This window comes from Nonomuraea jiangxiensis (assembly GCF_900099965.1).
GTDB lineage: Bacteria > Actinomycetota > Actinomycetes > Streptosporangiales > Streptosporangiaceae > Nonomuraea > Nonomuraea jiangxiensis.
The window spans coordinates 221,855-275,422 of sequence record NZ_FNDJ01000013.1 but is presented as its reverse complement, the minus strand read 5'-3'; the positions used below and the strand labels follow the sequence as shown (position 1 = coordinate 275,422).

General features: G+C 69.2%; 65 protein-coding genes and 1 tRNA gene (2 of these 66 only partly in view). 34 read left to right on the top strand and 32 right to left on the bottom strand.

Annotated features, from left to right (window positions below; all coding sequences use genetic code 11):
• Positions 1–542, bottom strand: partial view of a DUF6049 family protein gene (locus tag BLS95_RS28540; RefSeq protein ID WP_090937774.1) — the start only. 1,564 nt of this gene lie to the left of the window's left edge; the window shows 542 of its 2,106 coding nt (coding positions 1–542); the start codon lies at positions 540–542; its stop codon lies off the left edge, out of view.
• A 50-nt stretch (positions 543–592) separates the two neighbouring features.
• Positions 593–1,117, bottom strand: a complete 525-nt coding sequence (locus tag BLS95_RS28535; protein WP_090937771.1) for an aminoacyl-tRNA deacylase — start codon at positions 1,115–1,117, stop codon at positions 593–595.
• Between the two features lie 144 nt (positions 1,118–1,261).
• On the opposite strand from BLS95_RS28535, the gene BLS95_RS28530 reads away from it, so the two are divergent.
• The gene (locus BLS95_RS28530) at positions 1,262–2,695 is read left to right on the top strand and encodes a CCA tRNA nucleotidyltransferase (RefSeq protein WP_425434753.1); all 1,434 of its coding nucleotides are present in this window, start codon (positions 1,262–1,264) and stop codon (positions 2,693–2,695) included.
• On the opposite strand, the gene BLS95_RS28525 is transcribed toward BLS95_RS28530, so the two are convergent.
• Entirely contained in the window at positions 2,675–3,964 is a 1,290-nt protein-coding gene (locus tag BLS95_RS28525; protein WP_090937765.1) for an MFS transporter, read from the bottom strand. The two genes, BLS95_RS28530 and BLS95_RS28525, sit on opposite strands and share 21 nt — an antisense overlap.
• Before the next feature lie 106 nt (positions 3,965–4,070).
• On the opposite strand from BLS95_RS28525, the gene idi reads away from it, so the two are divergent.
• The gene (gene idi / locus BLS95_RS28520) at positions 4,071–4,655 is read left to right on the top strand and encodes an isopentenyl-diphosphate Delta-isomerase (RefSeq protein ID WP_090937762.1); all 585 of its coding nucleotides are present in this window, start codon (positions 4,071–4,073) and stop codon (positions 4,653–4,655) included.
• Between the two features lie 136 nt (positions 4,656–4,791).
• Here the strand turns inward: idi and BLS95_RS28515 are convergent, their stop codons facing one another.
• A complete protein-coding gene (locus tag BLS95_RS28515; RefSeq protein ID WP_090937760.1) occupies positions 4,792–5,871 on the bottom strand; it encodes an inositol-3-phosphate synthase in 1,080 nt (359 codons plus the stop codon).
• Positions 5,872–5,884: 13 nt separating this feature from the next.
• The gene (locus tag BLS95_RS28510; protein ID WP_176993430.1) at positions 5,885–6,469 is read right to left on the bottom strand and encodes a PadR family transcriptional regulator; all 585 of its coding nucleotides are present in this window, start codon (positions 6,467–6,469) and stop codon (positions 5,885–5,887) included.
• 133 nt (positions 6,470–6,602) lie between these two features.
• On the opposite strand from BLS95_RS28510, the gene BLS95_RS28505 reads away from it, so the two are divergent.
• From BLS95_RS28505 to BLS95_RS28490, 4 genes are all read left to right on the top strand, one after another.
• Complete coding sequence (locus BLS95_RS28505) at positions 6,603–6,989, top strand: DUF5318 family protein (protein WP_090937757.1); 387 nt, start codon at positions 6,603–6,605, stop codon at positions 6,987–6,989.
• A 236-nt stretch (positions 6,990–7,225) separates the two neighbouring features.
• Positions 7,226–9,721 (top strand): transglycosylase domain-containing protein, encoded by a 2,496-nt coding sequence (locus BLS95_RS28500; protein ID WP_176993418.1) that lies wholly within the window; start codon positions 7,226–7,228, stop codon positions 9,719–9,721.
• Positions 9,718–11,040, top strand: coding sequence for a glycosyltransferase family 87 protein (locus BLS95_RS28495; protein WP_090937751.1), 1,323 nt, complete (start codon positions 9,718–9,720; stop codon positions 11,038–11,040). The genes BLS95_RS28500 and BLS95_RS28495 overlap by 4 nt, the downstream gene beginning before the upstream one ends.
• Positions 11,037–12,101, top strand: a complete 1,065-nt coding sequence (locus tag BLS95_RS28490) for a mannosyltransferase family protein (RefSeq protein ID WP_090937748.1) — start codon at positions 11,037–11,039, stop codon at positions 12,099–12,101. The genes BLS95_RS28495 and BLS95_RS28490 overlap by 4 nt, the downstream gene beginning before the upstream one ends.
• Before the next feature lie 88 nt (positions 12,102–12,189).
• Here the strand turns inward: BLS95_RS28490 and BLS95_RS28485 are convergent, their stop codons facing one another.
• On the bottom strand, positions 12,190–12,933 hold the full coding sequence (locus tag BLS95_RS28485) for a deoxyribonuclease IV (protein ID WP_176993417.1): 744 nt from the start codon (positions 12,931–12,933) through the stop codon (positions 12,190–12,192).
• A gap of 119 nt (positions 12,934–13,052) precedes the next feature.
• Between BLS95_RS28485 and BLS95_RS59155 the strand changes: the two genes are divergently transcribed.
• Positions 13,053–13,184: a hypothetical protein gene (locus BLS95_RS59155; protein WP_281250044.1), complete on the top strand. Its 132-nt coding sequence runs from the start codon at positions 13,053–13,055 to the stop codon at positions 13,182–13,184.
• A gap of 46 nt (positions 13,185–13,230) precedes the next feature.
• Here BLS95_RS59155 and BLS95_RS28480 read toward each other — a convergent pair whose 3' ends face one another.
• Positions 13,231–13,539, bottom strand: coding sequence for a hypothetical protein (locus BLS95_RS28480; protein ID WP_090937745.1), 309 nt, complete (start codon positions 13,537–13,539; stop codon positions 13,231–13,233).
• Positions 13,540–13,746: 207 nt separating this feature from the next.
• Here BLS95_RS28480 and rpsF point away from each other — a divergent pair, with 207 nt between their 5' ends.
• From rpsF to BLS95_RS28445, 7 genes are all read left to right on the top strand, one after another.
• On the top strand, positions 13,747–14,037 hold the full coding sequence (rpsF, locus tag BLS95_RS28475; protein ID WP_026214314.1) for a 30S ribosomal protein S6: 291 nt from the start codon (positions 13,747–13,749) through the stop codon (positions 14,035–14,037).
• A gap of 78 nt (positions 14,038–14,115) precedes the next feature.
• A complete protein-coding gene (locus tag BLS95_RS28470; RefSeq protein WP_090937741.1) occupies positions 14,116–14,679 on the top strand; it encodes a single-stranded DNA-binding protein in 564 nt (187 codons plus the stop codon).
• 63 nt (positions 14,680–14,742) lie between these two features.
• Positions 14,743–14,979 carry a 30S ribosomal protein S18 gene (rpsR, locus tag BLS95_RS28465; protein ID WP_020543048.1) on the top strand — a complete coding sequence of 79 codons (237 nt, stop codon included), beginning with the start codon at positions 14,743–14,745 and terminating at the stop codon, positions 14,977–14,979.
• A gap of 14 nt (positions 14,980–14,993) precedes the next feature.
• On the top strand, positions 14,994–15,440 hold the full coding sequence (gene rplI / locus BLS95_RS28460) for a 50S ribosomal protein L9 (RefSeq protein ID WP_090937737.1): 447 nt from the start codon (positions 14,994–14,996) through the stop codon (positions 15,438–15,440).
• A gap of 584 nt (positions 15,441–16,024) precedes the next feature.
• Positions 16,025–16,885 (top strand): ABC transporter substrate-binding protein, encoded by an 861-nt coding sequence (locus BLS95_RS28455; protein ID WP_090937734.1) that lies wholly within the window; start codon positions 16,025–16,027, stop codon positions 16,883–16,885.
• Positions 16,886–17,004: 119 nt separating this feature from the next.
• On the top strand, positions 17,005–17,877 hold the full coding sequence (locus BLS95_RS28450) for an amino acid ABC transporter permease (RefSeq protein ID WP_090937731.1): 873 nt from the start codon (positions 17,005–17,007) through the stop codon (positions 17,875–17,877).
• Positions 17,874–18,617, top strand: coding sequence for an amino acid ABC transporter ATP-binding protein (locus tag BLS95_RS28445; RefSeq protein WP_090937727.1), 744 nt, complete (start codon positions 17,874–17,876; stop codon positions 18,615–18,617). Before BLS95_RS28450 ends, BLS95_RS28445 begins: the two co-directional genes overlap by 4 nt.
• 49 nt (positions 18,618–18,666) lie before the next feature.
• Here BLS95_RS28445 and BLS95_RS28440 read toward each other — a convergent pair whose 3' ends face one another.
• Positions 18,667–20,145, bottom strand: a complete 1,479-nt coding sequence (locus BLS95_RS28440; RefSeq protein ID WP_245765325.1) for an APC family permease — start codon at positions 20,143–20,145, stop codon at positions 18,667–18,669.
• A 208-nt stretch (positions 20,146–20,353) separates the two neighbouring features.
• A complete protein-coding gene (locus BLS95_RS28435; protein WP_090937724.1) occupies positions 20,354–21,655 on the bottom strand; it encodes an MATE family efflux transporter in 1,302 nt (433 codons plus the stop codon).
• A gap of 282 nt (positions 21,656–21,937) precedes the next feature.
• Between BLS95_RS28435 and dnaB the strand changes: the two genes are divergently transcribed.
• Positions 21,938–24,532: a replicative DNA helicase gene (gene dnaB / locus BLS95_RS28430; protein WP_218136017.1), complete on the top strand. Its 2,595-nt coding sequence runs from the start codon at positions 21,938–21,940 to the stop codon at positions 24,530–24,532.
• Between the two features lie 68 nt (positions 24,533–24,600).
• On the opposite strand, the gene BLS95_RS28425 is transcribed toward dnaB, so the two are convergent.
• Together BLS95_RS28425 and BLS95_RS28420 are read right to left on the bottom strand one after the other, a co-directional pair.
• Positions 24,601–25,842 (bottom strand): RNA polymerase sigma factor, encoded by a 1,242-nt coding sequence (locus BLS95_RS28425; RefSeq protein WP_090937719.1) that lies wholly within the window; start codon positions 25,840–25,842, stop codon positions 24,601–24,603.
• A complete protein-coding gene (locus tag BLS95_RS28420; RefSeq protein WP_090937716.1) occupies positions 25,839–26,207 on the bottom strand; it encodes a YciI family protein in 369 nt (122 codons plus the stop codon). The genes BLS95_RS28425 and BLS95_RS28420 overlap by 4 nt, the downstream gene beginning before the upstream one ends.
• A gap of 157 nt (positions 26,208–26,364) precedes the next feature.
• Between BLS95_RS28420 and BLS95_RS28415 the strand changes: the two genes are divergently transcribed.
• Positions 26,365–27,855: an MFS transporter gene (locus BLS95_RS28415; RefSeq protein ID WP_176993415.1), complete on the top strand. Its 1,491-nt coding sequence runs from the start codon at positions 26,365–26,367 to the stop codon at positions 27,853–27,855.
• Positions 27,856–27,934: 79 nt separating this feature from the next.
• Positions 27,935–28,393 (top strand): universal stress protein, encoded by a 459-nt coding sequence (locus BLS95_RS28410; RefSeq protein WP_090937713.1) that lies wholly within the window; start codon positions 27,935–27,937, stop codon positions 28,391–28,393.
• A 3-nt stretch (positions 28,394–28,396) separates the two neighbouring features.
• On the opposite strand, the gene soxR is transcribed toward BLS95_RS28410, so the two are convergent.
• Positions 28,397–28,888 (bottom strand): redox-sensitive transcriptional activator SoxR, encoded by a 492-nt coding sequence (gene soxR, locus BLS95_RS28405; RefSeq protein ID WP_090937710.1) that lies wholly within the window; start codon positions 28,886–28,888, stop codon positions 28,397–28,399.
• A gap of 9 nt (positions 28,889–28,897) precedes the next feature.
• Positions 28,898–29,329: an Lrp/AsnC family transcriptional regulator gene (locus BLS95_RS28400; RefSeq protein ID WP_090937707.1), complete on the bottom strand. Its 432-nt coding sequence runs from the start codon at positions 29,327–29,329 to the stop codon at positions 28,898–28,900.
• A 56-nt stretch (positions 29,330–29,385) separates the two neighbouring features.
• Here BLS95_RS28400 and BLS95_RS28395 point away from each other — a divergent pair, with 56 nt between their 5' ends.
• Entirely contained in the window at positions 29,386–30,300 is a 915-nt protein-coding gene (locus BLS95_RS28395) for an SMP-30/gluconolactonase/LRE family protein (protein ID WP_090937704.1), read from the top strand.
• 2 nt (positions 30,301–30,302) lie between these two features.
• On the opposite strand, the gene BLS95_RS28390 is transcribed toward BLS95_RS28395, so the two are convergent.
• Both BLS95_RS28390 and BLS95_RS28385 read right to left on the bottom strand, forming a co-directional pair.
• Positions 30,303–31,037: an ABC transporter permease gene (locus BLS95_RS28390; RefSeq protein ID WP_090937701.1), complete on the bottom strand. Its 735-nt coding sequence runs from the start codon at positions 31,035–31,037 to the stop codon at positions 30,303–30,305.
• A complete protein-coding gene (locus BLS95_RS28385; protein ID WP_090937698.1) occupies positions 31,034–31,939 on the bottom strand; it encodes an ABC transporter ATP-binding protein in 906 nt (301 codons plus the stop codon). Before BLS95_RS28385 ends, BLS95_RS28390 begins: the two co-directional genes overlap by 4 nt.
• Before the next feature lie 109 nt (positions 31,940–32,048).
• Here BLS95_RS28385 and BLS95_RS28380 point away from each other — a divergent pair, with 109 nt between their 5' ends.
• The 3 genes from BLS95_RS28380 to dnaN all read left to right on the top strand — a co-directional run bounded on the left by BLS95_RS28380 (position 32,049) and on the right by dnaN (position 35,307).
• A complete protein-coding gene (locus BLS95_RS28380; protein ID WP_090937696.1) occupies positions 32,049–33,482 on the top strand; it encodes a sensor histidine kinase in 1,434 nt (477 codons plus the stop codon).
• A complete protein-coding gene (locus BLS95_RS28375; protein ID WP_090937693.1) occupies positions 33,479–34,129 on the top strand; it encodes a response regulator in 651 nt (216 codons plus the stop codon). The genes BLS95_RS28380 and BLS95_RS28375 overlap by 4 nt, the downstream gene beginning before the upstream one ends.
• 80 nt (positions 34,130–34,209) lie before the next feature.
• Positions 34,210–35,307, top strand: coding sequence for a DNA polymerase III subunit beta (gene dnaN / locus BLS95_RS28370; protein ID WP_090937690.1), 1,098 nt, complete (start codon positions 34,210–34,212; stop codon positions 35,305–35,307).
• On the opposite strand, the gene BLS95_RS28365 is transcribed toward dnaN, so the two are convergent.
• From BLS95_RS28365 to upp, 7 genes are all read right to left on the bottom strand, one after another.
• Positions 35,285–35,743, bottom strand: coding sequence for a MarR family winged helix-turn-helix transcriptional regulator (locus tag BLS95_RS28365; RefSeq protein WP_090938095.1), 459 nt, complete (start codon positions 35,741–35,743; stop codon positions 35,285–35,287). The genes dnaN and BLS95_RS28365 overlap by 23 nt on opposite strands.
• 17 nt (positions 35,744–35,760) lie before the next feature.
• Positions 35,761–36,435 (bottom strand): FadR/GntR family transcriptional regulator, encoded by a 675-nt coding sequence (locus BLS95_RS28360; RefSeq protein ID WP_090937687.1) that lies wholly within the window; start codon positions 36,433–36,435, stop codon positions 35,761–35,763.
• A 101-nt stretch (positions 36,436–36,536) separates the two neighbouring features.
• Entirely contained in the window at positions 36,537–37,880 is a 1,344-nt protein-coding gene (locus BLS95_RS28355) for a helix-turn-helix domain-containing protein (RefSeq protein WP_090937684.1), read from the bottom strand.
• Positions 37,881–37,976: 96 nt separating this feature from the next.
• The gene (locus BLS95_RS28350; RefSeq protein WP_090937681.1) at positions 37,977–38,513 is read right to left on the bottom strand and encodes a PH domain-containing protein; all 537 of its coding nucleotides are present in this window, start codon (positions 38,511–38,513) and stop codon (positions 37,977–37,979) included.
• The gene (locus tag BLS95_RS55895) at positions 38,510–38,668 is read right to left on the bottom strand and encodes a hypothetical protein (protein WP_176993414.1); all 159 of its coding nucleotides are present in this window, start codon (positions 38,666–38,668) and stop codon (positions 38,510–38,512) included. The genes BLS95_RS28350 and BLS95_RS55895 overlap by 4 nt, the downstream gene beginning before the upstream one ends.
• Positions 38,669–38,758: 90 nt before the next feature.
• Positions 38,759–38,983 carry a hypothetical protein gene (locus BLS95_RS28345; protein WP_090938092.1) on the bottom strand — a complete coding sequence of 75 codons (225 nt, stop codon included), beginning with the start codon at positions 38,981–38,983 and terminating at the stop codon, positions 38,759–38,761.
• Positions 38,984–39,138: 155 nt separating this feature from the next.
• Positions 39,139–39,777, bottom strand: coding sequence for a uracil phosphoribosyltransferase (gene upp / locus BLS95_RS28340; protein WP_090937678.1), 639 nt, complete (start codon positions 39,775–39,777; stop codon positions 39,139–39,141).
• 165 nt (positions 39,778–39,942) lie between these two features.
• Between upp and BLS95_RS28335 the strand changes: the two genes are divergently transcribed.
• From BLS95_RS28335 to BLS95_RS28320, 4 genes are all read left to right on the top strand, one after another.
• Entirely contained in the window at positions 39,943–40,458 is a 516-nt protein-coding gene (locus tag BLS95_RS28335; protein WP_425434752.1) for a tRNA adenosine deaminase-associated protein, read from the top strand.
• A gap of 18 nt (positions 40,459–40,476) precedes the next feature.
• Positions 40,477–40,953: a tRNA adenosine deaminase-associated protein gene (locus tag BLS95_RS28330; protein WP_090937675.1), complete on the top strand. Its 477-nt coding sequence runs from the start codon at positions 40,477–40,479 to the stop codon at positions 40,951–40,953.
• A gap of 45 nt (positions 40,954–40,998) precedes the next feature.
• Positions 40,999–41,454: a tRNA adenosine(34) deaminase TadA gene (gene tadA, locus BLS95_RS28325; RefSeq protein ID WP_218136015.1), complete on the top strand. Its 456-nt coding sequence runs from the start codon at positions 40,999–41,001 to the stop codon at positions 41,452–41,454.
• A gap of 10 nt (positions 41,455–41,464) precedes the next feature.
• Positions 41,465–41,554 (top strand) — tRNA-Ser (locus BLS95_RS28320).
• A gap of 97 nt (positions 41,555–41,651) precedes the next feature.
• Here the strand turns inward: BLS95_RS28320 and BLS95_RS28315 are convergent.
• Positions 41,652–41,948: a type II toxin-antitoxin system VapB family antitoxin gene (locus tag BLS95_RS28315; RefSeq protein ID WP_090937673.1), complete on the bottom strand. Its 297-nt coding sequence runs from the start codon at positions 41,946–41,948 to the stop codon at positions 41,652–41,654.
• Positions 41,949–42,060: 112 nt separating this feature from the next.
• Positions 42,061–43,005 (bottom strand): KPN_02809 family neutral zinc metallopeptidase, encoded by a 945-nt coding sequence (ypfJ, locus tag BLS95_RS28310; protein WP_090937670.1) that lies wholly within the window; start codon positions 43,003–43,005, stop codon positions 42,061–42,063.
• 105 nt (positions 43,006–43,110) lie between these two features.
• Between ypfJ and BLS95_RS28305 the strand changes: the two genes are divergently transcribed.
• Complete coding sequence (locus BLS95_RS28305) at positions 43,111–43,752, top strand: LysE family translocator (protein WP_090937668.1); 642 nt, start codon at positions 43,111–43,113, stop codon at positions 43,750–43,752.
• 96 nt (positions 43,753–43,848) lie between these two features.
• Positions 43,849–44,559 (top strand): hypothetical protein, encoded by a 711-nt coding sequence (locus BLS95_RS28300; protein WP_143043903.1) that lies wholly within the window; start codon positions 43,849–43,851, stop codon positions 44,557–44,559.
• Positions 44,560–44,648: 89 nt separating this feature from the next.
• Here the strand turns inward: BLS95_RS28300 and BLS95_RS28295 are convergent, their stop codons facing one another.
• Complete coding sequence (locus BLS95_RS28295; RefSeq protein ID WP_245765323.1) at positions 44,649–45,473, bottom strand: MerR family transcriptional regulator; 825 nt, start codon at positions 45,471–45,473, stop codon at positions 44,649–44,651.
• Positions 45,474–45,574: 101 nt separating this feature from the next.
• Between BLS95_RS28295 and BLS95_RS28290 the strand changes: the two genes are divergently transcribed.
• Entirely contained in the window at positions 45,575–45,970 is a 396-nt protein-coding gene (locus tag BLS95_RS28290) for a VOC family protein (protein ID WP_090937661.1), read from the top strand.
• 45 nt (positions 45,971–46,015) lie between these two features.
• Here the strand turns inward: BLS95_RS28290 and BLS95_RS28285 are convergent, their stop codons facing one another.
• From BLS95_RS28285 to BLS95_RS28260, 6 genes are all read right to left on the bottom strand, one after another.
• Entirely contained in the window at positions 46,016–46,213 is a 198-nt protein-coding gene (locus BLS95_RS28285; RefSeq protein WP_218136014.1) for a hypothetical protein, read from the bottom strand.
• 19 nt (positions 46,214–46,232) lie between these two features.
• Positions 46,233–46,820: a winged helix-turn-helix domain-containing protein gene (locus BLS95_RS28280; RefSeq protein WP_090937658.1), complete on the bottom strand. Its 588-nt coding sequence runs from the start codon at positions 46,818–46,820 to the stop codon at positions 46,233–46,235.
• 71 nt (positions 46,821–46,891) lie between these two features.
• Entirely contained in the window at positions 46,892–48,049 is a 1,158-nt protein-coding gene (locus BLS95_RS28275) for an aromatic ring-hydroxylating oxygenase subunit alpha (RefSeq protein WP_090937655.1), read from the bottom strand.
• 140 nt (positions 48,050–48,189) lie between these two features.
• Positions 48,190–49,107 (bottom strand): hypothetical protein, encoded by a 918-nt coding sequence (locus tag BLS95_RS28270; protein WP_090937652.1) that lies wholly within the window; start codon positions 49,105–49,107, stop codon positions 48,190–48,192.
• Positions 49,108–49,274: 167 nt separating this feature from the next.
• The gene (locus BLS95_RS28265; protein ID WP_090937649.1) at positions 49,275–49,658 is read right to left on the bottom strand and encodes a VOC family protein; all 384 of its coding nucleotides are present in this window, start codon (positions 49,656–49,658) and stop codon (positions 49,275–49,277) included.
• 68 nt (positions 49,659–49,726) lie between these two features.
• Positions 49,727–50,218, bottom strand: coding sequence for an ArsI/CadI family heavy metal resistance metalloenzyme (locus BLS95_RS28260; protein ID WP_090937645.1), 492 nt, complete (start codon positions 50,216–50,218; stop codon positions 49,727–49,729).
• Positions 50,219–50,303: 85 nt separating this feature from the next.
• Between BLS95_RS28260 and BLS95_RS28255 the strand changes: the two genes are divergently transcribed.
• The 6 genes from BLS95_RS28255 to BLS95_RS28230 all read left to right on the top strand — a co-directional run bounded on the left by BLS95_RS28255 (position 50,304) and on the right by BLS95_RS28230 (position 53,538).
• Positions 50,304–50,687: an ArsR/SmtB family transcription factor gene (locus BLS95_RS28255; RefSeq protein ID WP_090937641.1), complete on the top strand. Its 384-nt coding sequence runs from the start codon at positions 50,304–50,306 to the stop codon at positions 50,685–50,687.
• The gene (locus BLS95_RS28250; RefSeq protein ID WP_218136013.1) at positions 50,684–51,406 is read left to right on the top strand and encodes an aquaporin; all 723 of its coding nucleotides are present in this window, start codon (positions 50,684–50,686) and stop codon (positions 51,404–51,406) included. Before BLS95_RS28255 ends, BLS95_RS28250 begins: the two co-directional genes overlap by 4 nt.
• Positions 51,407–51,415: 9 nt before the next feature.
• Positions 51,416–51,838, top strand: coding sequence for an arsenate reductase ArsC (locus BLS95_RS28245; RefSeq protein ID WP_090937635.1), 423 nt, complete (start codon positions 51,416–51,418; stop codon positions 51,836–51,838).
• The gene (locus tag BLS95_RS28240; protein ID WP_245765322.1) at positions 51,835–52,371 is read left to right on the top strand and encodes a GNAT family N-acetyltransferase; all 537 of its coding nucleotides are present in this window, start codon (positions 51,835–51,837) and stop codon (positions 52,369–52,371) included. The genes BLS95_RS28245 and BLS95_RS28240 overlap by 4 nt, the downstream gene beginning before the upstream one ends.
• 68 nt (positions 52,372–52,439) lie before the next feature.
• Complete coding sequence (locus BLS95_RS28235) at positions 52,440–52,799, top strand: ArsR/SmtB family transcription factor (protein WP_090937632.1); 360 nt, start codon at positions 52,440–52,442, stop codon at positions 52,797–52,799.
• Entirely contained in the window at positions 52,792–53,538 is a 747-nt protein-coding gene (locus BLS95_RS28230; RefSeq protein WP_090937629.1) for a methyltransferase domain-containing protein, read from the top strand. Before BLS95_RS28235 ends, BLS95_RS28230 begins: the two co-directional genes overlap by 8 nt.
• Here the strand turns inward: BLS95_RS28230 and BLS95_RS28225 are convergent.
• On the bottom strand, positions 53,511–53,568 hold the 3' portion of the coding sequence (locus tag BLS95_RS28225) for a methyltransferase domain-containing protein (RefSeq protein ID WP_425434751.1). It continues 404 nt past the right edge of the window; only the last 58 of its 462 coding nucleotides appear in the window; the start codon falls outside the window, past its right edge; the stop codon is at positions 53,511–53,513. The genes BLS95_RS28230 and BLS95_RS28225 overlap by 28 nt on opposite strands.

Here is a 53,568-nt window from a genome sequence, read left to right as displayed (position 1 = left end):
AGGGCGATGGCCAGCCGGTTGCGCGGCAGTTTCGGCACGGCCGGCGGCGCGTAGGTGAGGTAGGTCCGCTGCGCCGTGACCATCACGTCGTTCTGGGCCACGTCGACGGCCACCGGATAGACGCCGAACGACTGGTAGCCGAGCTGCACCGGCGTCGCGGTGAACTCCCAGCGCGTCTGGGCGCCCGCGGCCAGCGCCGGGACGTACATCGAGGAGGTGGGGGAGACGTTGCCCGGGAGCGTCCAGGAGTTCTGGTCGGACTGGTAGGCGCTCATGGTGGCGCGGTCGGTGAATTTCTGCGCCGTGTAACGCAGGCGCACGCGCACGTTGGTCAGCGGGGCGCCGGTGTCGTTGCGGACCGTCCCGGAGAACTTGATCACATCGGTCGGCGACTTGGGCACTTCCGGGGTGATCGAGGAGATCGTCACGGCGAGCGTCTGCCGGCTCGCCTTCGCGGCAGCCGTGTTCGGCGCCGTCGCCGCCATCATCGGGGCGAGCAACGCGGCGGACAACGCGACGAGCAGCGCGGCCTTACGGATCACGCGAATGCCCGGGTTGGGTAACGACGACGCACGCCCGCAATGGTACGGGCTCAGTGCCGTCGCGCGACCGCCCCACGAGATCCTCGCGGCCTTGATCCACGTAGGTCGACCATCTTGCCTGGAAGGAGAGTCAGCAGGTCGAGAGCACGGATGGAGAGCGCGGTGTGCCGCTCTCCGGTGGCCGCGAAGATCGGTTCGTCGTCCGCGACCAGCCGGTCGTCGATGAACATGGGCAGCGACTCGGGCAGCAGCAGCGGGCACACCAGCCCGTCGGTGTAGTCGGTCGCCGAATTGACCACGTGGGTCGAGGCCGGTCGCACCTGGCGCAGGCCGAGCTGGCCGCCGACGGCGCCGGGCCGGGGCGGGCGGGCGACCGTGCTGGTGACGGCTATGACGACCTCGTGGCCGAGCCGCGTGACGACCTCGAAGACCGTGACCATGAGGCACCTGTCGGGCGCCGCGGAGAGCGTTTCCGGCAGCTCTTCCGCGCATGTCATGGGACGCGGAAGGCGTACGATCTCATGATGGACCTGGTGTGCGAGGAGCCAGCGGTGGATCGCGAGGGCGTCCTTCATATAGTCCTCCTTGCCTTGTTCCATGGCCCCCCGACGGTCCCTTGACCGACGGTAACCCGGACCCCATGTGGCTCGGGGGATATGTTCCGGAAGGACTCATCACGTTTGTCCGACTCAACTCTGACCGAAAGCCAGCATCGGGCCATGACCGACCTGTTCCGCAAGATCGCGCCGGTGGCCGACGAGCTCGGTCGCCTGTTCGCCGCGCAGGGCCATGAGCTCGCGCTCGTCGGCGGTCCCGTGCGGGACCTGCTGCTCGGCCGCGCCGGCAATGATCTCGACCTGACCACCGACGCCCGTCCCGAGCGCGTGCTCGAGATCGTCAAGAGCTGGGCCGACTCCGTGTGGACCATCGGCATCGACTTCGGCACGGTCGGGCTGCGCAAGGGCAACTGGCTCATCGAGATCACGACCTACCGCAGCGAGTCCTACGATCCGAAGTCGCGCAAGCCTGAGGTCATCTACGGCGAGACGCTGGAGGCCGACCTGGAGCGGCGTGACTTCGCGGTCAACGCGATGGCGGTGCGGCTGCCCGGCCACGAGTTCGTCGACCCCTACGGCGGCCTGAGCGACCTGCGGGCCGGCCGGTTGCGCACGCCGGGCACGCCTGAGCGGTCCTTCGACGACGACCCGCTGCGCATGTTGCGGGCCGCCAGGTTCGCCTCGCAGCTCGGCTTCGAGGTGGACGGGCAGGCGCTGGCCGCGATGAGCGCGATGGCCGAGCGCATCGAGATCGTCTCGGCCGAGCGCATCCGCGATGAGCTCGACAAGCTGATCTGCGGCGCCAACCCGCGCGAGGGGCTGCGGCTGCTGGTCGAGACGGGGCTGGCCGCGCACGTGCTGCCCGAGCTGCCCAAGCTGCGCCTGGAGATCGACGAGCACCACCGGCACAAGGACGTCTACGACCACACGCTGACCGTGCTCGACCAGGCCATCGCGCAGGAGGAGGACGGCAAGCCCGACCGCGTCCTGCGCTGGGCGGCGCTCATGCACGACGTCGGCAAGCCGAAGACGCGGCGTCACGAGGCGGGCGGGCGGGTGTCGTTCCACCACCACGAGGTGGTCGGCGCGCAGATGACCAGAAAGCGGATGACGGAGCTGAAGTTCCCCAAGGACGTGGTCTCCGACGTCTCCCGGCTGGTCGAGCTGCACCTGCGCTTCCACGGCTACGGCACGGGGGAGTGGACCGACAGCGCGGTGCGCCGCTACGTGCGCGACGCCGGTCACCTGCTGGACCGGCTGCACAAGCTGACCAGGGCCGACTGCACCACGCGCAACAAGCGCAAGGCGGTGACGCTCGCGCGCACCTACGACCAGCTGGAGGAGCGCATCGCCCGGCTGGCCGAGGAGGAGGAGCTGGCCAAGATCCGGCCCGAGCTCGACGGCAACGAGATCCAGCGGGTGCTCGGCGTGGGTCCGGGGCCGGTGGTGGGGCTGGCCTACAAGTTCCTGCTCGACCTCAGGCTGGACAAGGGCATGATCGGCAAGGACGCGGCCACCGCGGCGTTGCTGGACTGGGCCCGGGCCAACGAGATGGGCCCGGGCGAGCGCGGCGGGTCAGGCGACCTCGGCACGTGAGGCGGCCGCGGTGACCATCCGGTAGGCCACCGCCGCCACCAGGTAGCCGATCGCGATGATCACGACGGCGGTGTAGGACTTGCCGTTCGCCGGCAGGATCATCGCCGACAGGGCCGCGGCGAGTACGTACATGCCGTTGAAGAGCATGTCGTAGATCGAGAACGCGCGGCCCAGGTAGATGTCCTGGACGTCGCGCTGCACGGTGGTGTCCGCGCAGATCTTGACGCTCTGCGCGGTCACCCCCAGGATGAACCCGGCCACCGGCAGCCCCCACTCCTGGAACGGCAGCGCCGTCGCGGCCGCCAGCACCCCGGAGGCCGCCAGCGCGATTGGCACCCAGCGCTCGATGCCGAACCACTCGGTCGTGTACGGGGTGATGATCACGGCCAGGAAGTAGCCGACGCCGGAGGTGGCCACCACGAGGCCGATCCCGCGCAGGGCGGCGTCGGGATCGCCGTCGGTGAAGTAGTAGCGGTAGAGGATGATGCCGAGCGCGGTCGACATGCCGTAGAAGAAGCGGTGGGCGGCCATCGCGCCCATCGTGGCCGCGGCCATGCGCTGCCGCCCCAGGTGCCGGGCGCCGTCGACCAGGCCGGTCACGACGTTGCGCATGGCCTCGCGGGTCTGCGGCCGGTTCGGGTCGGGCTCGGGGCCGAGCAGGGCGCGGTCCATCGTGCGCGCCGCCAGCGCGCTCAGCGCGAGCGGCACGCAGCAGGAGACCAGCAGCAGCGCCGAGCCGCGGTCGTCGCCGCCGAACACCTCGCGCAGCAGGAACCCGGCGCCCGCGCCCACGAACGTGATCACCGTGCCCGAGGTCGGCGTGACCGCGTTGGCCGCCATCAGCCGGTCGGCGGGCACCACGTGCGGCAGCGAGGCGCCGAGCGCGGTCAGGAAGAACCGGTTGACCCCGAGCACGGCGAGCGCCGTGGCGTAGAACGCCGGATCGGGCACGTCGGCGGCGACCAGCACCGCGGCGAGCAGCAGCAACATGCCGCGTACGATCGGCGCCACCATCAGGATCTGCCGTCGTGACCAGCGGTCGATGAACACGCCGACGAACGGCCCCAGCACGCTGTACGGCAACAGCAGCACGGCGAGACCGGCGGCCACCTGGAGCGCGGTCGTCTGGCTCTCGGGACTGAAGAAGGCGAACCCGGCCACCCCGAACTGGAAGATCCCATCGCTGAACTGGGAAGACAGCCGGGTGCCGAACAACCGCCGGAAATCCCTGCCACGCAGGACCACGCGTAGATCGGCGACGAATGACACGCGGCCAGCCTAGCCCTGTGGGGGTCGTCTAGGATGCGAGCGAGGTTGGTGCAGCAGGTGAACAACAGGTTCCTAGTGGTGGCGCCGATCTCGTACGCTTCATAGCGTGACGACCGAGGAACACGTTGTGCTGGTCGACGGTGACGGCAATGCGCTGGGCACCGCGCCAAAAACGTCGGTGCACGGCCATGAGACCCCCCTCCACCTGGCGTTCTCCAGCTACGTCTTCGATCATGAAGGCCGCGTACTGCTCACCAGGAGAGCGGACCACAAGATCACCTGGCCGGGTGTCTGGACCAACAGCTGCTGCGGCCACCCGCTGCCGGGCGAGCCGCCTGAGCGGGCCGTCCTGCGCCGGCTCTCCTACGAGCTCGGCCTGCGGGCCGAGCACGCCGATCTGATGCTGCCGACCTTCGCCTACCGGGCGGTGATGGGCAACGGCATCGTCGAGCACGAGCTCTGCCCGGTCTACCGGGTGACGGTCGACGCTCCCGTGACGCCCAACCCGGAGGAGGTGGGGGAGGTGCTGTGGATGCCATGGAAGGAGTTCGTCGAGGGCGTGCGGCGAGGGCTGCTGGCGATCTCGCCATGGTGCCGGGAGCAGGTGCCGCTGCTGGCGGAGCTCGGCGCCGACCCGATGACCTGGCCACCGGCCCCCGACACCGCCCTGCCCCCCGCGGCCCGCGTCTAGCCTCACCACCGACGCGTAGCCCCCACCTACGAAGGAGCCGCGGCCCGGCACTCACGAGAGAGCGGGGCTCTGGCACTCACCAAGGCGCCGCGCCCGGCCCGGGCGCGGCGCCTTCCGGCATGATCTGGCAGGGAGGTCAGCGCTCGACCTCACCCCTGATGAACTTCTCGACGTAGTCGCGGGCCTCGTCGTCGGAGAACTGCTTCGGCGGCGACTTCATGAAGTAGGAGGACGCCGACAGGATCGGCCCCCCGATCCCCCGGTCAAGGGCGATCTTGGCGGCCCGGACCGCGTCGATGATGATCCCCGCCGAGTTGGGGGAGTCCCACACCTCGAGCTTGTACTCCAGGTTCAGCGGCGTGTCGCCGAACGAGCGCCCTTCGAGCCGCACGTACGCCCACTTGCGGTCGTCCAGCCACGGCACGTGGTCCGACGGCCCGATGTGCACGTCGGCCCTGGCCATCTCGTGCGGGATCTGCGAGGTGACCGACTGCGTCTTCGAGATCTTCTTGGAGAGAAGCCGCTGGCGCTCCAGCATGTTCATGAAGTCCATGTTCCCGCCGAAGTTGAGCTGGTACGTGCGCAGCAGCTCCACCCCGCGGTCCTCGAACAGCTTGGCCAGCACCCGGTGCGTGATCGTGGCGCCGACCTGAGACTTGATGTCGTCACCGACGATCGGCACGCCGGCCTCGGTGAACTTCTCGGCCCACTCCGGGTCGGAGGCGATGAACACCGGCAGCGCGTTGACGAACGCCACCTTGGCGTCCAGCGCGCACTGCGCGTAGAAGCGGTCGGCCTCCTCCGAACCCACCGGCAGGTAGGACACCAGGACGTCGACACGGTTGTCACGCAGCACCTGGACCACGTCGACGGGCGTCTCGTCGGACTCCTCGATGATCTCGCGGTAGAACTCGCCCAGACCGTCGAACGTGTGGCCCCGTTGGACCGTCACCCCGGTGGGCGGCACGTCCGTGATCTTGATGGTGTTGTTCTCGCTGGCGACGATGGCCTCGGAGAGGTCACGGCCGACCTTCTTGGCGTCCACGTCGAAGGCGGCGACGAACTCGACGTCGCCGACGTGGTAGTCGCCGAACTTCACGTGCATCAGGCCCGGCACCCGGATCTCCGGGTCGGCGTCCTTGTAGTAGTGAACGCCTTGGACCAGCGACGACGCGCAGTTGCCGACACCGACAATGGCCACGCGAACCGAACCCATCGCACTCGCTCCCTTACTCATCAGTTGACGTGGTATCTCTCTCGGGCTCTTCCGAGGCCCGACGTTCCGTTGCGATCAGCTCGTTCAGCCAGCGCACCTCGCGCTCGACCGACTCGAGCCCATGGCGCTGCAGCTCGAGCGTGTAACTGTCAAGCCGCTCCCTGGTGCGCGACAGCGCGGTGCGCACCGCGTCGAGCCGCTCCTCCAGCCTGCTGCGACGGCCTTCGAGAATGCGAAGGCGCACCTCGGCCTCGGTGTGCCTGAAGAAGGCGAAGTGCACACCGAAGCTCTCGTCCTCCCAGGCGGAGGGCCCGGCCTGGGTCAGCATGTCCTGCAGCCGTTCCTTGCCTTCGGCGGTCAGCTTGTAGACGATCTTCGATCGCCCGCCGACGATCGGGGGCTGAGCGGGCTGTTCCTCCGCGATCAGGCCCTGAGCCAGTAGCGATCGCAGACAGGGGTAAAGCGATCCATAGGAGAACGCACGGAACATCCCTAGCAGGGCGTTGAGCCGTTTGCGCAGCTCATAGCCATGTAGTGGTGTCTCATGCAGCGACCCGAGCACGGCCAGCTCCAAGACCCTGCCCTGTCCGCCGGCCACCGGAACCGCCCCCTCTCGCATCGATGTATCGAGCCGATACATCCCGAGGATACGTCGCGCCGCTATATCGCTGCAATCATTGAATCTGCCAAGTCGTTGGGATGAATCGGAAAAAAGCCGTAGTCTGGCGCTCATGTGGTCACAGCGGAGGGTGGTGGATTACGGCCTGGCGAAACGGGCGGTGGTCCGCTCCTTGCGCAATGGGCGCACCTCACGCGGCGACGTCTGTGACGCACAGCCCTACCTCCTTCGCGCGGCGCGCTACTTCGGCGAGCCGACCGAACGTCTCTGCCCGGTCTGCGAAAGGGAGAACGTCACCAACGTGACCTATGTCTACGGCGACTCCCTCGGGAGGCATGCCGGACAGGCAAAGGTCATGTCGGAACTCGTCGCCATGGCTCATGATTACGATGAGTTCCGGGTGTACGTCGTCGAGGTCTGCCAAGGTTGTTCTTGGAACTACCTGACGGTTTCGTACGTCCTCGGCAACGGACCGCCCGACCTGGTCGGCCGAGCCTGAAGACCGGGGGCGGCGAGAAACCTCACGCCCAACGCCGTTTTGTTCCGATGACGATGCGAGGACGTGTGAGTAACAGCATGCATGAGGGGCCGAATCAGCCTCCACGCCCTGGAAGGCGCCGTCGGTCCAGCTCATCCCGTTCTGTGCCCCCGGGTTCTCCGCCCCAAACCGGCGAACCGGGCTGGGGTGGATCTCCGCCCCGTCGTCCGGAAGCGGCCTACGAGCAGACGGGCGCCATGGCGGCGCAGCCGTACGACGATCAGGGTGGGGGCGGCGACCGGCCGCCACCACGCCCGCACGCGCGTCAGGACACGCGCGCGCTGAGCGCCCCTGAGACCATGATCAGCGACGGGCCACGGCGCTCGCGCAGGCGGGGTCAGGGCGGCGGGCCCCCCGAGCCCCCGGGACCCCCCCGATCCCCTGATGACAAGGGGCGCGGCGGCTGGCGCAGGTTCGTGCCCGGTTGGAAGATCGTGGTGGCCGGGTTCGTGGTGCTCGCGGCCGGCATGTTCGGCATGGTCATGGTGGCCTACGCCAACACTCCGGTGCCCACGGCGACCCAGTCCGAGGCGCTCGCCCAGGCGAGCACCCTCTACTACCGGGACAAGTCGCCCATCACCAAGCTGGGCATGAAGCGCGAGCTCCTCGACAACATCTCGCAGATCAGCGACTCGGTGAAGGACGGCGCCATAGCCATCGAGAACGACACGTTCTACGAGGACTCGGGCATCTCCATCTCCGGTATCTTCCGCTCGGCCTGGATGACCCTGTCCGGCCAGCAGCTGCAGGGCGCCTCGACCATCACCCAGCAGATGGCCCGCGCCTACTACGACGGCCTCAGCCAGGAAGTCTCCGTCAAGCGCAAGGTCATGGAGATCTTCGTCGCGGTCAAGCTCGACGACACCATGTCCAAGGACGACATCCTGCTGACCTACTTCAACACCATCAACTTCGGCCGGGCCTACGGCATCGAGGCGGCCGCGAAGGCCTACTTCGGCCCGAAGGTGACCGCCGCGAAACTGACGCCCGAGCAGGGCGCCTACCTCGCGGCGCGCATCCAGCAGCCCAACTGGGAGCCCGACGCCCCGGGGCTCAAGAGCCGTTTCAACGACGTCGTCAACGCCATGGCCAGGGTGTTCCCGGAGAAATACGGCAACCTCCCCAAGACAGCCAAGTTCCCCAAGACGGTGCCGCCGTCCAAGAACGAGGAGTACGGCGGCCTCAAGGGTTACATGGTCACCGAGGTGCTGCGGGAGCTCAAAGACCGGGGCCTGACCGAGGACGAGATCCGTACCGGCGGCTACGACATCTACACCACCTTCGACAAGAAGCTGATGAAGGCCGCCGCGACCGCCATGACGAGCACGATGGCCAAAATGGACAAGGAGTTCCACGGCGGCCTGGCCGCGGTGGACCCGAAGACCGGCCGGGTGCTGGCGACCTTCGGCGGCACCAACTACCTCAACGACCCGTGGAACGAGCCCTTCGACTCCAAGAAGCAGGCGGCCTCCGCGTTCAAGCCCTACGTCCTGGCGGCCTGGCTGCAGTCCGGATACTCGCTCAAGAGCTTCGTCCCGGGTAACGAGACGGTGCCGAAGAAGCTGCCCGGCCAGGCAGATGGCGGCTTCAAGAACAGCCACAACGTGGGCCCGGCCGTCGACGTGATCAAGGCCACCGCGGACTCGGTCAACACCGCGTACGTGTCGATGGCGTACGCGCTGCCGGGCAAGATCGACGACGTGAAGAACCTGGTCGAGGCGGCCGGCTTCAACCAGGAACGGATGGAGAAGGACGTCGAGGAGCACCACTACCAGTTCGCCATCGGCAGCGCCCCGGTCACCCCGGTCGAGCAGGCCGCGGGCTACTCGATCTTCGCCAATGCCGGCGAATACCGGAAATACCACGTGGTGCGGGAGGTCAAGCTGGACGGGAAGGTCGCCTATCCCGAGCTGAACCCGGTGAAGAGGGTCATCACCCCCGAGGCGGCGGCCGATTCCACGGTCGCCATGGAGGCGGTGCTGAAGAGCGGCACCGCGGCGGGCCAGGGCCTGGGCAACCGGCCGGCGGCCGGCAAGACCGGCACCAACAACGACGAGAACGGCGCCTGGTTCGTCGGCTACACGCCGCAGATCTCCACCGCGGTCGGGTTCTACCGCGAGGAGTGCCGGACGAAGTCGGGCAAGGTCGTGCCGCCCATCCACTCCAACTGCCCGGAGACTCCGGGTGGCAAGCCGCATCCCAAGTACAACCAGCAGAACCCCTACACTCGGCCGTTCGAGGTCTCCCTCGGCTTCGAGGGTGCCGGTCCGCCCACGGAGGCCTGGCGGAAGTTCATGTTGCTCGCGCACGAGGGCCTGCCGATCGAGCAGTTCCCGACCAGGGCCGACTACGGCGTGGCCGAGAACATCGTGCCGAGCCCGACGCCCACGCCGACGGTCACGCCGGACGACCCGTTCGACAACGGTGACAACCCCTTCGACGGCGGGGACGGCGAGCAGGACTGCATCATCCCGCCGTGCGGAGTCGACAACGGCGGCGACAACGGCGGGGGCGTCGACCACGAGAGCGAGTTCCCGACGGGCTCCGACGACGTGGACGACCAGGGTCTGAGCGGGCTGGGCGGCATGGGCGGCAACGGCAACGACCGCAACGACCGCGGCGGCGGCAACGGGCCGCCCGATCCGGGACAGGGCGGGCCCGGAGGGTCCAGGTCCGGACCCGGAGAGCGGTGACGAGCACGGAGGTGCGCGTTCCCCTCGCGGCGCGCACCATCCCGTACCTGCCCCTGGGGCTCATCGCGGCCCTGGGGGCGAGCCTCGCGTACGTGGTGCGGCTGCCGTGCCGCACCGGCGGCTGGAACGACCAGGTCACCACGTACACCAACTTCTGCTACACCGACATCTACCCGCTCTACTTCGACCGGTCCCTGGCCACCCAGAACCCCTACTTCGCCCACGTGCCGTTCGACAAGCAGGTCGAATACCCGGTCGTGCTGGGCGAGGTCATGCAGGTGGTCAGCTGGTTCGCCCGGTGGCTGGAGAGCGACCGGGGCGCGCAGGCCGTCAGGTTCTACGACCTGACGGTCATCGTGCTCGGCATCTCCCTGGTGGCCGGTGTCCTGCTGATGGCCGCGCTGGCCGGGCCGACGCGGCGCTGGGACGCGCTGTGGTACGCCATCTCGCCCGCCGTGGTGCTGGCCGCCTACATCAACTGGGACCTGGTGGCGGGCGCGCTGTCCATGGGCATGCTGCTGGCCTGGGCGCGGCGCCGGCAGGTGCTGGCCGGCGTGCTGCTGGGGCTGGCCATCGCGACCAAGTTCTACCCGCTGCTGTTCCTGGGCGCGTTGTTCCTGCTCACGTGGCGTACCGGGCGATGGCGACCGTTCCTCGTGACAGCGGGTTCGGCGGCGGTCGCGTGGCTCGTGGTCAACGTGCCCTTCATGATCTTCGCCTGGGAGGGCTGGCGCAGGTTCTACGTCTTCTCCGCCGAACGCGGGGTGGACTGGGGCTCGGTGTGGCTGTTCTTCCAGCACAAGGGATGGGGGGTCCTGGGCGAGGGCGACGTGAGCACGCTCGGCATGGCGGCGCTGGCGCTGATGTGCCTGGGCATCGCCGTGCTCACGCTGGCCGCGCCGCGCCGGCCGCGGCTGGCCCAGATCTGCTTCCTGGCGCTGGCCGCCTTCATGATGACGAACAAGGTGTGGTCGCCGCAGTTCGTGCTCTGGCTGGTGCCGTTCGCCGTGCTGGCCAGGCCCAACTGGAAGCCGCTGGTGCTGTGGCAGCTCGCCGAGGTCTGGTACTTCACCGCCATCTGGCTCTACCTGCTCTCCCAGCCGCCGTTGAGCCGCGACGACCTGGGCATCGGCGACGACACGTACTTCACCGCCGTCTGGGGGCGGGTCATCACCATCGGGATCATGATGGCGTTCGTCGTGCGGGACATTCTGCGTCCCGACAAGGACGTGGTGCGCCAGGCCGACATCGACGACCAGACGGGCGGTGTGTTCGACGACGCCCGCGACCGGTTCACGCTGGCGTCCATCATTAAATGATCACCCGCTCGTCCACGCGCGACGCGCTGCTGCTCTGGCTGGGCTCGCGCGCTGGACTGCTGGTGACGACGTTGCTCGGGGTGACCTTCGCCGACTACCTCGCCGGCTGGCGCAAGTGGGACGCCGAGCTGTTCATCACGATCGCCGAGCACGGGTACGACGGCGAGCCCGGCGAGCCGGTGGACGAGGGACTTCCGGCGTTCTTCCCGGGATTCCCGGGGCTGTTGCGGATAGTGCACTTCGTCGTCCAGGACTGGTCGGCGGCCGGGCTGGTGATCTCGCTGGTGGCCGGGGCGGTGGCCATGGCGGCGCTGGCCCGGCTGGCGGAGCTGGAGGGCGCGCACGGCTGGATGGCGGTGCTGGCGCTGCTGTGCTTCCCGATGGCGGTGTTCCTGGCGGCGGGCTACAGCGAGTCGCTCTTTCTGGCCTTCGCGATCCCGGCGTGGCTGGCGGCCAGGCAGGGCGCCTGGTCGGCGGCGGCGCTGCTGGGCGCGGGGGCCGCCTGCGTGCGGATCACCGGGTTGTTTCTCGCGATCGCGCTGGTGGTGGAGTTCTTCGTCGCCAAGGAGGCGCCGCGGCGGGCCGGGTGGCTGGTCGTGCCGTTCCTGCCGCTGGTGGCGTACTCGTACTACCAGTACAGCCGCTCCGGTGACTGGCTGGCCTGGAAGCACGCGCAGCAGGCCGGGTGGGGGCGCGACTTCGCCTGGCCGTGGGAGGCGTGGCGGACGACCTGGGGCTCGGCCCTGGGGTCCGACGACATGGCGGTCGCCTTCCGCATGGAGATCGCCGGGGCCGTGGTGGCGGTCGCCGTACTGGTGTGGCTGCTCGTGCTGCGCCGGTGGAGCGAGCTGGTCTACACGGGGTTGCAGGCGGGGGCGCTGATGACCTCGGCCTTCTACCTGTCGATCCCGCGCTCGCTGCTGCTCTGGTTTCCCCTGTGGGTGCTGATCGCCAGGGTCACGACCAGCAGGACCTGGTTGATCGTGCTTTATGCGCTGATCTCGGGGCCGCTCATGCTCCTCAACACCGGCCGCTTCCTCAGCGGGGCCTGGGCGGGATGATCTCTCTACCCGTTTCTTCGTCTCGGTAATCCAGGGAAGTTATCCACAGGCTGTGTGTATTTCCCCAGCCGCTGTCCCGCGCCGCCGTTTAGAGGTTCTTCCTGAGGAAGGCGATGTCGTCGGCCTGGCCCGCGGCGGGCGTCTCCACGATGATGGGCGCCCCGGCCGCCCGGCAGACCGCCAGGATCAGCTCCGGGTCGATCCGGCCCTGGCCCAGGTTGGCGTGGCGGTCGGCGCCGGAGTCGAACTCGTCGCGCGAGTCGTTGCAGTGGACGAGGTCGATGCGGCCGGTGATGGCCCTGACCCGCTCGACCAGGTCGAGCAGCTCCTCGCCGCCGGCGTGGGCGTGGCAGGTGTCGAGGCAGAAGCCCACGTCGAAGCCGTCGAGCGCGTCCCACAGCCGGGCGATGCGCTCCAGCTTGCGGGCCATCGCGTTGTCGCCACCCGCGGTGTTCTCGATCAGCACGGGGATCGGGCACTCCATGCGCTCGAACACCTTGCGCCAGTTGTCGAACCCGGTCTGCGGGTCGTCGCTCTTGTTGACGTGGCCGCCGTGTACGACCAGGCCCTTGGCGCCGAGGCTCGCGGCCGCCTTGAGGTGCTGCTCCAGCAGCTTGCGGCTGGGGATCCTGATCCGGTTGTTGGTGGTCGCCACGTTGATCAGGTAGGGAGCGTGAATGTAGAGGTCGACGCCCTCCACCGGCTTGGCCGGCAGCACGGGCTTGTCGTAGCCCTGCGGATCGCCGAGGAAGAACTGCACCACCTCGGCCCCCACCTCCACGGCGTGAGCGGCGGGATCGTCCTGGTCGACGTGAGCTCCGATGCGCACCATGTCAGCGAGCCTATCCGTTTGCCGGGAGCGGGGTGGGGCAGTCGTGAGGCACCCCCAACACGAGGAGACGTGCGATGACACGGTGGCGCTTACGAGCGCTGATCTTATTTATCTACGTAGTGATCGGGATCTACGTGGCCTGGGTGTACGACTACATCACCCCCGGACTGCTGAGGGACGTCGCGGAGGCGTTGCTCTCGGTCTTCCTCTGGTTCCTGGTCCTGCTCGGCATAGACCTGCACATCGGTTAGCGATGGCGCGCGGAACGGCCCCGGTGCGGCAGGCCGGGGCCGTCGCTCATGGGTGTGGCAGGAAGCCCCCGTGCGCGATGCCGAGCGCGGCCCCCACGAAGGAGCCGACCAGGCCGATGATGTTGAGCGAGCGCTGCGGCGTGGTGGCCGAGATGTACTGGGAATAGAGCCCGACGCCGAAGCCCAGCAGGCCGAACCAGGCCGAGATCATGTGCGCGGAGACCCAGAACGTCGAGACGAACGCCACCACCCCGAGCGCCAGCGTGGCCATGGCCAGGACGTTTTCGACCGGATGTGCGCGTCCGTCCGTGTTGAGAGTGAGCTTGAAGCGCTGCCTCTCGGAGGGTTGAAGCACGTGTGGCACTGCCGCCACCCCCTAGCCCCTAGGTTTCCTAAAGGCCTTCCCATCTACCCGAGGCTGGTAACCTTGACCACGCTGCGTTGTGATGGGTGATCCATCGCCCCGAGGTGCCGAAAGGGGTGCCCGGGCAGTGACGTCAGCGTCCTCCTGTCACGGCAGAGTGTCGTGACCGCAAGAGTCCAGAGGAGGTTGGAGTCCCGTATGCGTCGTTACGAAGTAATGGTCATTCTGGATCCTTCGCTCGATGAGCGCACCGTCGCGCCGTCCCTCGACCAGTTCCTCACCGTGGTCCGCAATGACGGCGGCACCGTGGAGAAGGTCGACGTCTGGGGCCGTCGCCGGCTCGCCTACGACATCGACAAGAAGTCCGAGGGCATCTACGCCGTCATCGACCTGTCCGCGGAGCCCGCGACGGTCAAGGAGCTCGACCGGCAGATGAACCTCAACGAGGGCATCCTGCGCACCAAGGTCCTCCGGCCCGACGTGCACTAAGTCCCGGTTTTTTGTCGGGGACCCCCCGTACTCTGGGCCGTATCCCAAGCAAGGCGTGCAGGAAGGCGAGCGCAAGCCATGGCAGCAGGCGACACCGTAATCACCATCGTCGGCAACCTTGTCGAAGACCCCGAGCTGCGCTTCACCCCGACGGGGCAAGCGGTGGCTCGATTCCGCATCGCATCCACTCCGCGGTTCATGGATCGCCAGACCAACGAGTGGAAAGACGGCGAAAGCCTCTTCCTGACCTGCAACGTGTGGCGGCAGGCGGCGGAGAACGCCGCCGAGAGCCTCCAGCGGGGGATGCGGGTCATCGTCCAGGGGCGGCTCAAGCAACGGTCCTATGAGACCAAGGAAGGCGAGAAGCGCACGGTTTACGAGGTCGAGGTCGACGAGGTCGGCCCGTCCCTGCGCAACGCCACCGCCAAGGTCAACCGCACCTCCCGTCAGGGTGGGGGCGGTGGCGGCGGCTTCGGTGGCGGCCCGGCCGACGACCCGTGGGCCTCCGCGACGCCCGCCCCGCCTCAGGGCGGCGGCTACCAGGGCGGTGGCGGTGGCGGCGGGTTCGGCGGCGGCGGCGGCCAGCAGGGCGGCGGCGGCTTCGGCGGCGGTGGCGACTTCAGCGACGAACCGCCTTTCTAAATCCTGTCCAACAGTCCGAGACCATTCCCGCCCAGAAGGCGGGGCTCTGAAAGGAGCACCACGATGGCCAAGCCGGCACTGCGCAAGCCCAAGAAGAAGGTTTGCCTGTTCTGCCACGACAAGATCTCCTACGTCGACTACAAGGACACGGCGCTGCTGCGGAAGTTCATCTCCGACCGCGGCAAGATCCGTGCGCGCCGGGTGACGGGCAACTGCACCCAGCACCAGCGTGACGTGGCGACCGCGATCAAGAACGCCCGTGAGGTGGCCCTGCTGCCTTACACGAGCACTGCTCGCTAAGGAGGACTGTCGATATGAAGCTCATCCTCACCAACGAGGTCTCCGGCCTCGGCGCTCCCGGCGACGTCGTCGAGGTCAAGGACGGCTACGGCCGCAACTACCTCATCCCGCGCGGCTACGCGATGCGCTGGACGCGCGGCGCCGAGAAGCAGATCGAGACCATCAGGAAGGCTCGCGACGCCCGCGAGATCCGCGACCTGGGCACCGCCAAGGAGGTCGCCGGCCAGATCGGCGCGCTGCGCGTGCGCCTGACGACCCGCGCGGGCGAGTCCGGCCGGCTGTTCGGCTCGATCACCACGGGTGACATCGCCGACGCCGTCAAGGCCGCCGGCGGGCCGATCCTCGACCGCCGCCGGATCGAGATCGTCAACCCGATCAAGAGCGTCGGCTCCCACAAGGTGACGGTCAAGCTCCACCCGGAGGTATCCGCCTCCGTGGATGTCGAGGTCGTCGCAGGCTGATCCGTTTTCATTGAACTGGCCCTCCCTTTGTGGGGGGCCATTTCTTTTTCCGTTACGCGCTGCCGTGGCCCGCCACCCGCCGTAGGTGGCTGAGGGCCCTCCAGGAAACGGCCGCTGACCCTTCACCGGCTGACCACCGTTACGCGAGCCCAAACTTGCCCGACTCCATGGCAACCCCGGCACCCTCCACCACAGCCACCTAGGCACCACCACGGCACCTCGGCACCGCCGTCACGGCGATCCCCGACCCGCCTGGGCCCCGACTCCGAGCCCGACTTTCAACCCCGACCCTCAACCCCGACCCTCAACCCCGACCCTCAACCCCGACCCTCAACCCCGACCCTCAACCCCGACCCTCAACCCCGACCCTCAACCCCGACCCTCAACCCCGACCCTCAACCCCGACCCTCAACCCCGACCCCGGGCAGGGCCCACGGTCCCGAGCCCCAGGGGCACCGGAGACAAAGCGTTGGAGTCGTTCAGGGGGCGCTTGCTACGGCTACTCGGACACCGGGGACGATATTTCCTATTCGGGCAGCGTAGAATGCCTTCGTTCTTTCGTGCGTCCCCCTGGAGGCTTGGCCATGGCCCGTCCCTCGATGCTGCTCGCGATCGGCGCATTGGCGGCAGCGGCCGTCGCTTGCGCACCGGTCGACGACACGGCCACTACGGCCGCCCCGTCCGCGTCCACCGCCTGCACCAAGGATCAGTTGCAGCTCGTCAACGCGGGCAAGCTGACCATCGGCACCGACAAGCCCGCCTACGAGCCGTGGTTCAAGGATGACGACCCGAGCAACGGTCAGGGGTTCGAGAGCGCGGTGGCGTTCGCGGTTGCGGGGGAGCTCGGCTTCGACCGTACCGAGGTGCAGTGGAACGTCGTCAAGTTCGACTCGGCGTTCGCGCCGGGTGACAAGCAGTTCGACTTCGACGTCAACCAGGTCTCGATCACGCCGGAGCGGGCCAAGGCGGTCGACTTCAGCAAGGGCTACTACACGGTCAAGCAGGCTGTCGTGGCGGTCGAGGGGAGCAAGTTCGCGGGGGCCAAGAGCCTGGCGGAGCTGAAGGACGCGAAGATCGGCGTACAGGTGGGCACGACCTCGCTCAACGCGGTCAAGAGCGTCATCCAGCCCGCGCAGGAGCCCAACGTCTACAACGAGCAGATCGACGCCGTGAACGCGCTGAAGAACAAGCAGGTGGACGCCCTGATCGTGGACCTGCCGACGGCCTTCTACGTGACGGCGGCGCAGGTGGAGAACTCCAAGATCGTGGGACAGTTCAGCTCGACGGGTGGCACGCCCGAGGAGTTCGGGCTGGTCATGGAGAAGGGCACCCCGCTCAAGCCCTGCGTGGACAAGGCCGTGGACGCGCTGAGGTCCAAGGGCGAGCTGACCCGGATCGAGCAGGAGTGGCTCGGCTCCGCGGCGGGCGCGCCCGAGCTGCGATGAGCGAGCAGCCGAACCCCGACCGGCGGGCCACCCGTGATGTGCGAAGCAGCCGAGCCCCGATCGGCAGGCCACCCCATGATGTGTGAGCAGCCGAGCCCCGATCGGCGGGCCACCCCGTGATGAGTGAGCAATCGAACCTCGACCGGCAGGACGGGGGCGTGCGGGCCAAGTCAGAGCGGCAGCTGCGGCGCGAGGGGATCCGCAGGTCGCATGCCCGCCGCTCGACCTCGATCGCCACGGCTTCGACGGTCGTCTTCATCGTGTTGATCGTCTGGCTCCTGACCAGCTCGCCGGGCTGGCCGCGGGTCAAGGAGACGTTCTTCAACGGCGAGCAGTTCGTCGCGGCGCTGCCCGACGTGCTCAGCGGGTTCCTGCTCAACATCAAGATCTTCCTGATCGCCGAGCCGCTGATCCTCATCGTCGGCCTGCTGGTGGCGCTGGCCAGGGGGATCAAGACGCCCGCGTTCTTCCCGATCCGGGCGCTGGCCACGCTCTACACCGACATCTTCCGCGGCGTGCCGACGATCCTGGTGATCTACCTGATCGGGTTCGGACTGCCCGCGCTCAGGCTGCAGGGCATCCCGTCCGACCTGGCGACGCTGGGCATCATCGCGCTGACGCTGTCGTACGGCGCGTACGTGGCCGAGGTGTTCCGTTCGGGAATCGAGTCGATCCACCCGAGCCAGGTGGCCGCGGCCCGCTCGCTCGGGCTGAGCCATGGCAAGACCATGCGGTTCGTGGTGCTGCCGCAGGCCACCCGCCGGGTCGTGCCACCGTTGCTGAACGACTTCGTCTCCCTGCAGAAGGACACCGCGCTGGTCGCCACCATCGGGCCGCTGGAGACGCTCAGGCAGGCGCAGATCCACGCCGCCAGTACGTTCAACTACACGCCCTACCTCGCCTCGGCGCTGCTGTTCATCCTGCTCACCATCCCCATGGCCAGGCTCACCGACCACCTGGCCGCCCGCACCCGCAGGAGGCGCGGAGCATGAGTGTGCTGACGATCGATGGGGTGTGGAAGGAGTTCCACGGCCACAGCGTGCTGCGCGGCATCGACCTGGAGGTGAACCCGCACGAGGTGGTGAGCCTGATCGGGGCCTCCGGCTCGGGCAAGTCCACGTTGCTGCGCTGCGTGAACCTGCTGGAGACGGTGGACGACGGCGCGATCTTCCTCGACGGCGAGGAGATCACCGACCCGCGCGTGAACGTGGATCACGTGCGCAGGCGGCTGGGCATCGTGTTCCAGGCGTTCAACCTGTTCCCGCACATGACCGTGCTGGACAACATCACGCTGGCGCCCCGCCAGGTGCACGGGGTGGGCAGGGCGGCGGCCGAGGAGCAGGCGCACGGGCTGCTGGCCAGGTTCGGGCTGGCGGACAAGGCGCGGGCCTACCCCGACCAGCTCTCCGGCGGGCAGCAGCAGCGGGTGGCCATCATCCGGGCGCTGGCCACCCAGCCCAGGCTGATGCTGCTCGACGAGGTCACCTCGGCGCTCGACCCGGAGCTGGTGGTGGAGGTGCTGGGGATCATCAGGGAGCTCAAGGAGTCGGGCATGACGATGATCCTGACGACGCACGAGATGGGCTTCTGCCGCGACATCTCGGACACGGTGTGCTTCCTCGACGGCGGCGTACTCGTCGAGAAGGGTCCGGCCGAGCAGATCTTCACCGCGCCCGAGCACCCCAGGACCAGGGAGTTCCTGCGTAGCGTGCTCGAATCCGGCCGGTTCTAGCCGTGGCGGTCCGTGACGCGGGTGATCGCCGCACCCCGGGACGGGCCTGCTAGCGGCGGTGCCGGCCGCGGGCCGGGTCGAGGTTGGAGCGGGGACGGGGGCGGGCCAGGAGGCTGTGGCGGCGGCCGTACAGGAGGTAGACCAGCAGGCCGAAGGCCATCCACAGGGCGAACCAGGCCCAGGTCATCACCCGCAGGTTGACCATGAGCCAGAGCGTGGCCACCAGCGAGAGCGCCGGCAGCAGCGGTGACAGCGGAACCTGGAACCCCCGCTCCAGGTACGGCATGCGCCGCCGCATCACGATCACCCCGGCCGCCACGAACGCGAACGCGAACAGCGCCCCGATCACCACGAGCTCCTGCAGCATGAGCACCGGCACGAACTCGGCCAGCATGATCGCCACGAACCCGATCAGCAGCGTCACCCGGGTGGGCGTGTGGTAGCGGCGGCTGACCGAGGCCAGCCCGCGCGGGATGAGACCGTCGCGCGCGATCGAGAACAGCACCCGCGTCTGCCCCACGATCAGCACCAGGATCACGGTCGTCAGCCCGAGCACCGCGCCCGCGTCGATGACGTGCACCATCCAGTCCACGCCGATCACCCGGAAGGCGCTCGACAGCGGCGTGTCCACCGAGATCTTGGTGAAGGACACCATGCCCACCATGACCAGCGCCACCGCGAGGTAGATGACCGTGGCGATCACCAGGCTGCGGATCATGCCCCTGGGCACGGCCCTGGGCGCGTTGACGGTCTCCTCGGCGGAAGTGGCCACGACGTCGAACCCGATGTACGCGAACGCGATGGCCGAAGCCGCCGCGAAGATCCCGAACCAGCCGAACGCCTGGCTCTCCCCGACGAACACCTCCAGCACGGTCGCCGGCGACGACGGCAACGTCTTGGGCGGGACGAGGAAGTCGCCGAAGTTGGCCACGTCGATGTGCGGCAGCCCCACCACGATGACCGCGCCGATGGCCAGCAGCTTGGCCGACACCATGATCCACAGGGCGCGCAGCCCGACCCGCGCGCCCAGCGCCACGATGCCGGTGAGCAGCACCAGGATCCCGAACACGAGCAGGTCCTCGACCAGCGCCTCGCCCGGCAGCTTGATGCCGAAGTTGGAGATCGCCGTGACCGTGAGCCCGCCCCAGGCCCGAGCCACCACGGCGGCGGCGAGCTGTAACTCCAGGATCAGGGCCCAGCCGATGACCCAGGCCCAGACCTCACCGAAGATGACGTAGGTGAAGGTGTAGGCGCTGCCCGAGGTCGGCATCGTGGACGACAGCTCGGCGTAGCACAGGCAGGCGAGCAGGCTGGCGATGCCCGCGATCATGAAGGACAGGAGCACGCCGGGCCCGGCGGTGGTGGCGGCCTGCTGGCCGGCGATGGAGAAGATGCCCGCGCCGATCATCACACCCAGCCCGAGCACGACCAGGTCGCGCGGGCGGTAGAGCTCGGCCAGGCTGTGCCGGGCGCCGGTCCGCAGCCCGGTCGCCTCTGAAGGCGGCAGTCGTCGCAGAATCGTGGTCAAGGAACACCCCGCTCAGGGAACTCGCCCACAATGTCCCACCCCCTGAACAACAGCAAGCACGAGACGATTACGGTAACCACCTTCAGCCGGCCGCCGGAAGCGGAACTTTTCGCCTTCAGCGATCACCGCAGGTAATCAAGGAAGCGATCACACTCGGTCACGGCCTGTTCGCAGGTAACAGTCTGTATTCGGGCATCTTGATCGCGCCTTATGCCCCGGTCACCAGCCAGGCGGTGCCGGCGGCCCGGCGGACGAGCGTGATCAGCCGGGCGATCATCCACACCCCCAGTGCGCACCACAGTGCGACCACTCCGTAACCGGCGGCGAGCACGGCGGCCGGCAGGTACGCCAGCGTCGTCCACACCCCGGCCCAGGCCAGGTAGCGCTGGTCGCCCGCGCCGATCAGCACCCCGTCGAGCACGAACACCACCCCGCATATCGGCTGGAACAGCGCCACCGGCCACAACACGTCCAGCAGCAGTCCGGTGACCTCGGGGTCGGCGTCGAACAGCCCCGGCAGCACCGGCCGCGCGGCCACGACCAACACGCCGAGTACGACCCCCGACCAGACTCCCCACTGCACCATGCGCCTGGTGGCGGCCCTGGTCGTCGCCGTGTCCCCGGCGCCGAGCGAGCGCCCGGTGATGGCCTGCCCGGCGATGGCGATGGCGTCCAGCGCGAAGGCGAGCAGCGTCCACACCTGCGTCGCGATGGCGTACGCGGCCAGTTCGCCCTCGCCCATCCGGGTGGCGAACGCGGTGGCGGCCAGCAGCACGATCCGCAGGCACACGGTACGGATGAGCAGCGCGAACCCGGCCGTACCCGCCTGTCTGATCCCTGCGAGGTCGGGAGCGAGCGACGTCCCCAGCCGCAGCGCGCCCCTGGCCACCACCACGATGTAGACGGCGGCCCCCAGCGTCTGCGCCAGCACGGTTCCCCACGCCGACCCGGCGATGCCCCACCCGAGCCCCAGCACGAACCAGGCGTTCAGTACCGCGTTCAGCGCGAACGACCCCACCGCGACCACCAGCGGCGTGACCGTGTCCTGTAATCCGCGCAGCACTCCCGTACCGGCCAGCACGACCAGCATCCCGGGCGCGCCGAGCAGGCTGATCCGCAGGTAGGTCACGGCCTGCGCGCTCTGGCCCGCACTCGCCCCGAACAGCTCCACCACGGCCGGGGCCAGCGGCCAGATCACCAGGATGAGCGCCACGCCGATGCCCAGCGCCAGCCAGATCCCGTCCACACCGCCGCGCATGGCCCGCGTATGGTTGCCCGCGCCGGTCTGCCGGGCCACGGAGGCGGTGGTGCCGTAGGCGAGGAAGACGCACAGGTTCATCAGCGTCGAGAGCACCATGCCCGCCACGCCCAGCGCGCCTACCGCCGTGGTGCCCAGCCCGTGTCCCACGATGGCGTAGTCGGCCAGCAGGAAGAGCGGCTCAGCGACCAGGGCTCCGAACGCCGGCACGGCCAGGCGCAGGATCTCCCGATCTCTGGGTGTAATGAGCATTTGTCTATTATGGCCATTACCCCGCGTGTCGGCACAAGTTTCTTTCCTCCACAGTCGGTGGACACTGTTCGACCAGGTCAGGTGGGGTCCGGTGGATATTCGCGAGAGTTATCCCCAGCCCCGTCCACAGGCCGTTCACACCCTGGGCGCGGCTGTACACAGCTTGACCACAGGGTTGTCCACAGGCCGCGTTGCCGACGGCTCCGGACTCCGAGAAACTGTCAGACCGGTCGGCTACAAGTGGGGGTGGTGCGACCGCCTGCGAGGTTTCGAGGGGGCGCGGTGAGCATAGACGAAGAGGCCGGAGGCGGCGGCCCCGGTTTCGAGCGCACACCGCCTCACAACATCGAGGCGGAGCAGTCCGTGCTCGGCGGCATGCTCCTGTCGAAGGACGCCATCGCCGACGTCGTGGAGATCCTGCGCTCCGACGACTTCTACCGCCCGGCCCACCAGATGATCTACGACATCATCACCGACCTCTACGGCCGGGGCGAGCCCGCCGACGCGGTCACCGTCTTCGACGAGCTGCAGAAGCGCGGCGAGATGGCCCGGGTGGGCGGTGCCGCCTACCTGCACACCCTCACGGCCGTCGTCCCCACGGCCGCCAACGCCGGCTACTACGCCAAGATCGTCCGGGAGCAGGCCATCCTCCGCCGCCTCATCGAGGCCGGCACCCGCATCGTCTCCTTCGGCTACGGCGGCCAGAACGAAGAGGTCGACGACCTCGTGGACCGCGCCCAGGCGGAGATCTACAAGGTCACCGAGCGCCGCACCTCCGAGGACTACGCGCCGCTGGCCGACATCATGCCGGGCGCCCTCGACGAGCTGGAGGCCATCGGCAGCCGCGGCGGCCAGATGGTCGGCGTGCCCACCGGTTTCCAGGACCTCGACCAGCTCACCAACGGTCTGCACCCGGGCCAGATGATCGTCGTCGCCGCCCGCCCGGCCATCGGCAAGGCGCTCGCACTCGACACGCCCCTGCCCACACCGACCGGCTGGGCCACCATGGGTACGGTGAAGGTCGGCGACTACCTGATCGGCGCCGACGGCAAGCCCACCCGTATCGTGGCCGCCACCGACGTCATGCACGACCGGCCGTGCTACGAGGTGGAGTTCAGCGACGGCACGGTGATCGTCGCCGACGCCCAGCACCAGTGGCTCACCGACACGCGCGCATCCCGACGGTCCGCACAGCAGGCGGTGACCGGCTACAACGGGTACCGGAATGAGCGGACCTTCGCGCAGGTGCGCACGACGGAGGAGATTGCCGCGACGCTGAGGTGCGACACCGCAGAAAAGCGACTCAACCACACCGTCGTCAACGCCCGGCCGCTGGACCTGCCCGACCGCGACCTGCTGATCCCTCCGTACGCGCTGGGCACATGGCTCGGCGACGGCAACTCCAGCAGTGCACGGTTCACCACCGGGGACCCGGAGATCGCCGAACATGTGGCCGCCGAAGGTCTCCGAGTGGAGCACCGTGGCGGGCTGCTGTACGCGATGCTGCTACCCGAGCAGGAGCCGATCGCCGAACGACCGTGCATAGTGTGCGGAAAGCCGTTCACGCCCCAAACGCCACAGGTGCGCACCTGTGGCAGGGTGTGCGGCGGCCAGTCCAGGAAATCCGAACACGGCCCCTCCCAGCCGCCCAGGTGCCCCGACTGCGGTGGTCTGTCCAGCGGGTTCAGGCAGTGCCAGAAGTGCCGCAACGACCACGGCACTATGAACGCCCGACTGAGGAAGCTGGGCGTGCTGGGCAACAAGCACATCCCGGGCGAATACCTGCGCGCGTCTGAGGCGCAGCGCAGGGCGCTCCTGGCCGGACTTCTGGACACCGACGGCTACATCAGTGCCGCCGGGACAGTCCAGCTCGCCCTCACGAACCGCCGCCTGGCAGAGGACGCCTGGGAGCTGATTCTGAGCCTGGGGTACAAGGCAACCTGGACGTCCAAGGAGGTATCAGGGCGCACTGAAGCCAGTTCGACCAGTTATGCGATCACGTTCACGCCCTCCGACAAGGTCTTCCGACTGGGTCGCAAGAACGCTCGCGTAAACACCAACACCCACCCCAAGACGACGTACCGCAACATCACCGACGTCCGCCCCGTGACGTCGGTGCCGGTGCGCTGTGTGGAGGTGGATAACGCCGACCACATGTACCTGGCGGGGCGGACGTGGATCCCTACCCACAACTCCACGCTCGGGCTGGATTTCGCCCGTTCCGCGGCGATCAAGCATGGCATGACCACCGTCATCTTCTCGCTGGAGATGTCCCGCAACGAGATCACCATGCGTCTGCTGTCCGCCGAGGCCAGGGTGGCGCTGCACGCCATGCGCTCGGGCATGATGGGCGACGACGACTGGACCCGCCTGGCCCGGCGGATGAGCGAGGTCGCCGAGGCGCCGCTGTTCATCGACGACTCGCCCAACATGTCGATGATGGAGATCAGGGCCAAGTGCCGGCGGCTGAAACAGCGCAACGACCTGAGGTTCGTGGTCATCGACTACCTCCAGCTGATGAGCTCGCCGAAGAAGACCGAGAGTCGCCAGAACGAGGTCTCGGAGATCTCCCGTGCGATCAAGCTGCTGGCCAAGGAGCTCGAAGTCCCCGTCATCGCGATCTCCCAGCTCAACCGCGGCCCCGAACAGCGAACGGACAAACGCCCCCAAGTGAGCGACCTTCGCGAATCGGGCAGCATCGAGCAGGACGCGGACATGGTCATCCTGCTCCATCGTGAGGACGCCTACGAGCGGGAGTCACCCCGGGCGGGCGAGGCGGACCTCATCGTGGCCAAGCACCGTAACGGCCCCACCGCCACGGTGACGGTCGCCTTCCAGGGCCACTACAGCCGCTTCGTGGACATGGCCCAGCACTAGCGCCGGCGCCTGAGCGGGGAGACCACGCGGGCCGGGCGGTGAGCGGCGGCGTCCGCGTGGTCGTCACCTCACAGCCGGGCGGCCCGGGCTTCGAGGTAGCGGCGCTCCGGAAGGCTGTACGTCCGGCGCGCCGCGACCAGATAGCACTCCCGCGCCGCGGCGTGCTCGCCGGCCCGCTCCAGCAGGTGCGCGCGCACCGCGGCGACCCGGTGGTGCCCGGCCACCCGCTTGTCCTCCTCCAACGTCTCCAGCAGGTCGAGCCCGGCCCGGGGACCGTGCACCATGGCGGTGGCGACCGCGCGGTTGAGCGTCACCATCGGGTTGGGCGCGATCCGGTCGAGGATCTTGTACAGGATGAGGATCTCCCGCCAGTCCGTGTCCTCGGTGCCGGCCGCGGAGGCGTGCACGGCCGCGATCGCCGCCTGCAACTGGTACGGCCCCAGCGCCGAGCGGGCCATCGTCCGCGTGATCAGGTCGGTGCCCTCCTGGATCGCCGCCCGGTCCCACAGGCCGCGATCCTGGTCGGCCAGGGGCACCATGGCGCCGTCCTGGGTGCCGCGGGCCGGGCGGCGGGCGTCGGTGAGCAGCATCAGCGCCAGCAGCCCGGCCACCTCACCGTCGTCGGGCAGCAGCCGGTGGACCTGCCGGGTCAGCCGCAGCGCCTCGGCCGCGAGGTCCGTACGCTGCAGGTCGGGCCCGGAGGTCGCGGTGTAGCCCTCGTTGAAGATCAGATACAGCACGTGCAGCACCACCCTGAGCCGCTCGGCGCGCTGCGGCCCGGTGGGCGGCTCGAACGTCGCCCCGCTGCTCCTGATTGCCTGCTTGGCCCGGCTGATGCGCTGGGCCATGGTCGACTCCGGCACCAGGAAGGCGTGCGCGATCTCCGCCGTCGTCAGCCCGCCGACCGCGCGCAGGGTGAGGGCGAGTTGCGAGGCGGGGGAGACGGCCGGATGGCAGCACATAAACAGCAGCGTCAGCGTGTCGTCGCGGTGCCGGACCCCGTCGTCCTCGCCGGGCGAGCGGACCACGAGCTCGTCCGCGGGCATCCGGGCCGCGGCCGTCTCCTCCCGCCGCCGCCGCGCCCCCTCACTGCGCCACAGGTCGGTGAGGCGCCGGCCGGCGACGGTGACGAGCCAGGACGCCGGATCGTCCGGCATGCCCTGCTCCGGCCACTGTACGGCGGCGGCCAGCAGCGCCTCCTGCACCGCGTCCTCGCACTGGTCGAACTGCCCGTGCCGGCGGACGAGCAGGCCGAGGACCCGCGGCGCGAGAGTGCGCAGCAGGTCCTCGACAGGTGCCGGCGTGCTCACATGTCCTGTCCGGCCGAGAACATCACCGGCCGGACCTCGATGCCCAGCCCGGCGAAGCGGGTGTCGGGGATGAGCTTGGCCAGCTCGATCGCCCGCTCCCGGCTCTCGCAGTCCACCAGGTAGTAGCCCCCCATGTACTCCTTGGCCTCCACGTAGGGGCCGTCCGTGACCGCGGGCGCGCCGCCGGTCCCGCGCACGCTCGCGCTGTTGGACGGGTCGGCGAGCGCGTGCGTGCTGATCATCTCGCCCGACTCCTGGATCGTCTTCATGAAGTCCCCGTGGCCGGACATCACCTCGTTGCGCTCATCCTCCGTCAGGGAGTCCCAGATCTCGGGGTTCATGTGCATGATCAGCAGGAATTTCACCGTCTTGCTCCTCAGGTCATGAGACGCCCGGGTGGCGTCCCTCATGGAGGAGTCGGAGCAGGCGAGCCGTCCTCGACATGTCGAGAACGGCCGGCTCGGCTCCGACCCCGTTGTGACGGCACCCGACCGGGCGCCGTGTCAACAGGAGGGCCTTTCCATGCAACACCACACGCCGGTGGCCGAACCTATCAGGGCCGGTCGGCGCGAGTGGGCCGGGCTGGCGGTGCTCGCGCTGCCGACGCTGCTCGCCGCCGTGGACATCAACGTGCTCTTCCTCGCGCTGCCGGGGCTGAGCGCGGACCTCGGCGCCGACGGCGTCGACCAGTTGTGGATCACCGACATCTACGGGTTCATGGTGGCCGGCCTGGTGATCACCATGGGCACCCTGGGCGACCGGATCGGCCGCCGCCGGCTGCTGCTCACGGGTGCGGCGGCGTTCGGGGTCGCGTCCGTGCTGGCCGCCTACGCCGTCACCCCCGCCATGCTGATCGCCTGCCGCGCGCTGCTCGGCATCGCCGGGGCCACGCTGGCGCCGTCCACGCTCGCCCTGATCACGAACATGTTCAGGGACGACCGTCAGCGCGGCACGGCCATCTCCATCTGGGCCACCTGCCAGTTCGCCGGGGCCGCGCTGGGGCCGGTCGTCGGCGGGCTGCTGCTGGAGCACTTCTGGTGGGGCTCGGTGTTCCTGCTGGCCGTGCCGGTGATCGTGGTCCTGCTGGCCGGCGGCGCGCTGCTGCTGCCCGAGCACCGCGACCCGGGGGCGGGCCGGCTCGACCTGACCAGCGTGGCGCTGTCCCTGCTGGCCATCCTGCCGATCGTGTGGGGGATCAAGACGATCGCCGCCTCCGGCGCGGGCGTCACGGCCATGCCGGTCGCGGCGATCCTGGCGGGGTGCGCGTTCGGCGCCGGATTCGTCCGCCGTCAGTTGCGGCTGGCGGACCCGCTGCTGAACCTGCGCCTGCTCGCGCAGCGCCCCGTCACCTTGGTGCTGACCGCGCTGGTGCTGGCCGGGGTGGCCATGGCGGGCGTCGGCCTGCCGGTCACCCAGTACCTGCAGACGGTGCTCGGCTACTCGCCGACGCAGGCCGCGTTGTGGTTCGCGCCGATGGGCCTCGCCGTCGCGCTGGGGACCATGCTGACGCCGGCCGTCACGCGGCGGCTCGCCCCACGCGCGGCCATCGCGGGCGGCCTGGTGCTCTCGGCGCTCGGCTCCGGGCTGCTGACCCTGGACGGCGGCCTGCCCGCGGTGGTGGCGGGGATCACCGTGCTCGCGCTGGGCACCGGACCGCTGTTCGCGCTCGGCACGGGGATCGTCGTCGGGTCCGTACGGCCGGAGCGCGCCGGGTCGGCGGCGTCACTGACGGAGTCGGGGAACTATCTCGGCGGGACGCTGGGCCTGGCCGTCCTCGGCACGGTCGCGGCCGCCGTCTACCGCCTGCGGATGGCCGCCACCATGCCGTCCGGCGTCCCCGATGACGTCGCCCGGCAGGCCCAGGAGACCGTGGCGGCCGCCGTGTCGTACGGGGGCGAGGTCACGAGGGCCGCGCACTCCGCGTACACGGACGCCCTCAGCACTGTGGGACTGATCGGCGCCGTGCTGTTCGTCGTGACGGCCCTGCTGATGGGGTTGCTGCCCAGGGTGTGACAAAGCCGACAATGACGTACGGAATGGCGGCTGATCGCGTCGGCGCTCTACGGGGTGACTTACCGAAGTGGAGAACGCCATGACCATCCTTGTCGCATATGACGGCTCGGCCGACTCGCGCACCGCCATCGAGTTCGCGGCCAAGCACCTTTCAGCCGAGCCCACCGTGATCGTGACCGTGTGGGAGCCGCTGCTGGTGCAGTTCAGGAAATATCCGATAGCCGCCGCCGGGATCTCCCCTGACACCGAGGACGAGGCGCGCTCCCAGGCCGAGCAGCATGCCAAGGAGGGGGCCGAGCTGGCGCTTGCGGGCGGGATCTCCGACGTCACCTACCGGGCGGTGGCCGACAACGAGTCCATCTGGAAGACGATCGTGGACGTGGCGGACGAGATCGACGCCACGCTGATCGTGACCGGCTCGCGTGGCCTGGCCGGGGTGCGGTCGGTGCTGCTCGGCAGCGTGTCCAACCACGTGCTGCACCACGCGCACCGCCCCACCCTCATCGTCCCGCCGAGCAGGACCCCCGAGAAGGCGTAGGCGCTAGGAGGCCGGGACGCAGACGCTCTGGGTCACGCAGAGCCGGGTGTCGAGGCGCCGCGCGCCCGGCCCTTCCTCACCCAGCTGGTCGTGCGGATTGGCCACCGGGCACGACTCCAGCGACAGGCAGCCGCACCCGATGCAGTCGGTCAGGTCGTCGCGCAGCCGCAGGAGCTGCTCGATCCGCTCGTCCAGCTCGCCGCGCCAGGCGGCCGACAACCGGGCCCAGTCCTCGCGGGTGGGCGTGCGCTCGTCCGGCAACTGGCTCAGGGCGTCCTTGATGGTCTTCAGCGGGATGCCGATGCGCTGGGACAACCGGATGAAGGCGACCCTGCGCAGGCTGTCGCGGGTGTAACGGCGCTGGTTGCCGGCCGTGCGCCGGCTCTTGATGAGGCCCTTGGCCTCGTAGAAGTGCAGGGCGGAGACGGCGACCCCGCTGCGCTCGGCGAGCTGGCCGACGGTGAGCTCCTTGGTGTTCCACGCGACCTTGGTCATACCTAGAGATTACTTAAGGGATCGCTCGAAGAACGTCTCCAGCACCACGATGGTCTTCGTGCCCGACACTCCGTCCACGTCGAACACCCGGCGCAGCACGTCCTGCAACTCGGCCGTGCCCGCCGTACGTACCTTGAGCAGCACCGACGCCGGCCCCGCGATGACGTGGGCCTCCTCGACCTCGGGGATCGCCGCCAGCCGGTCCCCGCTGTCGCCCATCCAGGTGTCGCCGTCGACCAGCACGTAAGCCGTGACTCCGCGCCCGAGCGCCGCCTGGTCCACCTCGATGGTCGTACGCCGGATGACCCCCCGCTCACGCAGCTTGCGCACCCTCTCGTGCGCCGCCCCGCCGGACAGCCCCACCGCCTTGCCCAGCTCCGCGTACGGTCGCGTCGCGTCCTCCTGCAACAGTCCGATCAGCATTCTGTCGACATCGTCCACGGCAGGATACTATCAAGTCATATGTCCCTACAGCCGAACAGCGTATGGTGGGCAATATGACGGACACGATCCCCACTGAGTTCGAGGTGCTCGACGAGCGGTTCGCCGCGATCGGCGGAGACGCGAGAGTCGAGCGCCTGCACACCGGCGCCCGCTGGGCCGAGGGCCCGGTCTATTTCCCGGCGGGCCGCTTCCTGGTCTGGAGCGACATCCCCAACGAGCGCATGTTGCGCTGGGACGAGATGACCGGCGTGGTCGGGCCGTTCCGCCGGCCGTCCGGCTACGCCAACGGCAACACCCTCGACCGCGAGGGCCGGTTGATCACCTGCGAGCAGGGCGGCCGCCGCGTCACCCGCACCGAGCACGACGGCTCCATCACGGTGATCGCCGACCGCTGGGAGGGCAAACGCTTCAACAGCCCCAACGACGCGGTCGTGCACTCCGACGGCTCCGTCTGGTTCACCGACCCGCCCTACGGCATCCTGAGCAACTACGAGGGCGTCGTCGCCGAGCCGGAGATCGACGGCTGCCACGTCTATCGCGCCGACCCGGTGACGGGTGAGGTCCGCGTCGTGGCCGACGACTTCGTCCGGCCCAACGGCCTGGCCTTCTCGCGCGACGAGCGGCAACTCTACGTGGCCGACACGCGGGCGCGGCATGTGCGCGTCTTCGACGTGGGCGAGGGCGGCTTCCTGGCGGGCGGCAAGGTCTTCGCCGCGGGCACCGACGAGGACAGTTTCGACGGCCTGCGGCTCGACGACACCGGCCGGGTCTGGGCCGCGGCAGGCGGCGCCGTGCTCTGCTATGACCCCGACGGCACCCTGATCGGCCGGCTCAGGCTGCCGGAGACGGTGGCCAACCTGGTGTTCGGCGGGCTCAAGCGCAACCGGCTGTTCATCACGGCCACGTCCTCGCTCTACTCCCTGATGACCAACGTCACCGGCGCGCGCCCGGTCTGGGCCGCCCGCTGACCTCATTCCCACCGGAAGGACCGCGCGGCGAGGCCGCCGAAGAGCGCCAGCCCGGCGGCCATCACCACCAGGTGCGACACCTGCGGCGGGTGTCCCGCCCAGGTGTCCCTGAGCGCCTGCGTGATGGGCCCCGCGACGGAGAAGTCGCTGATGGCGCCCAGCACGTCCGGCATGTTCTCGCGGGGTATCCACACCCCTCCGACGAACATCAACGGGAACATCACCGCCGAGCCGACGCCCTGGGCGGTCTTGGTGTTGGGCGCCAGCGCGCCGATCACCAGTCCCATGGCCAGCAACGCGGCGGTGCCGAGCAGGAACACCAGCACGAACCCCGCCCACTGCCGCGGCACCGGCGTACCGAACGCCAGCGTGCCCGTCCCGATCAGCAGCGCCGTGGTCACCACCCCGACGCCCAGGTAGATCAGGAGCTGCACGACCAGCAGCCGCGCCGGATGCACCGGCGTGGTGGACATCCGCCGGAGCACCCCGTGCTCGCGGTAGGCGGCCAGCACCGCCGGCAGCACGCTGCAGCCGAGCGTCAGCAGGGCGAGGAGCACCATCGCGCTCGGCATGTGCGTGTCCACGGGCCGCTCCCCGGAGCTCTGGTTGAGCTGGGTCATGGACGGCACGGTCAGGCCGAGCCCGAGCAGCAGCGCCACCGGCAGCCCGATGGTGAACAGCATGAACGGCCACTGCCGCAGATGCAGCTTGAACTCCACGCTCAGGATCTTCATCATGCGAACTGCCTCCCGGTCAGTGCGAGGAACGCGTCGTCGAGGGTGGCCTGCTCGATCCGCAGGTCCATGGGCACGATGTCGTGCCGGGCCAGGGCCAGGGTGAGCACGGGAGCGAGGTTGCCCGTGCCGCTCACCACGACCTGGGCGCCGCTCCTGCCCACCTCGCGCACCTCGGGCAGCGCCAGCAGCATGTCGTCGGTGACGGGCGCCGACGGCCTGAACCGGATCCGCTGCTCCGCGCCCACCTGCGCGATGAGCCCGGCGGGCGAGTCGGTGGCGACCACCTTGCCCGCGTCGATGATGGCGAGCCGGTCGCAGAGCCGCTCGGCCTCCTCCATGAAGTGGGTGACCAGGACGATCGTCACGCCCGACTCACGCACCTGCTCGACCAGCTCCCAGGTGTCCCTGCGGGCCTGCGGGTCGAGCCCGGTCGTCAGCTCGTCCAGCACCGCCACCCGTGGCCTGCCCACCAGCGCCAGCGCCACGGACAACCGCTGCCGCTGCCCTCCGGACAGCTTGGCGAAGGCGGCCTCGCGCTTGCCGGCGAGGCCGACCCGGTCGAGCAGCTCGGACCAGTTCGCGGGGTCGGGGTAGAAGGAGGCGTAGAGGTCCATGGCCTCCCACACCTTGATCTTCTCCGGCAGCGCCGCGCTCTGCAGCTGCATGCCGAGCACGCGACGCAGCCGGTCCCGGTCGGTACGCGGGTCCAGCCCGGTCACCCGTACGGTGCCGCCGTCCGGCACGCGCAGCCCCGCCACGCATTCCACGGTGGTGGTCTTGCCGGCGCCGTTCGGCCCGAGGATGCCGAAGATCTCGCCCTCAGCCACCTCGAACGACACGTCATCGACCGCCAGGTGGTCCGGATACCGCTTACGCAGATTCTTGACCTCGATGATTTTCACGATGCCGACGCTAGGAACGAGGGACTTCCGGGGGAATCCCGGTAGCTGCCCGGCAAGGGTGTACCTAGGTGCAGTGACTGGGCCGCGGGGACTGTCGCAGACTGAGGGCATGCTCCGAAGGTTCGGTCAGGTCGCCGTGCTGCTCGCCCTGCTGCTCGCGGAGATCCCCGCGGTCATGGCGGCGCTGCCCATGCTGCTGGCCTCGTTCGGCATGGGCCTGATCTTCCTCTTCCCGCCGCTGGCCTGGATGGTCAGGTATTTCGCCGAGCTCAACAGGCGACTGATGCGGGAGTGGACGGGCGTCCCCATCGAGGCCCCGTACTTGCCCGAACCACCGCCTCCGGTGCGGCAGCCGGACGGCATGTACCGCTCGGACCGCACCCTCTACCGGAGCCCGCGGGTGCCGGCCTGGAACAACCGCTGGAAGTGGCTGCTCACCGACCCGGCGACCTGGCGGGACGGTCTCTGGCTGCTGCTCGACCCGGTGGTGAAGCTCCTGCTGCTGCCCGCGTTCCTCCTGGTGCCCGGGCGCGGCCTGCGCGTCTACGCGATCTGGAGCAACTGGGTGCTCGGCGCCACCGCCGCCAGCCGGCTGGCCGGGCAGGTGAGCCACCTCAGGCGTACGCGCAACCTGGCGGCCGACTCCCAGGCGGCCGAGATGCGCAGGATCGAGCGTGACCTGCACGACGGCGCACAGGCCAGGCTGGTGGCGATCGGCATGACGCTCGGAGCGGTGGAGGCGCTCGTCGACAACGATCCCACTGCGGCCAAGGCGCTGCTGGCCAAGGCCAGGGAGTCCTCGTCCGAGACGCTGACGGAGCTGCGCAGGGTCATCCGCGGCATCCACCCGCCGGTGCTGGCCGAGCGCGGGCTCGGCGACGCCGTCCGCGCGCTGGCCATGGACAGCGCCATGCAGGTCAGCGTGACGGTCGACCTGCCGGGCAGGCTGGAGGCGCCGGTGGAGGCGGCGGCGTACTTCGCGGTCAGCGAGCTGCTCTCCAACGCCGCGCGACACGGGGACGCCCGCACGGCAGAGGTGGACATCAGTACGAACGACTCCGATCTGCGCATCACGGTCACCGACGACGGCATGGGCGGCGCCGACCCGGCCAAGGGCAGCGGCCTGTCCGGCATCGAACGGCGGCTGTCCGCCTTCGACGGGGTCCTGGCGCTCAACAGCCCGCCGGGCGGCCCCACCACCGTGACCATGGACCTGCCCGCGGTGCTGCCGGGCAGCTCGGGGAGAAAGCGGGCCTGCCTGCCGCGCCGGAAGCTGCTCGTGGTCGCCGCGCTCTGGGCCACCGCCTGGTGCCCGACGTTCCCGCAGGGGATCGTGGCGGGCGTCGTCAAGGCCCTCGGAGGCGAGGAGAAGTCCTGGTTCCTCGCCCTGTACCTTCCCGAGGTCTGGCAGTGGCCGGTGATCTTCGGCATGATCGGGCTCGGGATATTCATGCATTTCATGGCCATGCGCATTCCCGCCACCCACGACCCGGAGCGCTGGATGAGGGGGGCGACGCCGGGCAAACCGTGGAGGTTGGAGTGAGCCGGGTGCTCATCGCGGAGGATCTCTACCTGCTGCGCGACGGGCTGGTCCACCTGCTGCAGGCCCACGGCTTCACGGTCGTCGCCGCAGTGGAGTCCGGTCCCGAGCTGCTCAAGGGCCTGCTGGAGCTGCGGCCCGACGTCTCGATCGTGGACGTGCGGCTGCCGCCCACGTTCACCGACGAGGGCCTGCAGGCCGCGCTCGCGGCCAGGGCGAAGGTGCCGGGGCTGCCGATCCTGGTCCTGTCCCAGCACGTGGAGCAGCTCTACGCCCGCGAGCTGCTGGCCGACGGCTCGGGCGCGATCGGCTACCTGCTCAAGGACCGGGTCTTCAACGCCACGCAGTTCGTCGACGCCGTACGCCGGGTCGCCGAGGGTGGCACCGCCATGGACCCCGAGGTGATCGCCAAGCTACTGGCCAGCAACGCCAGGAACGAGCCGCTGGCCGCGCTCACCCCGCGCGAGCGCGAGGTCCTGGAGGCCATGGCCGAGGGGCGGTCCAACGCCGGCATCTCCCAGCGGCTCTACCTCAGCGAGAGCGCCGTGGCCAAGCACACGGCCTCCATCTTCGCCAAGCTCGGCCTGGCCCCCTCCGACGACGACAACCGCCGCGTGCTGGCGGTGCTCGCCTACCTCAACAGCCGCTAATCGTCCGCCCGAGTGCCGGTAGTTGTCGGTCGTACCGGCTATTTTCGTAGAGGCAGGGCACGACGAAGGGGTGGTAACAGGTGAAAATCCGGGTTAACCGCGATGTACTGGCAGATGCGGTGGCGTGGGCTGCCCGAGTGCTGCCCAGCCGCCCTGTGACGCCCGTCCTGTCCGGACTGCTGCTGGAGGCCGGAGACGAGCTGAGCCTGTCCGCGTTCGACTACGACGTCTCGGCACGGGCCGACGTCGACGCCGACGTGGCCGAGGAGGGCCGGGTGCTGATCCCCGGCCGGCTGCTGGCCGAGATCAGCCGCAGCCTCCCCGCCGAGGAGGTGGAGATCGTCACGGAGGGCCCGGAGGCGGTGCTGACCTGCGGGAGCGCGGAGTTCGGCCTGATCACGATGCCGGTCGAGGACTTCCCGACCATGCCCACGATGCCACCGGGCATCGGCGCCGTGGGCGGCGGCGTGTTCGCCTCCGCGGTCGGCCAGGTCGCGCCCGCGGCCAGCCGCGACGACACGCTGCCCATGCTCACCGGCATCAGGGTCGACATCGAGGGCGAGTCCGTGGCGATGGCGGCCACCGACCGCTACCGCATCGCCGCCCGTGACTTCCTCTGGCGCCCGGTCGATCCCGGCGTGGCCGTCTCCGCCATGGTCCCGTCGCGGGTGCTGGTGGAGGTGGCCAAGTCGCTGCGCGGCGGCGAGGTGTCGATCGCCATGGGCGACGGGGTGGCCGGGTTCGAGAGCGTGGGGCGCAGCACCACGGTGCGGCTGCTCGACGAGCAGTTCATCGACTACCGGGCCAGGCTGACCGCGGAGTGGTCGATCAGGGCCGACGTGGCGGTGGCGCCGTTCGTCAACGCGATCAAGCGCGTGGCCCTGGTGGCCGAGCGCAACACCGCGATCCGGCTGTCGTTCAGCCAGGGGCAGGTGCTGATCCAGGCGGGCGGCGGCGACGTCGGGCGCGGCGCCGAGGTGGTCCCGTGCGAGCTGCGCGGCGACGACATCCAGATCGCCTTCCAGTCGCAGTTCCTGCTCGACGGGCTGACGGGCATCGAGAGCGAGCTGGCCAGGATCAACATGGAGTCGCCCACCCGGCCCGCGCTCATCCAGGACGTGCCGGGCGACGCCCACCCCGCCTTCCGCTACCTGGTCATGTCTCTCCGCCAGAGCTGAGCCGCTCCGCGACCAGCTTGAAGACCCGCTTGAACTCCGCGTACGCGGGCTCGCCCACGGCCTGCGCATGGGCCGCCTCCATGGCGGCGATGACGGCGTCAGACCTGGCCATGTGGTCGAGGCCGCGCTCGGTGGGCACGATCAGCTTGGCCCGGCGGTCGGCCGGGTCCGGGCGGCGTTCCACATAGCCGAGCTCGACCAGCTCGTCCACCAGCGTGCCGATCACCTGCTTGTGCCGGCCCGACAGCGTGGCCAGGTCGGTGGCCCTGCTGCCGGCCTCGTCCAGATACGCCAGTACGGCCCCGTGCCGCGGCCGCACGTCCGGATGCCCCTGCTCGGCCAGCTCGGCGAAGAGCTGCCGTTGCAGCGCGAAAAGGGTCCGGCCGGCCAGGATGCCGAGGTCGGGCGCCTCCTGCTTGCGCCGGCTCCTGCTCACCTCGCCCTTCAACCGGGTCAGGACTCCGTGAGGGCGATGAGGATGTGCTCCATGCAGGCGTGCCCGGCCCGCTCGGCCGCCGCCGCGTCGCCGGCCGCGATGGCCCGGGCGATCGCGTCGTGCGGGATGTAGCTCTTGTTCAGCGACGTCCCGGCCGCGGTGATGCTGGCCCGCAGCGCCGCCGAGAAGTCCTCGTAGAGGTCGATGAGCACCAGGTTGTGGGTGGCGTGCGCGACGGCCATGTGGAAGGCCAGGTCGGCCTCGACGAAGAAGTCAGGGTCGTCCAGCTCCCAGGCGCGGTCCCGCTCGGCCAGCGCCGCCTCGATGCGCTTGATGTCGTCGTCGGTGCGCCGGGTGGCGGCCAGGCGGGCGGACTCCACCTCCAGCGCACGGCGTACTTCGAGGATCTCGAGCTGCTCGGCCTGCCGCAGCCGCCTGAGCATCGCACCGGAGAGCTCGCTGGTCGCGCGGACGTAAGTGCCGTCCCCCTGACGGCACTCGAGCAGCCCGGCGTGAGTGAGCGCGCGTACGGCCTCGCGAACGGTGTTACGACCCACTCCGAGTTGCTCCGCGAGGACGGTCTCGGTCGGGATCTTGCCGTTCATTCGCCACGACCCTGAGGTGATCTGCTCCTTGAGCTGATCGATCACCTGGTCGACAAGCGAAGCCCGCTGCGCCGTACGCAGACTCACAGTCCGCCTCCTCCGGGGAAACCAATCATCCTATGAGTCAATGACTGGTCGACCCTAATTATTCCAGACTCGGAACGCCAAATCTGGAGCCCCCGGAGGTTTCAGTGTGAAACTGTAGCGTCCGCCGTCACCCCGGCCAGCGCCGAGCGGACCCCGGCGGCTTCGAGGGCCTTTCGGTAGGCGGCTGTCTGCTGTGTCTTGAGCTCCACCCGGCCGTAGAGGTCGCCCAGCTCGCGCCAGCAGCGGGCGGCCTGCCGGTCGGACCCGAAAATCGGCCGGTCGCGCGTGTCGAGCAACTGGTGGGCGGTGCGCAGGTGCGCGGTGGCGTCCTCGCCGCGGTCGAGCGCGATCGTGGCCAGCACCAGCCGAGCCTCGGCGGAGGTCGTGCCCATGCCGTCGGACGACAGCTCCACCGCCGTGCCGGCCAGCTCCGCCGCGCGCTCCAGGTCGCCGGCCCGCAGCCGCACCCGCGCGTGCACGATCAGGCTCTCGCTGTGCTCGCGAGCCGTGGCGGGGAAGACCGCGAACGCCCGGGAGGCGGCCTCGACGAGCCGCTCGGCCTCCTCGATCGGTGTCGTGGCCATCCGGGACCAGTGCATGGCGGCCCGGGCGAGCTGCAGCGCGAGTCGCGTCTGACGGCCCGCCATGATCGCGTCGTCTGCCAGGCGAACAGCCAGCGCCGAGTCCTCCCCGGCCGCGGCGGCGGCGCTCGCGTGCCACAACGCGTGAATCTCTCCGGAACGGTCCATAACTGCTGGAACGTCAGCGGTGTCCAGCACCCGCTTGACGTAGTCGAGCTCGGGCGAGTCGCTGGTCCTGTCGCTGCGCGCCTCGACCAGTGCGGCGGCCAGGTCGATCGCGACCTCGCCCTGCGAGATCGACAGCCGCTCGGCCTGCTCCAGAGCGTAGGAGGCCAGGTCGCTGGCGCGCAGGCGGTCGCCGGCCCGCTGGTAGCAGCGGCTCAGCGCGATGGTGAGCGGCAGGTCGGCCAGCCGCTCGGGGTGGGCCGCCGCCTCCCTGCGCAGGCGCTCGAACGCCTCCACCGCCTGGCCGAGACGGCCCTGGGCCTCAAGGGCACGTGCTCTGCCGAACCGCGCGTGCGCGGTCAGCATGGCGTTCTCCTCGTCGGCCGCCTTCACGATCTCCGTGAACCGGTCGGCGGCGACGGCCGGGTCGCCGTGCTGGAGCTCTAGCTCCGCATGACGCAGCCCGAGCTCGGTGTCGATGCGCTGCCGCGGCTCGATCCCGTGCAGAAGGAACTCGGTCGTGCAGCCAAGGCGTTCGGCCAAGAGCCGCGCGACCACAGGAGTCGGCGTGCGCTTGCCCGACTCTATGAGCGAGACATAACTGTCAGACAGGTCGGGTCCGGCCAGTTGGGCCTGGGACATCCGCCTGTTCAGCCGCAATCCACGGACGCGGTCACCGATGGTTCCCTGACTCGGCATCTCATCTCTCAAGGCGGGGAAGGGTCAACAACACGCAATGATTGCATGAAGTAGCCGAATCTGGTATCCCCGCGTGAAGAATTCCCCACGCGAAGATTAATCGTCCCCGTCGTCCTTGCCGCCGGGGAAAAGCATCTGGCAGACCTCGAGGTAGAGCGTCTCGGGATACGGAATGTACTCGACGTTGGAGAGGGCCTGGTCCTGACCGGCCGACTCCAGGATGAACTCACCGTAACCGAGCATGCGCCCAAGCAGAGATCTTTGGAAACTCATGTCGGTGACCTTGCCCAGGGGCATCATCGCGACCTTGCGCGTGATCAACCCGGTGGTCAGCAACATTCGCTTGGAAGTCACCACAAAGTAATCGACCGACCACTCCGCGACTTTCCAAACAAAACGGATCAGCAGCAGCAGCCACAACCACCACACGACGACGAGCGCCGTGCCGCCCGTCTCGCCCCCGCCGAAGAACCTGCTGAGCAGCCCGGCGAGGATCAGGCCGCCGAAGACCTCGGCGACCGGACGCAACAGGATGGCGGGATGCCGCCGCACCATGATGACTTGTTGTTCGTGGGGGAGGAGGTAGCGGTTGACCGACGACGGGGCAGAGTCCCCGTGGGTCACAAGTCTCATGCGAGGTTGTTGACGAATTGGGCCAGAGAGTCGGCCGCGTTGAACATCGTGTCGAACGCCCCTCTCACCGCATCCGCGGCGTCGGCTGGTCGTGCGAGCAGGAAGTACGCAACAAATGCGATACCGCCCCATGTGAGGACTTTTTTGACCTGCACTGTCGCCTCCGTGTACCCACTCCCGCCGTATACATTACCCACCCCTGTGCCGGGGTAAAGATGCCTTTGGCGGGTTAGTTCTGATCTTGGTTAGCCACGCTCGCTGGCCACGAGGGCCAGGACGTGGAGATGCTTGCGCGCGATGCGCTCGACGAGGCTCGGATGGGCATAGCCGGTGACCTCCAGCGCGCCGTAGTGCGCGGCCTCGACACAGCGCGTTACCGTGGTCGAGGAATGGACGCCGGCGAACTCGTCGCACAGCGCCGACTCCACCTCCGCGTACGGAGTCGGATCGGCCTCAATGTGATCGTTCACCACGACACCTCGGCACTGGGCATGTCGCTCATCGTGCTCCCCCACGCGCATGCGGAAGTTGCCTTCCCGTCTCTTCGTACCCACCCAACCACAGTATGTAACGAAGCTGGGACTCCGTGTGACGGAATAAAGGACTTTTCAGACGGCGCCGTAGATCAGACGACGCCGTAGAGGCGGTCTCCCGCGTCACCGAGGCCGGGGACGATGTAGCCGTGCTCGTTGAGCCGCTCGTCGAGCGCCGCGGTCACCACCCGGATCGGCTTGCCCGTGTTGGCGAACACCTTGTCCATGTAGGCCAGGCCCTCGGGGGCGGCCAGCAGGCAGATGGCCGTGACGTCCACGGCCCCCCGGTCGAACAGGTATTGCACGGCCGCCGCCAGTGTGCCGCCGGTGGCCAGCATCGGGTCGACCACGTAGCACTGCCGTCCTGACAGGTCCTCGGGCAGCCGCGTGGCGTACGTCTCCGCCTGCAGCGTGTTCTCGTCGCGGATCATGCCGAGGAACCCGACCTCGGCCGTGGGCAGCAGCCTGGTCATGCCGTCGAGCATGCCGAGCCCCGCCCGCAGGATCGGCACGACCAGCGGGTACGGCTTGGCCAGCCGCACGCCGTGGGCGGGGGCGACGGGCGTATCGACGGTGACCTCCGTCACACGCACGTCACGGGTGGCCTCGTACGCCAGCAGTGTCACCAACTCGTCCGCGAGCCTGCGGAAGGTGGGGGAGTCGGTGCGGACATCGCGCAGTGTGGTCAGCTTGTGCGCCACCAGCGGATGGTCGACGACGAGGGTTTCCATAAGGGACAACGCTATCTTGTGGGGACACTGACGTGCAGACCCGACCTCCGGGCGACGTACGTCATCGGTTTTGATCACAATTTGGCCGGAGAGGCACACGCCTCGTGGCCGGTTCTGGAACGATTGGGTGCTAGTGATATCTGTCGTGTCAGAGGTCGGGTGGGGATGGCGATGACAGACGAAGACGCGCTCGACTTCGCCATCGTGGTCTATCGCGAGGACGACTGCTGGGAGGCCGAGCTGCTGCCGGTCGCGCTCACGTCCGACCTGCAGGGGCTCATCCATGCCCTGCGGCAGCAGCCGAGTGAGAGCGGCACGATTGGTCTGGTGGCCGTGGGGGATGAGTTCTTCGTGGCATTGCGGGTCCTGGGCGATCGGGTGGACGTCTTCCTCTCCGACATCGCCGCCTCCTGGGACTTCCCGCTGGCGCGGCAGGTCCTCCACTATCTCGACGTTCCCGTGCCCGACGAGGAGGAGCTCGACGAGATCCTCCAGGACGAGGAGACCGTGCTCCCCGCCGGGGATCTGTCGATCTTCGCTGATCTCGGGTTGGACGAGATGGAGCTGGGCATCCTTTCCGGCGACATCGACCTCCTGCCCGAAGACGTCCTGTCAAGCATCGCCGCGCGGCTCGGCTTCTCCGAGCCGTTCGAACGTGCCATTGAATCGGTCTTCGGCTGACCCCCTGGAGCGACGGACATGGCGTCCAACACCTTCTCTGCGGCTTTTGTCAGGACCTCTGATGGTTGGAGCGGCGCCGAGGTCGATCTGGGCGGCGCCGAGATCGTGGACGACTTCGGCGATGCCGTCATGGAAGCCCTGGGCCTGACCGGTGACGAGCTGGCCCTGCTCTGCGTCGAGGTCGAGGACGAGTGGTTCGCCATCGCCCGCTACCGGGGCGAGGAAGAGCCCCGCGTGTTCCTCTCCGACGTGCACGCGGTCCTGGCCGACCCCTTGGGCGAGCTGTTCGCCGAGTTCGCCGGGGTGGCGCCGGACAAGGAGAGCAACGGCCTCGGCGTGCGCCCGGCCGGGGACTTCGAGCTGCTCAGCGATCTGGGTGTGAGCTCGGAGGAGCTGCTGGAGCTGAGCATGGAAGAGGGCATGCTGCCCGCCGACATCCTGTCGGTGATCGCCGAGCGGCTGTCGTTCGCCGACGAGCTCGACCGCCTGCGATGACCGGCGGCCGGGCGCGGGTCGCGCGGTGACGCACGAGGTCGTGCGGTGACGCACGAGGAGGCCATGCGCCTGGCCCTGGCGGAGGCCGTCACGGCGGGCGCCAGGGGCGAGATCCCGGTGGGCGCGGTGGTCCTCGACCCGTTCGGCGAGGTGCTGGCCGCCGCGGGCAACGACCGCGAGTCCGCCGCCGACCCGACGGCCCACGCCGAGGTGCTGGCGCTGCGGCGGGCGGCCGCGCTGCGCGGGCAGTGGCGGCTGAGTGGTTGCACGCTGGTGGTGACCCTGGAGCCGTGCACGATGTGCGCGGGGGCCGCGGTGCTGGCCAGGGTGGAGCGCGTCGTGTACGGCGCCGTGGACGAGAAGGGCGGGGCCGTGGGGTCGTTGTGGGACGTCGTACGGGATCGGCGGCTCAACCATCGGCCCGAGGTCGTCATGGGGGTGCTCGCGGAGGAGTGCGCCGGCGTACTAAAGCGGTTCTTCGCCACTCGGCGGATCCGGTAAGCTCATTCGCGGTGGTGTCGCCTAGTGGCCGAGGGCGCACGCCTCGAAAGCGTGTGATGGGGCAACTCATCCGTGGGTTCAAATCCCACCACCACCGCCATTCGCGAAGGGCCCCCTGAGGGCCCTTTTGCATGTCCGGGCACGCTCACTCGCCCGCTGGGAGCTTCTGCCGCAGCGGAGTGGGCCCCTTTCCAGGCTCAGTTGGGCAGCTCCAGGACCCTGGCGTGCAGGATCGAGCGTTGGTGCAGGGCCGCGCGCAGGGCGCGGTGCAGGCCGTCCTCCAGATAGAGCTCGCCCTGCCACTGCACCACGTGCGGGAAGAGATCCCCGTAGAACGTGGAGTCGGCGGCGAGCAGGGAGTGCAGGTCCAGCATGGCCTTCGTGGTGATCAACGAGTCGAGCCGGACCTGCCGTGGCGGGATCTGCGCCCACTCTCGGTGCGTCAGACCGTGGTCGGGATAAGGGCGTTCGTCGCCGACAAGCTTGAAGATCACCCCCCCGATTTTAGGAGAGAATCCGATTGCTTGCGCTGTTACGCCGCGTCGGCGCAGCTCAGGCGGCTCGCGTTCGGCCGGGTGGCGTTTCGCGGTCGCGCCGGAGGCGCTTTCAGATGCCGCCGGAGAAGGTGTCGCACCGCTGGGCGTCTCCGCTGTCGTATCCGGTGCCGAACCACTTCTCCCGCTGCTCCGACGTGCCGTGCGTGAAGGCGTCGGGGGTGACGCGGCCCCGCGTACGCCGCTGGATGGTGTCGTCCCCGACCGCCGCGGCGGCGCTCAGCGCCTGGTTGATGTCGTCCTGGGTGAACGGCTCCTGGTAGAAGCCGGTCTTGACCGCGTTGTGCGCCCAGACCCCGGCGTAGCAGTCGGCCTGGAGTTCGAGGCGCACCGACGTGCCGGTGGCGCCCGGCCTGCTGGCGCCGATCTTTTCCATGGTGCCGAGCAGGTTCTGTACGTGATGGCCGTACTCGTGGGCGATCACGTACGCCTGGGCGAAGGGGCCACCGGCGGCGCCGAAGTCGCGCTGCAACGTGTTGAAGAAGGTCAGATCCAGATAGACCTTGCGGTCGGCGGGACAGTAGAAGGGGCCGACGGCGGAGTCGGCGATGCCGCAGCCGGTGCTGACCGCCTGGGAGAACAGCACGGTCCTGGCCGGCGTGTACGTACCCTGGCCGCGCTCCGCGAACGCCTGGCGCCAGTAGGACTGGATGCTGTTCACGATGCCGACGACGCGGCAGTCCTCCGACTGGTCGGCGTCGGCGCCGGTGCGGCAGCGTTCGGCGAGGTTGCCGCTCGGGGAGGGCGCCGGTGGCGCGCTCGGCAGTTGCCCGCCGCCCTGCCTGCCGCCCTCGGTCCCGGTGAACGGTGAGGGAATGAGCCCGAACAGGAACAAACCGGCCACCGCCAGGACCAACAGCAGGCAGCCGCCGCCCCGGCCGCCGATGGGCAGCATGCATCCGCCCGGCATCGGGCCGCCGCCGCGCGGCTGCGAACCTCCGGCCCGTACGTCCTCCACCTGCGACGGGTCGAGTGGCGCGTCGTCGTCGAACTGCATGTGGTCCCCCCGATGCAGTCCTCCCCCGTAGCGGGTCGAATACGCATTGTAGTTTATGGCGCATATTCAACATCGTTTGGGCGATATATCAGCTAATCTGCTGATATGACGGCTGGGTTGATCGGAATCGCGCTGGTGTCGCTGGGGATGGTGCTCACTCCCGGCCCGAACATGATCTATCTGATCTCGCGCTCGGTCACCCAGGGCCGCCGCTCGGGCCTGATCTCCCTCACGGGCGTCTTCCTGGGCTTCACCGCCTACCTGACCGCGACCTGCCTCGGGCTGACGGCCGTCTTCGCGTACGTGCCGGCCGCGTACACGGGGCTCAAGCTGGCCGGCGCGGCCTACCTGCTCTGGCTGGCCTGGAACGCGGTCAAGCCGGGCGGCATGTCGGCCCTGCAGCCCCAGGAGCTCCCGGTGGAGGGGCCCGGCAAGCTGTTCTCGATGGGCCTGCTGACCTGCCTGCTGAACCCCAAGATCGCCATCCTGTACCTGTCGCTGCTCCCGCAGTTCATCGACCCGTCCATGGGCCACGTACTGCTGCAGAGCCTCGCCCTCGGCTCCGTGCAGATCGCCGTCGGCACGCTGGTCAACGCGCTGATCGTGCTCACGGCCGGCAGCCTGGCGGCCTTCCTGGTCCGCCGCCCCGCCTGGCTGCGCGTCCAGCGGTACGTCACGGGCACGGTCCTCGGCAGCTTCGCCGTCATCATGGCCACCGACCGCTCCAAGGCCGTCGTGACCCCCTGACCGGCGTCGGCATCGTCCGCGTAACGATCGCGGGCGGCAGTGATCTTGATCCCGGGTTGTGATCCGGCTCCGGCACGATCTCCTGTCATGAAGAAGATGAGCATATTAGCGGCGGCCTGTGCCGCGCTGGTGGCGACCGCCGTGCCCGCCCAGGCGGCGCCGAAGGACCCGGTCAGCGCGCTGAAGGCCATGCTGGCGCCCGGGCACGGCGTACAGTTCACCGACGCCGTCACCTGGTCGGACGGGACTCACCAGCAGGGGGCCCGGGACAACAAGGGCACCTTCCAGTTCGACAAGAAGGGCGTGGCCGCCTTCGACATCGCGATGGACTTCGGCGACGACCAGCAGCGGGTCATCTCCATCGGCAAGACCGGCTACTACTCGGGCGGCAACATCGCCGGCCTGCTCCCCGAGGGCAAGACCTGGCTCAAGGGCGCCGGCGGCGCCATTCCCGACTCCTGGGCGCAGTTCCTCAATCCGGCCGAGCCCAGGACGCTGGCCGCGCTGATCAAGAACGGGAAGTCGAAGGGCGGCTCCGTCACCGGCTCGATCACCGTGAAGGAGCTCGGGGCGGTCTCGTCCTGGATCGCCGGTGCGGAGATCGAGAAGCCCTGGCAGGGCATCAAGATCTCCTACACCCTCACGCTGTCCTCGGCGGGCCTGGTGAGCAGGGCGCAGACGTCGTACACGAGGACGGAGAACGGGGAGAGCACCACCGTCTCGGTCGACAGCCGCTACACCGGGTGGGGCGGCAAGGTGTCGATCAAGGCGCCGGATCCCGGCACGGTGACCACGAAGCTCCGCTGACTTTTCCTTCCGATCGCCTCGATGGCCTGCCTCGGGACTCGCGAGCAGGCCAACGAGGCACGTCGGACCTCAGGGCAGGACCGCCGGGCTCAGCCCAGCCGGGCGTTCGCGTATGCGGTCATGGCTTCGCACATGTACGCGGCCAGGCCTTCGGCGATCCGCTCGTAGCCCGCCCGGAACCGCTCCTCCTCCACCTGCATCCGGGCCAGGTGCAGATACTGGGCCACCGTCGGGGTCCAGGACCCGCTCAGGTGCCGATAGTGGACGTCGAGCTCGGCGATGACCTGCGGGGCGTCGACGGGGGTGCCCGCGAGCATGTGCTCGGCCATCCGTACCATTCCCGCCGTCGCCTCCCGCTGCATCTGCTCCAGCTCCCGCGGGGTGCGGCCGGCCAGCAGCTCCTGCTGCCCGGTCTGCTGCCAGTGCTCCGGCCACCGCTCGCCGGCCTCGGCCTCGTAGCGGGCACTGTCGAATCCCTCGAACAGGTTCTCCGGTCTGCTGATTTTGGACATGGTCGTCTTCCCTTCGTTCCGCTGCAGTTCGGCGATGGTGCGCGCCACAAGGCCGGCCACCTGGTTCAGCCGGTCACGCTCCGCCAGCAGGCGCCGGTGGTGCTCACGCAGCGCTGTCACGGGGTCGGTGTGCCGCTCGACGATCTCCTTGATCTCGGCCAGGCCGAGGCCCAGTTCGCGGAGCACCAGGATCTGCTGCAGGCGCAGCAACTGGTCCTCCTCGTAGTAGCGGTAGCCGTTCGCGCCGACCCGGGCGGGCGGCAGCAGCCCGATCTCGTCGTAGTGGCGCAACGTCCGGGACGTCACCCCCGACATCTGGGCCACCTGCGCGATCGACCATGCCATGACCTGCTCACCCGCCCCTGTTCCAGCGCCGTCGCCGGTGATTTCCGGCTCGTTCACGACCGTAGAAGTTGCCGTAACGCGAAGGTCAAGCGTGATCGGGCGCCGTTCGGTCAGGATTGGAGAAGCGCCCCCGCCGGCCCGCGCCTACTGTGAGCGCCATGAACGTCACGTTGCAGGTGAGCACCATCATGCTCGGCGTCAAGGACGTCGACCGCGCCAAGAAGTTCTATGCCGAGGGCCTGGGCTGCGAGATCGAGCAGGACTTCCCCGGGTTCGTCAAGTGCGGCCTGGGCGAGGGGTCCCCCTCGCTGGCGATCTACGAGTGGGAGGCGGCGGCCCAGGACGCCGGCGTCCCCGCGGAGGGATCGGGGTTCCGCGGCTCCTCGTTCCACTTCATCGCCGACTCCAGGGACGTGGTGGACGAGGTCATGCGTGCGGCGGTGGCCGCCGGCGGCACCGCGGTCAAGGAGGCGGCCACGGCCGAGTGGGGCGGCTACTCCGGCTACTTCAGCGACCCCGACGGCTATCTGTGGAAGGTCGCCACCGCCGCCTGACATCGTGCCACCCGCTTGCCGTGCGGTCCTGGCGCGCTCGGGCGGCTATGAGTGGGCGATGGGGCTGCGTCGCTGGACGAGCCGCAGGCCCGTCTCCACCAGGAGCCAACCGAGGCGGGTGCGCCAGGCTTCGCCGGCGCGGGGCGGGTCAAGGGCGCGGAGCAGCCGGCGGTGTCGTGCCTCGGCGCGAAGTTCGCGGGCCCGTGCCTGCTCGATATAGAGGTGCGACTCGGGATAAATCATCTTTCCTCCTCGGGGGTCTTCAGGCACGGAACGGGAAGCCGTACGTGTGCACGGCGACGTTCTCGCGGCCGTCCATGTCACCGGCCTCCCGGGCCGCGTTCCCGCGCTCCCGCCACTTCGTGACGAGTTCGTGGACCTCGTCGCGGAGCTCGCCGAATTCCCCGGCCGTCAGGAACAGCAGGTATCCGGAGCTGAAGGCCGCGTTTCGCCAGTCGTCGCCCCAGGCGGGCTTGGCGTCGAGGTAGCTCTCGTACATCTCGGTGCGCTGGCGGGCGTACTCGCGGGAGACCGCGGTGTGCACGGCCGTGCGCTCGGGGGCGTCGCGCCAGTCCTGGTCCCTGGTGCTGATCACGGTGGAGGTGGCCTGCCACCAGCGCTCCCTCGCGTCGCCCCGGGTGGGGGCCTCCTCGATGATGCCGTGGGCGGCCAGCTTGCGCAGGTGGTAGCTGACCAGCGAGACCGCCTCGTCGACCTGGTCGGCCAGCTGTGAGGCCGTGGCCGTGCCCGCAGCGTAGAGGGCCGTGTAGAGCTTGATGCGCAGCGGGTGACCCAGCGCTTTGAGGGTGTCGATGTCCGTGACGTGATGGGTCCTGTCAGGCGGCTGCATACTGACCAGCCTAGATACGAAAGAAAATTTGCGCAACTTTATTTGCGCAAATTTCCTTTCGCATCGGCCGGCTACCCGCCCGAAAGGCGGGAACGTTCGAGCTCGTGCCGGTACGCCTCCAGGACCAGGCCGTGGAAGTGATGGACCGCGTGCTCCGACAATCCCGACCCGGCGGGGTCATAGACGATCTTGCCCTGGGTGAACGCGGGGGTGCGCATCCCGCGCTGGACGCTCTCGACCAGGGCGATGTCCTCCGCCTGGAGCACCTCGTCGATGTAGCGGATGCCGTCCAGCTCGGCCTCGTCGGGCTCCGTGGTCTCCAGGTAGAAGTCCCAGGTCTCGCGCGTGCGTTCAGGGCCGTCCGGGATGATCTGCAGCACCATGAAGTTTCCGCGGCCGGGATAGCGCAGCAGGCAGGTGTTGGGCCACAACCACCAGACCGCGTGCTCGGTGACCGTCGCCCCCGACACGTCGTACGCGGTGTTCTCCGCCTTGCCCGCCTGGGCCATGTGGCTGGAGTAGATCCCGTACGTGGTGACTTTGTAGGTGCTCATGTCGACCAGGGACACGAAGTCCTTGTGGGCCACGTGGCAGTGGTAGCACTCCAGGAAGTTGTCGACGACGTTCTTCCAGTTGGAGGCGATGTCGTAGGTGAGCCGGCGGGCGAGGGTCAGCTTGGCCACGTCCGGCGCCCGCGCCCCGATCTCCGCCTCCAGGCTCCCGGCCTGCTCAGACAGGGAGGCCGCCGCCGGATCGAGGTTGACGTAGACCATGCCACCGAACTCGGTGACCTGGATCTGGTCCAGGCACACCGTGGAGGGGTCGAAGCCCGGCATGCCGCCGGTGTTGCGGGCCCGCCTCAACTGCCCGGTCAGGTCGAAGTTCCAGGCGTGGTAGGGGCACACGATGCTGCGCCGGACGCCCGAGCCGGACAGCAGTTCGTGCGCCCGGTGCTTGCACACGTTGTAGAACGCCCGCAGCGTCGCCGCCTCGTCCCGGACGGCGACGATCGGCATGCCGGCCACCGTGCCCGTCACGTAGCTTCCCGGCTCCCGCAGCAGCTCCACATGGCACAGCCACTGCCACGTCCGGGCGAAGATCCCCCGCTGGTCGACGTCGAACCACTTCGCATCCGTGTACGCCTCGGCGCGCAAGGACATCGACAGGCCGGGATCCGGGTGGTAACCAGCGGAAATGTGCTCGAATGCGGTGGTGGAATCCTGTGTCACCGTACCTCCAATGCGGGCACCGGACGGTGCCTCGGGCGGGTATCGAGCGAGACAGCAGAGGTTGTGCGTTCCGGATCGAGGCTAATGATCCTTCCAGCGGGGATTCAAGACCTCCCGACCCCGCGGTGAAGCCCCTGCGTTCAGTCCGGGTCCCGCCAGGTCTCCTCGGAGCAGAGCACCCGGGCGGCCTCGTGGGGCTCGGCGTCGCGTACGTCGTAACGCTCGTCCTCCATGCCCAGCACCGTCACGATGCCCGAGGCGAGGACACGGCCGCCGTGCGGGTCACGGACGTGCACGATCCTGCCCGTCAGCAGGTTGCCGTCCTCCGGCTTGCCGTCGGCGGTCCGCCTCTCCCAGCGCCACATCCGGTAGGTGCCGCCTTTCTCCTTGTCCCGGAGGTCGAGCTCCTCGTGGAGGGGGCGGGACGGGATCAGGAAGGTGGGCGCGTGATCGGGGTTCAGCGCGCGGGAGACCGGATCCTCATGATGCAGGTTGAACATGCGGGCGACCGGATCGGCGCCGAAGAATCCCTGCGGCGTGGGCGCCCACCGCACGCTCCCTTCCGAGGGCCGGAACTTGTCCGGCCGCATGGCCGCCCACTGCCCGGCCGTCGTGACGGGGACGGGCGTCGGGCGGGGCTCCATCGGTGGCGCCGATCCGATCGTTTCCCGCGGCTTCATGTGGACGAGCGGGTCGAAGACATCGCGGATCGGCCAGAACCGGAACAACCATCGTCCGCAGTCCACGACGTCGACGTGCGCGGTCAGTCCGTACGCGAAGAGGGGAGGACCGATCAGGAAGTCCCGGCCGCCGTGGTCCGTCACCCCCATCTGGACCACTCCGGTCGTGGCCGTGAAGTCGAGCTGCTTGATCGGCCTCCAGCCGGACCCCGGATCCGGCGGCTCGGCGTCCCAGGCCTCCAGGTGCAGGGTGGCGGTGTAGTGGAGGGCCTCCGACTCGTCGTCACGGAACTCCGGGCAGTCGGTGCCGCCGTGGACACAGAGCCCGCCGTACTGCACGTAGAGCTCATCGTCGAGATAGCGAACCTGGCGGGCCATGGGTGTCCTTAGCGATCGTCGGGGGGCGTCCAGTGGCAGCAGCATGCCCTACCGCACCGACAGACCCGCTCAATGCGAGGAATGCGGGTGAACCTGAAATCGCGTGCACAACTGCTCGAAGGGACCGAACCACCGCCCACCCGCCCGGCAACCTCCTCAGGACCTGGTCAGAGAGGTTGGAGCCGGGTGGACAGAAGGCAGAATTCATTGCCTTCCGGGTCAACTAGGACATGCCAGCTCTCGGTGCCGGTCTGGCCGACGTCGGCGGGCCTGGCGCCGAGGGCGAGCAGCCGCTCCAGCTCGGCGTCCTGGTCGCGGTCGGTGGCGTTGACGTCGATGTGCAGCCGGAGCTTCCCGGTCCGCCGGTCGCCGCTGGGACTGAGGACGAGGGTGGGCTGCGGGCCGCCGAAGCCGATGTCTGGCGGCCCGATCTCGATGCTTCCGTCGTCCTCGCGGCCGAGCTCGACGTAGCCGAGCACTTCGCTCCAGAATTCGGCGAGCCGGTCGGGGTCGGCGCAGTCGATGACCAGCTCACTGATGCGGCATGCCATGCGCGTCAGTGTACGCAGGCAACCCGCGAGCCGATCATCGGCCGCGTGCTGGACGGACGACGCCCGGGTCAGCAGCAGCCGCGGCCCGAAACCGTGGCGGGCTCCGCCTCGGCGTGCGCCCCGACTGGCGCGGGGTCGTTCGTCTGGCAGGCGCAGGAGTCCTGTGCCCGGCCGTCGGACTTGCCGAGGGTGTCGGCGTCGGCCTTGACCACGTACACCTCCCACGGCTCGGCGCCGGGGCCGTGCACCCAGACCTTGTCCTGGAGGGCGTAGCAGCAGGAGGTGTCGTTCTCCTCGAAGGTGGCCAGGCCGGCGTCCTTGAGCCGCTGGGTGGCGGCGTTGACCAGGGCGGTGTCCTCGACCTCGACGCCGAGATGGTCCATGCGGGTCGGCTCCCCGTCCTCGCCCTCGATGAGCACCAGCTTCAGGGGCGGCTCGGCGATGGCGAAGTTGGCGTAGCCGGGACGGCGCTTGGCCGGTTCGGTGCCGAACAGCTTGGAGTAGAAGGTGATCGAGCTCTCCAGGTCGGCGACGCGCAGAGCGAGCTGGACGCGTGACATGACGATCTCCCATCTCGGTGTTTCGACGGATGTCTAAGCAGTCATGAGTTTGCGCTTCTGCTTAGATTTCTGTCAAATTAGAGACATGTCGAAGCAGGAGCTGCCGGTGCTCTCCTCCGGGTGCTGCACGCCGCTGATCGCCGAACCCATCGCCGAGGACGAGGCCGCCGACACGGCACGCGTGTTCAAGGCCCTGGGCGACCCGATCCGATTGCGGCTGCTGTCCCTGATCGGCGCACACGAGAGCGGCCGCAAGGTGGGCGACGGGGTGTGCGTGTGCGAGCTGACCGTCGCCTTCACGGTCACCGCGCCCACCATCTCTCACCACCTGAAGGTTCTGCGTGAGGCCGGTCTGATCGACAGTGAGCGACGCGGCACCTGGATCTACTACTGGATCGTGCCGGCCACGCTCAAGCGCCTGACCAGCGTCCTGGCCCTGCCGGAAGCGCTGTCAGCGGACGTTCGGTGAGCCTCGCGCGCCGGGCGCTGGCCGAGTTCGCCGGCAGCGCCGCCCTGGTGGCCGTGGTGGTCGGCTCCGGCACCATGGCAGCCGATCTGTCGCGGGACGCCGGCGTGCGACTGCTGGCCAACAGCCTGGCCACGGCGGCGGGCCTGGCGGTGCTCATCGTGATCCTCGCCCCCGTGTCCGGCGCGCACTTCAACCCGGTCGTCTCCGTGGCGGCCTGGGTCCTCACCCGACGCGATGCCGCCCCCGCCGTGCGTGGCCGGGAGGTGGCGGCCTACGTGCCCGCCCAGACCGCCGGAGCCGTCTCCGGGGCCGTCCTGGCGAACGCCATGTTCGGGCTCCCGGCCGTCCAGCTCTCGGCCCATGACCGGTCGGCACCTCACCTGCTGCTGGGCGAGGTGGTGGCCACCGCCGGGCTCGTCGTGGTCGTCTTCGCCCTGGCCCGGCAGGGCCGTGCCGCGCTGGCCCCGGTCGCGGTCGGCGGCTACATCGGCGCCGCCTACTGGTTCACGTCCAGCACCAGCTTCGCCAACCCCGCCGTCACCCTGGGCCGGGCCTTCACCGACACTTTCGCCGGGATCGCCCCGGCTTCCGTGCCCGGCTTCATCGTCGCCCAGCTGGCCGGGGCCGCGCTCGGCGGCCTGTTGCTGGTCATGCTCTACCCCGGCAGCCCGCGAGCCGGTGCGGAGCCCGTTCCCGGCTCCGCCTACCAGCCACGATAGGAGGAACCCGTGTCCGACCAGCCGCCGCAGGTGTTGTTCGTGTGCGTGCACAACGCCGGCCGCTCCCAGATGGCCGCCGCCTTCCTGAGCCGGCTGGCCGGTGATCGGGTCCGCGTGCGTTCGGCCGGTTCCGCGCCCGCCGATCAGGTGAATCCGGCCGTGGTGGAGGCGATGGCAGAGCGTGGCATCGACCTCTCCGCCGAGATCCCCAAGGTGCTCACGGTCGATGCGGTCCAGGCCAGCGAGGTCGTGATCACCATGGGCTGTGGTGACGCCTGCCCGGTCTTTCCCGGCAAACGTTATGAGGACTGGGTGCTGGACGACCCGGCCGGACAGGGCATCGAAGCCGTACGTCCGATCCGGGACACGATCGAGGCCCGCGTACGGGCGTTGATCGCCGACCTCACCTCCGCTCACACGGGGACCAGGTGAACGTCACCGCAAGGGACGAGACGGCCCGCGCGCTCGTCATCGAGCCCATGCGCGCCGCCCACGCCGATCAGGTGCTGGCCGTCTACCAGCTCGGCATCGACGAAGGCCAGGCCACCTTCGAGACCACCGCCCCGACCTGGGCTCAGTTCGACGCGGCCAAGTTGCCCGAGCACCGCCACGTGGCCCTCGGCGCCCTCGATGGCATGCCCGGTCAAGTGCTCGGCTGGATCGCCGCCTCGGCCGTTTCGGCCCGCGGCGCCTATGCCGGGGTGGTCGAGCATTCGGTCTACGTGCACCCCGGTGCCCGCCGCCGTGGCGTCGGCCTGGCGCTGCTGCGGGCACTGATCGCCTCCACCGAGGCGGCGGGCGTCTGGACCATCCAGTCTGGGATCTTCCCCGAGAACACCGCCAGCCTGGCCCTGCACGCCCGCGCCGGATTTCGGGTGATCGGCACCCGCGAACGCATCGGCCGCCTTCACGGCAGCTGGCGCGACGTCGTCCTGATCGAGCGTCGCAGCCCCGTCGTCACCTGACCTCGGCTGCCGAGTCCATCACGGCATGCTTCCCCGGACGGTCCTTTATCGTCTATCGTCGATTAACGATGGATGATGACAAAGGGCCGCTCGATCGGCCGACCGCAGCCACGTACGCCTCGTGGTTCAAGGCCCTGGCCGACGCCACCCGCGTACAGATCGTCTCGCTGCTGGCCCGTCGCGGCGCGCCGATGAGCGTGGGCGAGATCGTCGAGGCCGTCGACGTGGGCCAGTCCACCGTCTCAGCGCACCTCAAGACGTTGTCCGAGGTGCGGTTCGTGCTGGTCGAGCGCGTCGGCACCTCGGCCTTCTACCGGATCAACACCGCGTGCGTGGAGTGCTTCCCCAGCGCCGCCGACCTCGTCATGGGCCGCCCCGCCCCCACACCGCCCACCTGTACGCCCGCGTCAGGAGCTACCGATGAGTGAACCCACCGACCGGCGCCAGGCCACCGTTCAGCGCTACTCCGGGCTGGCTCAGCTGGCCGTGTCCGGCGGCACGCCGCTGGACTGCGAGGCCGGCGCTTTCACCGAGGGCTGCTTCGGCGCCGCCGCCTACGCCGAGACAGCCGAGGTGCCGGAGGCGGCCCTGCGCGCCAGCCTCGGTTGTGGCAACCCGCTCAGCGTCGCCGACCTGCACCCCGGCGAGACTGTGCTGGACCTGGGCTCCGGCGGCGGCCTGGACGTGCTGCTGTCCGCCCGCCGTGTCGGCCCCACCGGCCGCGCCTACGGCCTGGACGCCAGCCCCGACATGCTCGCCCTGGCCCGTACCAACGCCGTCCAGGCCGGAGCGGACAACGTCGAGTTCCTGCACGGCCACATCGAGGACATTCCGTTGCCCACGGGCGCGGTCGACGTGGTCATCTCGAACTGCGTCATCAACCTCTCCACCGACAAACCCGCCGTGCTGGCCGAAGCCTTCCGTGTCCTGACACCCGGCGGCCGCCTGGGCATCAGCGACGTCATCGCCGACGACGGCCTGGACCACGATCAGCGCGCTGCGGCCGAACAACGCGTGGGTTGCGCCAACGGCACCCTCACCGCCCGCGAATATGGGCAGCTACTGCAGGACGTCGGTTTCACCAACGTCCGCATCACGCCCACCGCCGACGCTGGCGGCGGGCTCCACTCCGCCATCGTTCAGGCTCTCAAGCCGACCGCCGCTTGATCCGGGATCACCTCGATCATGGGATCCTCC

What these genes read in the sequence shown, in the direction of transcription:
- BLS95_RS28305 (WP_090937668.1), top strand. Translation starts at nt 43,111, where the DNA reads ATGACGGCTGGGTTGATCGGAATCGCGCTGGTGTCGCTGGGGATGGTG.
- BLS95_RS28530 (WP_425434753.1), top strand. Translation starts at nt 1,262, where the DNA reads ATGACCGACCTGTTCCGCAAGATCGCGCCGGTGGCCGACGAGCTCGGT.
- BLS95_RS28335 (WP_425434752.1), top strand. Translation starts at nt 39,943, where the DNA reads ATGGCGATGACAGACGAAGACGCGCTCGACTTCGCCATCGTGGTCTAT.
- BLS95_RS28470 (WP_090937741.1), top strand. Translation starts at nt 14,116, where the DNA reads ATGGCAGCAGGCGACACCGTAATCACCATCGTCGGCAACCTTGTCGAA.
- rpsF (WP_026214314.1), top strand. Translation starts at nt 13,747, where the DNA reads ATGCGTCGTTACGAAGTAATGGTCATTCTGGATCCTTCGCTCGATGAG.
- BLS95_RS28235 (WP_090937632.1), top strand. Translation starts at nt 52,440, where the DNA reads ATGGATGATGACAAAGGGCCGCTCGATCGGCCGACCGCAGCCACGTAC.
- BLS95_RS28445 (WP_090937727.1), top strand. Translation starts at nt 17,874, where the DNA reads ATGAGTGTGCTGACGATCGATGGGGTGTGGAAGGAGTTCCACGGCCAC.
- BLS95_RS28455 (WP_090937734.1), top strand. Translation starts at nt 16,025, where the DNA reads ATGGCCCGTCCCTCGATGCTGCTCGCGATCGGCGCATTGGCGGCAGCG.
- BLS95_RS28395 (WP_090937704.1), top strand. Translation starts at nt 29,386, where the DNA reads ATGACGGACACGATCCCCACTGAGTTCGAGGTGCTCGACGAGCGGTTC.
- BLS95_RS28505 (WP_090937757.1), top strand. Translation starts at nt 6,603, where the DNA reads ATGTGGTCACAGCGGAGGGTGGTGGATTACGGCCTGGCGAAACGGGCG.
- BLS95_RS28390 (WP_090937701.1), bottom strand. Translation starts at nt 31,037, where the DNA reads ATGATGAAGATCCTGAGCGTGGAGTTCAAGCTGCATCTGCGGCAGTGG.
- BLS95_RS28500 (WP_176993418.1), top strand. Translation starts at nt 7,226, where the DNA reads ATGGCGGCGCAGCCGTACGACGATCAGGGTGGGGGCGGCGACCGGCCG.
- soxR (WP_090937710.1), bottom strand. Translation starts at nt 28,888, where the DNA reads ATGACCAAGGTCGCGTGGAACACCAAGGAGCTCACCGTCGGCCAGCTC.
- ypfJ (WP_090937670.1), bottom strand. Translation starts at nt 43,005, where the DNA reads ATGCAGTTCGACGACGACGCGCCACTCGACCCGTCGCAGGTGGAGGAC.
- BLS95_RS28255 (WP_090937641.1), top strand. Translation starts at nt 50,304, where the DNA reads ATGTCGAAGCAGGAGCTGCCGGTGCTCTCCTCCGGGTGCTGCACGCCG.
- BLS95_RS28515 (WP_090937760.1), bottom strand. Translation starts at nt 5,871, where the DNA reads ATGGGTTCGGTTCGCGTGGCCATTGTCGGTGTCGGCAACTGCGCGTCG.
- BLS95_RS28230 (WP_090937629.1), top strand. Translation starts at nt 52,792, where the DNA reads ATGAGTGAACCCACCGACCGGCGCCAGGCCACCGTTCAGCGCTACTCC.
- BLS95_RS28485 (WP_176993417.1), bottom strand. Translation starts at nt 12,933, where the DNA reads ATGGTGCGCATCGGAGCTCACGTCGACCAGGACGATCCCGCCGCTCAC.
- BLS95_RS28280 (WP_090937658.1), bottom strand. Translation starts at nt 46,820, where the DNA reads ATGCAGCCGCCTGACAGGACCCATCACGTCACGGACATCGACACCCTC.
- BLS95_RS28450 (WP_090937731.1), top strand. Translation starts at nt 17,005, where the DNA reads ATGAGTGAGCAATCGAACCTCGACCGGCAGGACGGGGGCGTGCGGGCC.
- BLS95_RS28535 (WP_090937771.1), bottom strand. Translation starts at nt 1,117, where the DNA reads ATGAAGGACGCCCTCGCGATCCACCGCTGGCTCCTCGCACACCAGGTC.
- BLS95_RS28435 (WP_090937724.1), bottom strand. Translation starts at nt 21,655, where the DNA reads ATGCTCATTACACCCAGAGATCGGGAGATCCTGCGCCTGGCCGTGCCG.
- BLS95_RS28260 (WP_090937645.1), bottom strand. Translation starts at nt 50,218, where the DNA reads ATGTCACGCGTCCAGCTCGCTCTGCGCGTCGCCGACCTGGAGAGCTCG.
- BLS95_RS28300 (WP_143043903.1), top strand. Translation starts at nt 43,849, where the DNA reads ATGAGCATATTAGCGGCGGCCTGTGCCGCGCTGGTGGCGACCGCCGTG.
- BLS95_RS28330 (WP_090937675.1), top strand. Translation starts at nt 40,477, where the DNA reads ATGGCGTCCAACACCTTCTCTGCGGCTTTTGTCAGGACCTCTGATGGT.
- BLS95_RS28410 (WP_090937713.1), top strand. Translation starts at nt 27,935, where the DNA reads ATGACCATCCTTGTCGCATATGACGGCTCGGCCGACTCGCGCACCGCC.
- BLS95_RS28355 (WP_090937684.1), bottom strand. Translation starts at nt 37,880, where the DNA reads ATGCCGAGTCAGGGAACCATCGGTGACCGCGTCCGTGGATTGCGGCTG.
- BLS95_RS28350 (WP_090937681.1), bottom strand. Translation starts at nt 38,513, where the DNA reads ATGAGACTTGTGACCCACGGGGACTCTGCCCCGTCGTCGGTCAACCGC.
- BLS95_RS28265 (WP_090937649.1), bottom strand. Translation starts at nt 49,658, where the DNA reads ATGGCATGCCGCATCAGTGAGCTGGTCATCGACTGCGCCGACCCCGAC.
- BLS95_RS28415 (WP_176993415.1), top strand. Translation starts at nt 26,365, where the DNA reads ATGCAACACCACACGCCGGTGGCCGAACCTATCAGGGCCGGTCGGCGC.
- rpsR (WP_020543048.1), top strand. Translation starts at nt 14,743, where the DNA reads ATGGCCAAGCCGGCACTGCGCAAGCCCAAGAAGAAGGTTTGCCTGTTC.
- rplI (WP_090937737.1), top strand. Translation starts at nt 14,994, where the DNA reads ATGAAGCTCATCCTCACCAACGAGGTCTCCGGCCTCGGCGCTCCCGGC.
- upp (WP_090937678.1), bottom strand. Translation starts at nt 39,777, where the DNA reads ATGGAAACCCTCGTCGTCGACCATCCGCTGGTGGCGCACAAGCTGACC.
- BLS95_RS28490 (WP_090937748.1), top strand. Translation starts at nt 11,037, where the DNA reads ATGATCACCCGCTCGTCCACGCGCGACGCGCTGCTGCTCTGGCTGGGC.
- BLS95_RS28270 (WP_090937652.1), bottom strand. Translation starts at nt 49,107, where the DNA reads ATGGCCCGCCAGGTTCGCTATCTCGACGATGAGCTCTACGTGCAGTAC.
- BLS95_RS28380 (WP_090937696.1), top strand. Translation starts at nt 32,049, where the DNA reads ATGCTCCGAAGGTTCGGTCAGGTCGCCGTGCTGCTCGCCCTGCTGCTC.
- BLS95_RS28290 (WP_090937661.1), top strand. Translation starts at nt 45,575, where the DNA reads ATGAACGTCACGTTGCAGGTGAGCACCATCATGCTCGGCGTCAAGGAC.
- BLS95_RS28285 (WP_218136014.1), bottom strand. Translation starts at nt 46,213, where the DNA reads ATGATTTATCCCGAGTCGCACCTCTATATCGAGCAGGCACGGGCCCGC.